At 60.7% G+C, this 42,822-nt stretch carries 41 protein-coding genes, 2 tRNA genes and 2 riboswitches; of the genes, 38 read left to right on the forward strand and 5 right to left on the reverse strand.

Annotated elements, in window-relative coordinates:
* Together QMC81_06715 and QMC81_06720 are read right to left on the reverse strand one after the other, a co-directional pair.
* Nucleotides 1–232, reverse strand: a 232-nt coding sequence (locus QMC81_06715; protein MDI6907160.1) for a hypothetical protein, incomplete at its 3' end; no start/stop codon positions are given.
* Nucleotides 233–397: 165 nt separating this feature from the next.
* Nucleotides 398–485: transfer RNA gene (locus QMC81_06720), tRNA-Leu, on the reverse strand.
* Nucleotides 486–691: 206 nt separating this feature from the next.
* Here QMC81_06720 and QMC81_06725 point away from each other — a divergent pair.
* The 11 genes from QMC81_06725 to QMC81_06775 all read left to right on the forward strand — a co-directional run bounded on the left by QMC81_06725 (nucleotide 692) and on the right by QMC81_06775 (nucleotide 9,384).
* The gene (locus tag QMC81_06725; protein ID MDI6907161.1) at nucleotides 692–910 is read left to right on the forward strand and encodes a NifU family protein; all 219 of its coding nucleotides are present in this window, start codon (nucleotides 692–694) and stop codon (nucleotides 908–910) included.
* A gap of 277 nt (nucleotides 911–1,187) precedes the next feature.
* Nucleotides 1,188–2,729 (forward strand): ribonuclease Y, encoded by a 1,542-nt coding sequence (gene rny, locus QMC81_06730; protein ID MDI6907162.1) that lies wholly within the window; start codon nucleotides 1,188–1,190, stop codon nucleotides 2,727–2,729.
* Nucleotides 2,730–2,756: 27 nt separating this feature from the next.
* Nucleotides 2,757–3,542: a TIGR00282 family metallophosphoesterase gene (locus QMC81_06735; protein ID MDI6907163.1), complete on the forward strand. Its 786-nt coding sequence runs from the start codon at nucleotides 2,757–2,759 to the stop codon at nucleotides 3,540–3,542.
* Between the two features lie 133 nt (nucleotides 3,543–3,675).
* Nucleotides 3,676–3,936, forward strand: coding sequence for a stage V sporulation protein S (locus tag QMC81_06740; GenBank protein ID MDI6907164.1), 261 nt, complete (start codon nucleotides 3,676–3,678; stop codon nucleotides 3,934–3,936).
* On the forward strand, nucleotides 3,936–4,868 hold the full coding sequence (locus tag QMC81_06745; GenBank protein MDI6907165.1) for a dipeptidase: 933 nt from the start codon (nucleotides 3,936–3,938) through the stop codon (nucleotides 4,866–4,868). The genes QMC81_06740 and QMC81_06745 overlap by 1 nt, the downstream gene beginning before the upstream one ends.
* Before the next feature lie 11 nt (nucleotides 4,869–4,879).
* The gene (locus tag QMC81_06750) at nucleotides 4,880–5,689 is read left to right on the forward strand and encodes a PHP domain-containing protein (GenBank protein MDI6907166.1); all 810 of its coding nucleotides are present in this window, start codon (nucleotides 4,880–4,882) and stop codon (nucleotides 5,687–5,689) included.
* A gap of 56 nt (nucleotides 5,690–5,745) precedes the next feature.
* Nucleotides 5,746–6,015, forward strand: a complete 270-nt coding sequence (locus tag QMC81_06755) for a translation initiation factor 2 (GenBank protein ID MDI6907167.1) — start codon at nucleotides 5,746–5,748, stop codon at nucleotides 6,013–6,015.
* A 188-nt stretch (nucleotides 6,016–6,203) separates the two neighbouring features.
* Nucleotides 6,204–6,614, forward strand: a complete 411-nt coding sequence (locus tag QMC81_06760) for a DUF3842 family protein (protein MDI6907168.1) — start codon at nucleotides 6,204–6,206, stop codon at nucleotides 6,612–6,614.
* A gap of 59 nt (nucleotides 6,615–6,673) precedes the next feature.
* Nucleotides 6,674–7,294, forward strand: a complete 621-nt coding sequence (gene cobC / locus QMC81_06765) for an alpha-ribazole phosphatase (GenBank protein MDI6907169.1) — start codon at nucleotides 6,674–6,676, stop codon at nucleotides 7,292–7,294.
* A gap of 57 nt (nucleotides 7,295–7,351) precedes the next feature.
* Nucleotides 7,352–7,491: riboswitch (cyclic di-AMP (ydaO/yuaA leader) on the forward strand.
* Nucleotides 7,492–7,607: 116 nt separating this feature from the next.
* The gene (eam, locus tag QMC81_06770; GenBank protein ID MDI6907170.1) at nucleotides 7,608–8,876 is read left to right on the forward strand and encodes a glutamate 2,3-aminomutase; all 1,269 of its coding nucleotides are present in this window, start codon (nucleotides 7,608–7,610) and stop codon (nucleotides 8,874–8,876) included.
* A gap of 280 nt (nucleotides 8,877–9,156) precedes the next feature.
* On the forward strand, nucleotides 9,157–9,384 hold the full coding sequence (locus QMC81_06775) for a helix-turn-helix domain-containing protein (GenBank protein ID MDI6907171.1): 228 nt from the start codon (nucleotides 9,157–9,159) through the stop codon (nucleotides 9,382–9,384).
* A gap of 46 nt (nucleotides 9,385–9,430) precedes the next feature.
* Here the strand turns inward: QMC81_06775 and QMC81_06780 are convergent, their stop codons facing one another.
* The gene (locus QMC81_06780; GenBank protein MDI6907172.1) at nucleotides 9,431–9,799 is read right to left on the reverse strand and encodes an alpha/beta-type small acid-soluble spore protein; all 369 of its coding nucleotides are present in this window, start codon (nucleotides 9,797–9,799) and stop codon (nucleotides 9,431–9,433) included.
* A 183-nt stretch (nucleotides 9,800–9,982) separates the two neighbouring features.
* On the opposite strand from QMC81_06780, the gene guaB reads away from it, so the two are divergent.
* On the forward strand, nucleotides 9,983–11,443 hold the full coding sequence (gene guaB / locus QMC81_06785) for an IMP dehydrogenase (GenBank protein ID MDI6907173.1): 1,461 nt from the start codon (nucleotides 9,983–9,985) through the stop codon (nucleotides 11,441–11,443).
* Nucleotides 11,444–11,741: 298 nt separating this feature from the next.
* Nucleotides 11,742–12,998, forward strand: coding sequence for a hypothetical protein (locus QMC81_06790; protein MDI6907174.1), 1,257 nt, complete (start codon nucleotides 11,742–11,744; stop codon nucleotides 12,996–12,998).
* Between the two features lie 67 nt (nucleotides 12,999–13,065).
* Here QMC81_06790 and QMC81_06795 read toward each other — a convergent pair whose 3' ends face one another.
* Nucleotides 13,066–14,880: a ferrous iron transporter B gene (locus QMC81_06795; protein MDI6907175.1), complete on the reverse strand. Its 1,815-nt coding sequence runs from the start codon at nucleotides 14,878–14,880 to the stop codon at nucleotides 13,066–13,068.
* On the reverse strand, nucleotides 14,880–15,092 hold the full coding sequence (locus QMC81_06800) for a FeoA family protein (GenBank protein MDI6907176.1): 213 nt from the start codon (nucleotides 15,090–15,092) through the stop codon (nucleotides 14,880–14,882). Before QMC81_06800 ends, QMC81_06795 begins: the two co-directional genes overlap by 1 nt.
* Nucleotides 15,093–15,294: 202 nt before the next feature.
* Between QMC81_06800 and QMC81_06805 the strand changes: the two genes are divergently transcribed.
* From QMC81_06805 to QMC81_06925, 25 genes are all read left to right on the forward strand, one after another.
* Nucleotides 15,295–16,590, forward strand: coding sequence for a homoserine dehydrogenase (locus QMC81_06805; GenBank protein ID MDI6907177.1), 1,296 nt, complete (start codon nucleotides 15,295–15,297; stop codon nucleotides 16,588–16,590).
* 69 nt (nucleotides 16,591–16,659) lie between these two features.
* Nucleotides 16,660–17,904, forward strand: a complete 1,245-nt coding sequence (locus tag QMC81_06810) for an aspartate kinase (GenBank protein ID MDI6907178.1) — start codon at nucleotides 16,660–16,662, stop codon at nucleotides 17,902–17,904.
* Nucleotides 17,905–18,138: 234 nt separating this feature from the next.
* A complete protein-coding gene (sat, locus tag QMC81_06815; GenBank protein MDI6907179.1) occupies nucleotides 18,139–19,401 on the forward strand; it encodes a sulfate adenylyltransferase in 1,263 nt (420 codons plus the stop codon).
* 122 nt (nucleotides 19,402–19,523) lie between these two features.
* Nucleotides 19,524–20,168: an HAD-IA family hydrolase gene (locus QMC81_06820; GenBank protein MDI6907180.1), complete on the forward strand. Its 645-nt coding sequence runs from the start codon at nucleotides 19,524–19,526 to the stop codon at nucleotides 20,166–20,168.
* Between the two features lie 94 nt (nucleotides 20,169–20,262).
* A tRNA-Pro gene (locus tag QMC81_06825) sits at nucleotides 20,263–20,340 on the forward strand.
* Between the two features lie 93 nt (nucleotides 20,341–20,433).
* Nucleotides 20,434–20,622 (forward strand): ferredoxin, encoded by a 189-nt coding sequence (locus tag QMC81_06830; protein MDI6907181.1) that lies wholly within the window; start codon nucleotides 20,434–20,436, stop codon nucleotides 20,620–20,622.
* Nucleotides 20,623–20,721: 99 nt separating this feature from the next.
* A complete protein-coding gene (locus tag QMC81_06835) occupies nucleotides 20,722–21,852 on the forward strand; it encodes a glycosyltransferase family 4 protein (protein MDI6907182.1) in 1,131 nt (376 codons plus the stop codon).
* Between the two features lie 12 nt (nucleotides 21,853–21,864).
* Entirely contained in the window at nucleotides 21,865–22,926 is a 1,062-nt protein-coding gene (gene corA, locus QMC81_06840) for a magnesium/cobalt transporter CorA (GenBank protein ID MDI6907183.1), read from the forward strand.
* Nucleotides 22,927–22,978: 52 nt separating this feature from the next.
* Nucleotides 22,979–25,138: a hypothetical protein gene (locus tag QMC81_06845; GenBank protein ID MDI6907184.1), complete on the forward strand. Its 2,160-nt coding sequence runs from the start codon at nucleotides 22,979–22,981 to the stop codon at nucleotides 25,136–25,138.
* Nucleotides 25,139–25,289: 151 nt separating this feature from the next.
* Complete coding sequence (gene speD, locus QMC81_06850) at nucleotides 25,290–25,667, forward strand: adenosylmethionine decarboxylase (protein ID MDI6907185.1); 378 nt, start codon at nucleotides 25,290–25,292, stop codon at nucleotides 25,665–25,667.
* Between the two features lie 155 nt (nucleotides 25,668–25,822).
* A complete protein-coding gene (locus QMC81_06855) occupies nucleotides 25,823–26,572 on the forward strand; it encodes a polyprenyl synthetase family protein (protein ID MDI6907186.1) in 750 nt (249 codons plus the stop codon).
* A gap of 28 nt (nucleotides 26,573–26,600) precedes the next feature.
* A complete protein-coding gene (locus QMC81_06860; protein ID MDI6907187.1) occupies nucleotides 26,601–27,326 on the forward strand; it encodes a class I SAM-dependent methyltransferase in 726 nt (241 codons plus the stop codon).
* A gap of 7 nt (nucleotides 27,327–27,333) precedes the next feature.
* The gene (locus QMC81_06865; protein ID MDI6907188.1) at nucleotides 27,334–28,788 is read left to right on the forward strand and encodes a menaquinone biosynthesis decarboxylase; all 1,455 of its coding nucleotides are present in this window, start codon (nucleotides 27,334–27,336) and stop codon (nucleotides 28,786–28,788) included.
* Complete coding sequence (locus tag QMC81_06870; GenBank protein MDI6907189.1) at nucleotides 28,778–29,632, forward strand: UbiA-like polyprenyltransferase; 855 nt, start codon at nucleotides 28,778–28,780, stop codon at nucleotides 29,630–29,632. The genes QMC81_06865 and QMC81_06870 overlap by 11 nt, the downstream gene beginning before the upstream one ends.
* A 17-nt stretch (nucleotides 29,633–29,649) precedes the next feature.
* Nucleotides 29,650–30,753, forward strand: coding sequence for an aminofutalosine synthase MqnE (gene mqnE, locus QMC81_06875; protein MDI6907190.1), 1,104 nt, complete (start codon nucleotides 29,650–29,652; stop codon nucleotides 30,751–30,753).
* Nucleotides 30,754–31,602 (forward strand): menaquinone biosynthesis protein, encoded by an 849-nt coding sequence (locus tag QMC81_06880; protein MDI6907191.1) that lies wholly within the window; start codon nucleotides 30,754–30,756, stop codon nucleotides 31,600–31,602.
* Nucleotides 31,589–32,668 carry a cyclic dehypoxanthinyl futalosine synthase gene (gene mqnC / locus QMC81_06885; GenBank protein MDI6907192.1) on the forward strand — a complete coding sequence of 360 codons (1,080 nt, stop codon included), beginning with the start codon at nucleotides 31,589–31,591 and terminating at the stop codon, nucleotides 32,666–32,668. Before QMC81_06880 ends, mqnC begins: the two co-directional genes overlap by 14 nt.
* Nucleotides 32,669–32,746: 78 nt before the next feature.
* Complete coding sequence (locus QMC81_06890; GenBank protein ID MDI6907193.1) at nucleotides 32,747–33,439, forward strand: DUF4198 domain-containing protein; 693 nt, start codon at nucleotides 32,747–32,749, stop codon at nucleotides 33,437–33,439.
* A 34-nt stretch (nucleotides 33,440–33,473) separates the two neighbouring features.
* Entirely contained in the window at nucleotides 33,474–34,883 is a 1,410-nt protein-coding gene (gene selA, locus QMC81_06895; GenBank protein MDI6907194.1) for an L-seryl-tRNA(Sec) selenium transferase, read from the forward strand.
* An 86-nt stretch (nucleotides 34,884–34,969) separates the two neighbouring features.
* Nucleotides 34,970–36,886: a selenocysteine-specific translation elongation factor gene (gene selB, locus QMC81_06900; protein MDI6907195.1), complete on the forward strand. Its 1,917-nt coding sequence runs from the start codon at nucleotides 34,970–34,972 to the stop codon at nucleotides 36,884–36,886.
* 3 nt (nucleotides 36,887–36,889) lie between these two features.
* Complete coding sequence (locus QMC81_06905) at nucleotides 36,890–37,303, forward strand: hypothetical protein (protein MDI6907196.1); 414 nt, start codon at nucleotides 36,890–36,892, stop codon at nucleotides 37,301–37,303.
* A gap of 58 nt (nucleotides 37,304–37,361) precedes the next feature.
* Nucleotides 37,362–37,505, forward strand: a riboswitch (cyclic di-AMP (ydaO/yuaA leader).
* Nucleotides 37,506–37,507: 2 nt separating this feature from the next.
* Complete coding sequence (locus tag QMC81_06910; protein MDI6907197.1) at nucleotides 37,508–38,263, forward strand: LysM peptidoglycan-binding domain-containing protein; 756 nt, start codon at nucleotides 37,508–37,510, stop codon at nucleotides 38,261–38,263.
* Between the two features lie 125 nt (nucleotides 38,264–38,388).
* Entirely contained in the window at nucleotides 38,389–39,546 is a 1,158-nt protein-coding gene (locus QMC81_06915) for a DUF362 domain-containing protein (GenBank protein MDI6907198.1), read from the forward strand.
* Nucleotides 39,547–39,900: 354 nt separating this feature from the next.
* Nucleotides 39,901–41,844, forward strand: a complete 1,944-nt coding sequence (locus QMC81_06920; protein MDI6907199.1) for a proton-conducting transporter membrane subunit — start codon at nucleotides 39,901–39,903, stop codon at nucleotides 41,842–41,844.
* Nucleotides 41,844–42,713, forward strand: coding sequence for an NADH-quinone oxidoreductase subunit H (locus QMC81_06925; GenBank protein ID MDI6907200.1), 870 nt, complete (start codon nucleotides 41,844–41,846; stop codon nucleotides 42,711–42,713). The genes QMC81_06920 and QMC81_06925 overlap by 1 nt, the downstream gene beginning before the upstream one ends.
* Nucleotides 42,714–42,822 lie beyond the last annotated feature (109 nt).

Below are 42,822 nucleotides of genomic sequence, written 5' to 3' on the forward strand. Positions count from 1 at the left end.
GTCGCAATTCTGGCTTATGGAGTTGCAGGGTCTGGGTCAGTTCACTGTTCGGGCCGGCCCAAAGGCGCATAAGCATTGCCGCCAGGGGGATGTTTGGTCCGCTGACCTGCGGCGGGCGGTAGGGGCCGGGGAGTTTGACAAAGGGCTCGGCCATCCAGGACACGCGGTAGCGGATCTGTTCCGCTTCCGGGATTTCCGGGGACGGGTTTTCGGGAGCTTCCTTCGTGGACATGCCGGACACTCCTTTCTTTTCGGTTACTACAGTCCATCATATGGTGCGGATACCGAAAAGTGCCTGGCGATGGCGGCTTGAAGCGGCGTTGACCGGAACATGACCCAGGGCGCGCGTTTGGACACACCAAAAAGGCCTCCCGCAGCCGGGAAGCCTTGATTTTCCTGGTGCCGAAGGGGGGAGTCGAACCCCCACGGGTGGTTAGCCCAACGGATTTTGAGTCCGCCGCGTCTGCCAATTCCGCCACTTCGGCGTGGATAGCGCAAAAAAATTATAGCATAGCGGAGCCGGGAGAACAAGGGGCCGGCACGCCGTCACGGCTTTCGCCCCTTCCGGGAGAGCGCTTCCTGGTTACACCCCCGCTTTTTCGGGTTTGTTGGTTGTCAGGGATACCTGTAGCAGGTAGAATACCGCATAAGGCCATTGACAGCCAGGTTTCGTGCGAGGAGGGCGTATATGTTGAAGCAAAAGGTGGAGGAAGTCCTGCAGCAGGTGCGACCGTATCTCCAGCGTGACGGCGGGGACGTGGAACTGGTCGATGTCGTTGACGGTGTGGTCAAGGTTCGCCTGAAAGGAGCCTGCAGCGGCTGAGGAATGGCCACCTGGACCTTGCGCCAGGGTATTGAGCGGTCGCTCAAACAAGCTATTCCAGAGGTTAAGGCAGTGGTACAGGTTTAGAGGATTCTAAGAGAAGGCTCCGTATCAGCGTACGGAGCCTTCCGCTCCGGGGACTGCGACATTGCTTGACACGGGATGGATAAGTCTATAAAATATCTTTGGGAGAAAATAGAATTGGCATCAAGACCATTGGTGGTTTTTAATAGATCAAAACCCAATATGGGCCGTGAGAGGATTCACTGAGTCCTCTTGTTCTGGATGTCAATTCTTTTTCGACCGAGGCTGCCTCGGTTTTTTTATTATTTGTTTGCCGCAGGATGTAGAAAGGAGGTGAACCATGGAAAACAGTACGGTTATTTTGATTGCCCTGGTTACGGCGCTGGTGGCCTTTGGTTTGGGTTACCTGAGCCGGCGGGCGCTGTCGGAGGCCAAAATCGGCGCGGCCGAGGAGAAGGCGCGACAAATACTGGAGGATGCGGCCCGCGAGGCCGAGGGGAAGAAACGTGAAGCTCTCGTGGAAGCCAAGGAAGAGGTTCTCCGCTTCCGGAACGAGGTCGAACGCGAACATCGTGAACGCCGCTCCGAATTACAGCGCCTCGAACGCCGTCTTCTGCAAAAGGAGGAAACCCTGGATCGCAAGATCGAGGGGTTAGAGAAAAAAGAAGAGAACTTGAACCGCAAGGAGACGGAACTGGCGGCCAAGAAGGATGAACTCCAGGCTCTGTACCAGAAGCAGGTCCAGGAGCTGGAGCGCATATCCGGGCTTACGACCGAGGAGGCACGGGCCATTCTCCTGCGCGACGTGGAGCAGGAAATGCAGCATGAGACGGCGCTCCTGATCAAGGAACTGGAACAAAAAGCGCGGGACGAAGCGGAACGGCGCGCGCGGGACATTATTTCCCTTGCCATCCAGCGTTGTGCCGCCGATCACGTGGCCGAGTCGACGGTAGCCGTAATCTCGTTGCCCAACGACGAAATGAAGGGTCGGATTATCGGGCGGGAGGGCCGAAACATCCGGGCGTTTGAAACCCTCACCGGAGTGGACCTGATTATTGATGATACGCCGGAAGCGGTAATCCTTTCCGGGTTTGATCCCATCCGAAGGGAAACCGCGCGCATGGCCCTGGAGCGGTTGATCGCGGACGGCCGCATTCACCCCGCCCGCATTGAGGAGATGGTGGAGAAGGCCCGCAAGGAGATGGACGTGCAGATCCGGGAGGCCGGCGAACAGGCCGCTTTCGAGGTCAATGTCCACGGGCTGCACCCCGACGTCGTCAGACTGCTGGGGCGGCTGAAGTACCGTACCAGTTACGGTCAAAATGTCTTGAAGCATTCGGTGGAAGTGGCACATCTAGCCGGCCTTATGGCCGCCGAGCTGGGTGCCGATGAAAAACTCGCCAAACGAGCGGGGTTGCTGCACGACATCGGCAAGTCGGTGGACCACGAGGTTGAGGGACCGCACGTGGCCATCGGCGTAGACCTGGCACGCAAGTACCAGGAGAGCCCCGAGGTGGTGCATGCCATCGCCGCGCACCATGGCGACGAGGAACCTCAAACGGTGGAAGCGGTTCTCGTTCAGGCGGCAGACGCCATTTCGGCCGCCCGTCCGGGAGCACGCCGTGAGACTCTTGAGGCCTATATTAAGCGACTCACGAAGCTAGAGGAAATTGCCAACTCTTTCCCAGGAGTGGATAAGGCCTATGCTATCCAGGCCGGGCGCGAAATCCGCATCATGGTCAAGCCCGACAAGGTCGATGACCTCGGAGCGGTACGCCTGGTCCGGGACATTGCTCGCAAGGTGGAAAATGAACTCGAATACCCGGGCCAGATCAAGGTCGTCATTATTAGGGAGACCCGGGTTGTCGAGTACGCCAAATAGAGTACCGGGGAGCGGATGGTGACCGTGGTGCGTTTGCTGGTCATTGGGGATGTGGTAGGTCGTCCCGGACGCCGTGCGGTTCGGGAATGGCTGCCCGGCCTCAAGGCCGATCACGGAATTGACCTCGTGATTGCCAACGGGGAGAACGTCGCCGGTGGCAACGGCATAACCCGGGAAACGGCGCAGGAACTTTTTGCTTGTGGCGTGGATGTCCTGACGATGGGTAACCACGTCTGGGACAAGAGAGAAGTTCTCGGTTTCATTGACCGGGAGCCGCGGATTGTGCGTCCGGCGAACTACCCGCCGGGGACTCCCGGCTTGCCCTTCGGCATCTACCCGACTGTTCGCGGCCCGAAGGTTGCCATCGGCAACCTGTCGGGCCGTGTTTTTATGCCTGCCCTGGATTGTCCTTTCCGCAGGGCTGATGAAATAGTTGATGAGATGCGCCGCATTACAAAGCTGGTGGTGATTGACTTCCATGCTGAGGCCACGTCGGAAAAGGTGGCCCTGGGCTGGCACCTGGACGGGCGGGTTACCGCGGTCCTTGGGACCCACACCCACGTCCAGACCGCCGACGAGCGCATTTTGCCCGGTGGAACGGCCTATATCACCGATCTGGGGATGACAGGACCGAGGGACTCGGTCATCGGCGTAAAAAGGGAGATCGTGATCGAGAAATTCGTGCGCCAGCTTCCCCAGAAGTTTGAGACGGCCACCGGCCCCCGCCAGTTTAATGCCGTGGTTATCACTGCCGAAGATGAAAGCGGCAAAGCGCTCGGAATTACGAGGATCAACCTGTGGGAAGAATATTAAGAGGGTTGAATGGTATCGGCAGTTCTTTTAAAATTTTCCATCCGTGGCAAAGGAATTTTGTGACTCCCGGCGAAATAGGAATGGCAACAGATTGCATCAGACATTGATCGCTGCTCAAAGGGAGGTCACAGGGATGGACGTCTTAAAGGTTTCAGCAAAGTCTAACCCTAACTCCGTGGCCGGTGCTCTGGCGGGGGTGCTGCGGGAGAGGGGCAGCGCCGAGCTACAGGCCATCGGGGCCGGTGCTATTAATCAGGCTGTAAAGGCTATAGCGATTGCCAGAGGGTTTGTGGCACCGAGCGGAATGGACCTGATCTGTATTCCCGCGTTCACGGACATAATGATTGATGGAGAGGAAAGGACGGCTATCAAGCTCATTGTTGAACCGCGGTGATGATTGTTGACGCCCATTGCGATACCCTGACCCGGCTGCTTGAAAGGGAATGCTCCTTCGCCGAGGATATCCCTGACGGTCACCTTGATCTCTCGCGCCTTCTTAAAGGGGGGATCAAGGTGCAGTTTTTTGCGGCCTTCGTGCACCCCCGTTTTCGGCACCGGGGCATGGCCCGCACCCTGGCTCTTCTCGATGCCTTTCACCGCCTGGTTCTTCCTTCCCCGGAGATATCCTTAACCACCAATGCCGCCGAAATCCAGGCCGCCATCGGGGCGGGTAAGGTGGCGGGCATTATCAGCGTCGAAGGCGGCGAAGCCCTGGAAGGGGACCTGGTCAATTTGCGTACCCTTTACCGGCTGGGGGTCCGCGCCCTGACCCTCACCTGGAATGCCAGGAACGATCTGGCCGACGGTGTCGGAGAAGGGGACCGGGCAGGCGGCCTTTCACGCTTCGGTCTTTCGGTAATCGAGGCGATGAACGACCTGGGGATGCTGATCGATGTCAGCCACCTGGCCGAGCCCGGGTTCTGGGATGTGCTCCGCGAGTCCCGGGTCCCGGTAACGGCATCCCACGCCAACTGCCGCGCCCTTTGTGACCACCCCCGGAACCTGACGGACGAACAGATCCGCGCCCTGGCCGATAGAGGGGGTGTCGTCGGGATCACCTTCGTTCCCGACTTCGTGGACCGTCAAGCCCCGGACTTAGACCGGCTCGTGGACCACATCGTTCACGTCCTGCGGGTGGGCGGAGAGGAGTGCCCCGGCCTGGGGTCTGACTTCGACGGTTTTGACGGTTCTTTAGCGGGCCTCCCGGACGCTTCGGCCCTCGGGCGTATTCCGGAGGCGCTGGTGGCCCGCGGTTTGACCCCGGCCGTGGTTGACAAGGTGCTGGGCGGGAATTTTATGCACCTTATTGGCGATGTGTTGCGCTAAAGGATGATTGCGTGTTAGCCGACCTGCATGTTCATACCACCGCCTCCGACGGGAGCGAGTCCCCCGCCGGCGTAGTGCGGCGGGCCTTGGTCCTTGGATTGGGGGCCATCGCGATTACCGACCACGATACCGTCGCCGGTTTGCAGGAGGCCCGGGAGGCCGCGGCCGGATCACCCCTTGTTGTGGTGCCCGGAGTGGAAATCAATACTGATTACAGCGGGCGCGAGGTGCATGTCCTGGGCTATTATCCGAGGCTTGAGCCGCAGTTCATTGCACTTCTGAAAGACAGGGCGGAGGCACGGGTCCGGCGGGTCATCCGGATGGTGGAAAAACTCAACGCTTTAGGGATCGCGATCCGTGTTTCCGACGTCATGGCCCGGGCCGGCCAGGGGAGCGTCGGCCGGCCGCACGTAGCCGCGGCCCTGGTGGCTGCGGGAGCGGTGGCCGACATGCGGGAGGCCTTTGACCGCTTTATCGGGCGAGGGGGGCCGGCCTATGTGCCCCGTGCAAGACTGCACCCCGCCGAAGCGGTCCAATCGATTGCCCGGGTTGGAGGTGTACCGGTGCTCGCCCATCCTGGGACGATCGGGGATGACCGTATCCTACCGGAACTCCTTGCCGCTGGGTTGGCCGGGGTTGAGGCCTATCACCCCGAACACGACGAGGATAGAACCAAACATTACCTGGCGCTGGCAGAGCGATACGGTCTGGTGGTCACCGGTGGGTCTGATTTCCATGGGGAAGGGTACCATGCGGCCCTGGGGGAGGTCTCGGTTCCCTACGCCGCCGTCCAGGCCCTGCGCAGGCTACGGAGGGTCTAAATTTGCCCCTCCTGGCATAAACTATAAACCAAAGCTAGACTTCTGGAGGGACGTGAATGCAGAGGGACGTTCGCGACCTCGAGCGCCGGGTTCAGGAACTGGAGGATAAGTTGCTCCAGCTGCGGCTAAGCCGCCGGGTACTGATGCACTTGTTGGAGCGCATGGAGCAGGAAAAGACGGTCTTTGTGCAACGGCTGGAAAGGGAAAACAAACGGCTGCACCGTACCAATCTACAATTCGCCCAGAACCTTTTACAGAAGAACCGACAGATCATCGAACTGGAAAGCAAACTAAGGGTTTACACGGGGCGGGAATCGGGGGGTTGAACCCATTATCCACATAAATATGCACAGCCTGGGAATATTGGAAATAGGTGCCTGGTGAAAGATGGGAGGCGAAAGACGGTCTCCTTTTTTTTGACCTCCCCGTATGTTATAATCAGAAGCCAGGAACGATGGGGGAAACTCTCGAGAACTGGATAAAGGGTTTTCCCTGACAGGGAGAGAGGTTGCCCGTGCGCATAGCCGTCATCGACGGACAGGGCGGGGGGATCGGTAAGCATATTACTGAGAAGCTCCGGAAGTGTCTGCCCGAAGACCTTGAGATCCTGGCCTTGGGGACGAATGCCCTCGCGACGTCGGTGATGTTGAAGGCGGGTGCTAATGACGGCGCGAGCGGGGAAAATGCCGTCGTCTACAACGTGGGCCGTGTGGATGCGATTGTCGGGCCCGTAAGTATTGTCTTGCCAAACGCTATGCTTGGCGAAGTCACGCCCCGTATGGCGGAAGCGATCGTTGCCAGCCCCGCGCCGAAAATCCTCGTTCCGCTGGTACGCGGCGGAATTGAACTGGTAGGGGTGCGCGCCGAACCGTTACCCCACCTCGTTGATGAATTGGTTCAAAAGCTCAAGAGGTTTGCCGGATAGGCCCACACTGTCCCCCAGCCGAACCGGCTGGGGTATTATTTTTTACGGGGGAGAAGGGAATGGGCTGCCGGATTTATTTGGTGCGGCATGGGGAGACCCTGTGGAATCACGCTATGCGTTACCAAGGGCACGCCGACATTCCGTTAAACGAAAAAGGCTACACCCAGGCCCGGGCGGTGGCCCGGAGACTGTCGTCGGAGCGGATCGATGCCGTTTACAGCAGCGACCTGCAGCGTGCCAGGGTGACGGCTGAGGCTATCGCTGCCGTGCACGGATTGCCCGTCCAGATCGACAGGTCTTTGAGGGAAATCAACTTCGGGGCTTGGGAAGGCCTGACGCGCGATGAGATCAGGTTACGTTTCCCGGATGTGTCCCGGGAATGGTGGTCGAATCCGGTGGGGACACGCCTTCCGGGAGGGGAGACGCTGGCCGAGGTCGCGGACCGGGCCGTAAGCTACCTGTTGGGAACGGCCCGGAGGCATCCGGGCGGGACGGTGGTAGTGGCTTCCCACGGCGGGACTATTCGGGCCGTCATTGGGAGACTGATCCGCATGGATCTGAACGAGTACTGGCGCCTGCGGCAGGATAATGCCGCGCTGAACCTGCTGGAGGTCCAGGATGGTGATCGTGCGGTTCTCCTTCTCTTCAACGATACCAGCCACCTTTTAGCTTCCACATAATGGCATGTAGGTTATTGACATTATCTCAGTTATGGCTTACAATAAACTTAATTAAATATTGACCTAACGCTTAATTCTCCGGTGTGGGAAACGGGGGAACCAACTTTTGGGGTGAGTCCCGGCTTGAAGGCGCCGGGTAGGGTTATCTTTCAATCCGAACCCGTCAGCTAACCTCGTAAGCGTAGAAAGAAAAACAAGCAGGCGGCTCTTGCCGCATCCTTGGCTAAGATTCTGCGCGCTCCGGAGAAGGACGATCCTCTCCGGAGTGTTCGTTTCCGGGGGGACACAAAGCCCGCGAAAAGGAGATGATCACATGGCAACTTACCGTATCGGTTCGCAGGGGTTACCCCCGGAGGAAAAGCGAAAAGTCGCTCTGGGCCGGGCCCGTGAACTCAAGGCCCGTATCGCCGACTATCTGGCCGTTCGGGATAGCGTGCCTACGGGCTTCAGTTGGGCCGAATGCATTACGGCCGAAAAAGAACGACTGATGAGAATCCTGGGGGCCACGAATGAGGAGTGGGCGGATTGGCACTGGCAAATGAAAAACCGCCTGCATACCGTGGACGCTTTGGCTCTTGCGACCGGCGTGCCCGTGACCGATCTCGCTGAAATTGAGAAGGTCGGTGCGCAATACCGTTGGTCGGTCTCACCCTACTATGCAACCCTTGTCGCCGCCGCGGGGCCGGGCAGTCCCGTCTGGCGTCAGGCCATTCCGTCCATCGAGGAACTGCGTGATACGGGGGGAAAGCTTGATCCAATGGGTGAGGAGTTCACATCTCCGGTGCCCGGCATTACCCGCCGTTACCCTGACCGTTTAATCATCAACGTCACCAATATGTGTGCAATGTACTGCCGCCATTGCCAGAGGCGCCGAAATATCGGCGAGGTCGACCGTCACAAGCCACGGGCGGTGATCGAGGCGGCCCTGGAGTATATTCGGCAGAACCCTGAAATCCGGGACGTGCTGGTCACCGGCGGCGACGCCCTGTTGCTTTCAGACCGCCAACTGGATTGGCTTTTAGGGGAACTGCACGCCATTCCTCATGTTGAAATCAAGCGCCTGGGGACAAGGACCATTGTCACCATGCCGCAGCGCATCACCGACGATCTGTGCGCCGTCCTGGCCCAATACCCGCCGATTTACATCAACACCCAGTTCAATCACCCTCTGGAGGTTACTGAAGACGCCGCCCGCGCATGTGACCGGTTGATCAAGGCGGGGGTGGTATTGGGCAACCAGGCGGTCTTGCTTAAGAATGTTAACAACGACCCCTTTGTCATGCGGAAACTGAACCAGGAGCTGCTCCGCATCCGTGTCCGGCCCTATTACATTTTTCACGCCAAACAGGTCAGAGGCACCCGGCACTTTATTACTTCCGTGGACGAGGGACTGAAGATTATGGATCAGTTGCGGGGTTACACCTCCGGGTTGGCGGTCCCGACCTATATTATCAATGCCCCTGACGGTTACGGTAAAACGCCGGTGACCCCGACCTATATCCTTGAACGCGGGCCGGGCAAGGTGACTTTGCGCACGTGGGAGAACCGCATAATTACCTACCCTAACCGGGACGGTGGTTAAAGCCGAATACACCCCGGCCGGGTTCTGCGGCATTGCAGGCCCCGGCCTTTTTCGGTCTTCAGGCCAGGACACCTATGGAGCGGGGGCCGGTTATAGCGGCCTGAACGGTTCCTGAAATCATTAACGGCAGGATGGTAAGGGCGGCGATGTTCAGTACCGGCTGCGGGTGTTGACGGTGGTTCTCCTGCGTGAGATATTGGCTGCGGAGATTTGAGGCCCGGGAATTAAAAGAAACTTCGGAGGAGAAGCATAACAGTATCACCGGGTAGGAGGAAAAGCCGTGGCGGATAAAGAGACTTGGAGCAGGGTGCCGTGGAGTTCCCAGGCGAGTTTAAAACTGAAAACGGATGAGGTCGGCATAGACTTTGATGCCTTTATTGAAGGGTTAAGGGGAAACCGTAGCGACGGGGATATGGCAAAGCAGTTTAATGTTCCTGTTGCAGTAATCAGTAACTTGCGGGAACAGTTTATACGCTTCGGGGTGGATTCGGTACAAGGCCGGGACTGACATAAAAAAGGCCGGAAAATCCGGCCTATCGCGAACCTGACCTATCCTAAGCCCGGCCCTGCATATACTGTTCCGCGAAGGCGACCATTTTGCGTACCATGTTGCCGCCGAGTTTCCCGCCGAGGCGGCCTCCGACGGCGCCGCAGGCGGCCGAGGACAGCTCTCCCCAGTAACCGTCACGAATCTGGGCTCCGAGACCCAACTCCTCGGCCACCTCGTATTTCATTCGGTCCAGCACCTGGCGATAGTTTTCAGGGGTCAGGCTGGGTACCGGGGGCGCAGGGCCGGTTAATTCCCCGGCCATCTCGTAGGCCAGCTTATCGGAGAAGGGAAACCCCAACTCGCCGGCTACTTCGAATTTTAACCGGTCCAGGGCAGCCTTGGCACCGGCCACCAGGTTTTCATTACGGGCCAATTGAATCCCCCCTTGGACCAACGTTATTTAATTAACTGTTCATAGTGTTTCCATTCCGGGTTAAACGATGCCCGGATTTTTTGTACTATTCTAAGAATTTTTAGTACCGGTAATTGCGGTTGGCACCTGTTAAGCGCTATGCTATAATTTCTGCATTATCGGAAAAGGGGTGGCACGAGCGAGATGGATGACGCCAAGTTCGCCGGCGAAGGGCTGACATTCGACGACGTCTTACTGGTGCCTGCGGCTTCCGAAGTCTTGCCGCGGGATGTGGAGACAAACACCAGGCTGACCCGCGAAATTGGACTGAACATTCCCATTATGAGCGCGGGAATGGACACCGTCACGGAGGCACGCATGGCCATCGCTATGGCCCGCGAGGGCGGCATCGGGGTGATCCACAAAAACATGTCTGTCGAAAAACAGGCCCTCGAGGTGGACAAGGTCAAGCGCTCGGAGCACGGCGTAATTACCGACCCGATTTACCTAGCGCCGGACAATTCGATTCGCGAGGCTACCATGCTGATGGAGCGTTACCGTATATCGGGCGTACCGATTACGGAGAACGGCCGGTTGGTGGGAATTATCACCAACCGCGATATTCGCTTTGAGACCAACTTTGACCAGCCTATCGGCAATGTTATGACGAAGGAAAATCTGATTACGGCACCCGTGGGAACTACCCTGGAAGAAGCAAAGGGGATCCTGCGGCGGTACAAGATCGAGAAGCTGCCCCTCGTCGATCAGGAATTCCGACTTCGCGGCCTGATCACCATCAAGGATATCGAAAAGGCGCATAAGTATCCGAACGCGGCCAAGGACCGCCACGGGCGGCTGCGGGTCGCCGCCGCCGTCGGCGTCGCCCAGGACTTCATGATCCGGGTGGACGCCCTGGTCCGGGCCCAGACGGACGTCATTGTTATGGATACCGCCCACGGCCATTCATTGCGAGTCCTGCAAGCGTTGCGGGCCATCAAACGCAAGTATCCGGAAGTGGCGGTTATCGCCGGAAACGTAGCGACCGCGGCGGCTACACGGGACCTTATCGCGGCGGGGGCCGACGCCGTCAAGGTCGGGATCGGGCCCGGGTCGATTTGCACCACCCGGGTTATCGCCGGGATCGGCGTTCCACAGATCACGGCCATCTATGACTGCCACCGTGCGGCCCGCGAACACGGCGTTCCGATCATTGCCGACGGGGGGATCAAATACTCGGGCGATGTTGTGAAGGCCATCGCCGCCGGGGCCGACGTGGTGATGCTGGGAAGTCTTCTGGCCGGAACCGATGAAAGCCCCGGGGAGATCGAGATCTATCAGGGCCGGAGCTATAAGGTATACCGGGGGATGGGTTCCCTGGGGGCCATGAAGGAAGGCAGCGGTGACCGCTACTTCCAGGAAAACGCAGGTGCCAAGCTGGTGCCGGAAGGTGTCGAGGGCCGCGTACCCCACCGTGGATCGGTGTCCGAAACGATCTTCCAGTTGATCGGCGGCCTGCGGGCCGGCATGGGCTACTGCGGGGTGGCCAGTATCGAAGAACTAAAGACCAAGACGAGGTTTATCCGTATCACATCCGCGGGCCTGCGGGAAAGCCATCCGCACGATGTGCTGATCACCAAGGAGGCACCAAACTACAGCCTCCGCTAAGTACTGATAATCATCTCCCTCTGGAACCTCCCTTCGGGGAGGTTTTTCGCGTCTGTAGAAGGATGTAAGAAAACAACGGTAAAAAACCGGCTGATCTTCGCAGGAAAAGAGAAGGCAGAGGCGAACTGTTTTACTAGAAATTGGAAGATATAGTAATCAAAGGGGGTAAGGAACCGGCGTGGATGGCAATCTCCACTCCCTGACGGATGTGTTAAAGCGAACCCTATTTTTCTTCGATGCCCTTTCAACCCGAGACCTGGCGCCATATGTACGCCGAAAAATGCTGCAGGACTATTCATTGACCGAGGTGGAAGAAAAGGTGGATCTCTGCCTGAAGCAACATTCCTGCTTCGTTCAGCAGGCGGACAGGCTCTGGCGCCTGGATCTGGGCGGTAACCGGGAAAACGACCACTTTTACCACCTTTTGCTGAAACGGCAGGAACCTCTCAGCCTCTGGGACGTTCTCAAGTCCAGTCAGTCAAAAAAGAAGAAACTGCGGCGTATGATCGCCGAGGAGGCCAACTTCATCTCTGACGGGCGGTTTGTCCAACTGACCAACGGGACATGGGGGCTGACCGAATGGGAACTGGACGCCGGCCAATACCCGTTGAAGCATCTGGTCATCAAGGCCTTTCGCCTGCACCCGGGCGGCCTGTCGCTGCCTCAGGTGGTCAGCGTGGTTAACAACTGGCGGGAGGTCGCCGAAAACAGCATATCCGCCATCCTTTGTAAGTTCCCGTATTTTGAGCGCCAGGGGGAAAACGTTTGGGTATATAACCAGGTAGCACACAAGGTTTATGAAGAGGTTACGAGAAAATACCTGAACATCCTGCGCGAACAATGGCAGAAGAAGCTGGCCTCGTTGAAGCGCGAGTTGGAAGAGGTGAGCGCCGCCCAGCGCGAAGCGGCCGCCGCCCTGGCAGCCCAAGTCATAGCACGCGAACAGAACGAACAGATGGTGGCGCAGCTTTCCGAGAAAGACCTGCTCCTTTCACTGCGAAAAAAAGAAATCCTCTATTACCAGGAACAAGTGCGCAGACTGGAGGCCAAGGCGGCGGCCATCCTGCACCAGTGCCGCCTGTGGGTGGCCCGTGCCCGTAACACCCAGGAAGACCTGTCCCGGGTGCGGGAGGCGTTGTCCGACGCTCAGGCGAGCCTGGAGGGGATGTTCACCAAACTGCAACAATACAAAGAGAAATACCGTGAATCAAAGGCCCGTCTGGCCGAACTGAAGGAGGACATGGCCGGGCGGGTGGCCGCCTTGCAGGGCGAAATCATTGACTTGAAGGAAAGAACGGAAAAGGCGCGGGAAACCGCCCGCCGCCGGGAACGGCACCTGGAGGAAGAGATTGAACGGCTTCAAGCCGACCTGAAGAACGCTCTTGAGGCCGGCGAAGACCTGCAACGTTCGATCAAGTTCATGCAACAGGAGATGAGCCGGACCAGGGATGCCTACCGGCTCCTTGAACGAAACCTTTCGCATCCGCTGGTGCGGCTTGCCCTCCGCTTGAGCCGGGCATTGTCCTGGGAGCGGGGCCGCCGCCGGAGGGCCTGAAGGCCGGGCTGTAAACAAGATTGTCAGCGGCGTGGTTATGTGTGGATAACCGCGCCGCTCTGCTTCTCTATGAGAAGTTGGGGGAGATTGTTGTGGAGCCCCGCCGGGTACGGTGGATGATGAGGGCGACGGCCAAGGCCGCAATCAGTAGCGCCCACAGGGCCCACGGGGCCCAACGCAGGGCTGCGTTGACCCCGGTGCCCGCTACCGATGCAGTGGCGAACATAATGCCTGTGGCGCGCAGCATATCCCGGCCGCCCAGGTTCCGCAGCAGGACGGCGAAGGTAGCGATGCAGGGGAAGTAGACGGTAAGCAGGACGGAGGCGACGACAAGCTGTTCAACTTCTAATCCGAGGGGCTGGAGCAGAGTGAGCGCCACGTCCTTGCGCAGGAAGCCTATGACCAGTGCGGCCAGGGATTCCTTCGGCAGGCCGAAGAGACCGTGGATCACCGGTTCAAACAAGGTGGCCAGCCTGTCGATAAGGTGCAGGCTGAAGAGCAGGTTAACGATGAGGATTCCCACAATAACGCTGGGCACAGCCTCCAGCAGATACTCCCGCAGCCTCAGTCCGAGTTTGCGACCGAAGACCGAAAGGTGCGGCAGGCGGTAAGACGGAATCTCGATCAGGAGCGAAGGAGTACTGCCGCCGACGAAACGGTCCAGGAGAAGGCCGAGAACGACCCAGATAATGACCAGGGTGGCGAAGACGTAGGCCAGGTAGATCCCGCCGTGACGGCCGACCAGGGCCAGAACGACCGCGGTTTGCGAGAAACACGGGATGGCGATGACCATCAGGGTGGTCGCGATAAACTTCTGGCGGCGGCTTTCCAGGGAGCGGATGGAGAGGGCGGCCGGCACATTGCAGCCCAAGCCCAGGATCATCGGGATAATGGCGTAACCATGCATCCCGAGGGAATGCATCACAGAGTCCAAGAGCACTGCCAGGCGCGGTAGGAAGCCGAGGTCCTCAAGAAAGCCGAGAACCAGATAGAAGGCCAGAATGTAAGGGAGGACCATAGCTAAGGGGACGTAAAGACCGGTGGTCAAAACTCCCATGGCCGTAACAAAATTGACATCCTGTCCCTCGAGGCTGCCGATCAGGAGCTGGTGCCAGAGGGGGTGGGCCTGGAGGAAGGAACTCAGGGCCTTGATCACGGGGGCATACCATTGGTTGAAGATGGGGTCCAAAACGTGGTTAATGAGGCCCTCGCCGATAAAGCGGATGACTTTGAAGGCCAGGAAGATAACCAGCGCCGCCAGCAGCAGCCCCGAACCGGGACGGACGCTCGCGTCTTCGAGCATTTCCAGCCATGTGTGGTGGCGGTGGGTGACGGTTTGTACGGCGCAAACGACGCGACCCACGGCGGACCAACGGGTATCCGGGGTCCGGGGCTCAAGACGGCCGACTCGGGCCTCGGGGAGGCGGGCGATCAACTCCCGGATGCCCTGGGAGAGTACGGCGGCGGTCGGGACGACGGGCACCCCGAGCAATTCCTCCAGGCGAGGGACGTTGATTTTGATGCCCCGATGCTGGGCGTCGTCCCAGATATTGAGGGCGACGATGACCGGCAGCCGCCGTTCGATAAGTTGCAGGGTCAGGTAAAGGTTGCGTTCCAGGTTGGTGGCGTCAACCACGTTGAGAATCACGTCGCCCCGTTCGAGCATGGAGGCGGCCACCTGTTCGGTTTCGCAGGTGGGTTCCAGGCTGTAAATTCCGGGGACGTCAATGACTTCAACCCGCTGGTCGCCGAGATCCATCCACCCGTGGGTGAACTCAACGGTCGAGCCGGGGTAGTTTCCCGAGGTGACCCGGGTACCGGTCAGGCAACCGAAGACGACACTCTTGCCGACATTGGGGTTGCCGACGAGCAGTACCCGCACTAACCTTCGACCTCCACCACAACCTTGTTTGCCAGGCCCAGTCCGAGAGCGACCTTACTGTGTTCAAGGTCCACGACCACCGGGCCATGCAGGAACATTGCCGAAACCTTGGTCACCCTCTTCCCGGGGTGAAGCCCCAGCGCCTGCAGGCGCCCGGTAACGCCCTGGCCGCCTAAGAGGGCGACTACGGTCCCGGATTGTCCCGGCTTCAAATCTGCTAGTGTTTGGTGATTCCCCACTTTGTCCATCTTGCTCTCCCTCTACTTCCGTTTCAGATTGTATGCCGGGGGATCAATTTCCGTCAATGGTAAAATAACGTGTGGCAAATATGGGCTGGAGATTGGTGAAGCCTGTAGATATAATGGAATTGGTTTTGCGGGATAGCGGATTTAACCTAAAAGTGGGAGATGAACGATGGAGAGAGATAAGGTCAGAGTCGGCCTCCTGGGAATGGGTACCGTGGGCCGGGGCGTTTACCGTCTTCTTCAAGATAATGCGCCGTTGATCACCCGGCGGGTGGGTATTCCGGTGGAGGTGGGCCGGGTCCTGGTGCGCGACAGGTTTAAGGACCGGGGGATCGCGGTCCCGGAGGGGATCCTTACCGACTGCGCGGACGACATCCTGCGCGATCCTGCAATCGACATCGTGGTGGAGGTCATGGGCGGCACCGGCCTGGCGCGCGAGCTGGTGCTCAAGGCCCTTTCGCAAAAGAAGAGCGTAGTCACGGCGAACAAGGACATGATGGCCGCCTTCGGGAAGGAGTTGTTCGCCGCCGCGCAGGCCAACGGGCGCGATCTCTTCTTCGAAGCCGGCGTCGCGGGCGGCATTCCAATCATCAGGGTATTAAAGGAATGCCTGGCGGGAGACCGTATCCGGCAGGTTATGGGTATCGTCAACGGGACTACGAACTACATGCTGACCAGGATGTCCCGTGAGGGTGCGGAGTTCGACGCCGTATTGCGCGCCGCCCAGGCGGCCGGATACGCCGAGGCCGATCCGACCAATGACGTTGAAGGCTATGATGCCGCCCGGAAAATCGCCATTTTGGCCTCGATCGCCTTCAACACCCGCATCGCGTTGGACGATGTCTATGTCGAGGGTATAACCCGCATTACGGCCGAGGACATCCGCTACGCAGCCGAACTGGGCTACGCGGTTAAGCTGCTGGGGATCGCCCGGGACACGCCCGAAGGCGTCGAGGTACGGGTGCATCCGGCGCTTCTGCCGCAGTCTCACCCCCTGGCGGCGGTGAATGATGTTTTCAATGCCGTCTTTGTGGAGGGAGAGGCCGTCGGGGAGACCATGTTCTACGGGCGAGGCGCCGGTGAACTGCCCACGGCGAGCGCCGTGGTCGCCGATGTGATCGACGCCGCCCGCAATCTCCGGTACCGGGTGCCCGGGATTATCAGTTGCACCTGTTTCACGGAACGGCCGGTCAAGCCCATGGGGCGTGTGGTGAGCCGTAACTATCTGCGCCTGCGGGTCATCGACCGGCCGGGCGTCCTGGCCCAGATCGCCTTCGTTTTCGGGGAAAACCAGGTGAGCCTGGCTTCGGTCATTCAGAAGCAAACGGTCGGCGCGATGGCCGAACTTGTCCTGATAACCCATGATGTGGCCGAGGAGAACCTGCATCGCGCCCTGACGACCCTCGCTGAACTGCCCGTGGTCGACAGGGTCTTCAATGTCATCCGTGTTGTGGACGGGGCCTGAACTTTCTAACACTACGGCCCGCTGACCCCGGGGATGGGGCGGGGCCGTTTCTGGGGGTGGGATGGACTAATGCTGGTTGTACAGAAGTTCGGCGGCAGCTCGGTGGCCGACGCCGGACGCATCGCCGACGTCGCCCGGCGCGTCGCCCGGACACGTACCGAGGGCCACCAGGTAGTCGTCGTGGTTTCGGCGATGGGTGACACTACCGATCACCTCATCGCCCTGGCGCGTGAAGTATCGTCCGACCCGGCGACGCGGGAGATGGACATGCTGCTCGCGACGGGAGAGCAGGTGTCGATCGCTCTGCTGACCATGGCTCTCCAGGCCATCGGGTATGACGCTGTGTCCCTGACCGGCGCCCAGGCCGGCATCCTGACCGACGGCACCTTCGGCAAGGCCCGTATTGCAGGCGTCGAGACGGCACGTTTACGCAAGGAACTAGGCTTGGGAAGGGTAGCCGTGGTTGCCGGCTTCCAAGGGGTCGATGCCGGGCAGGAGATCACGACTCTTGGACGGGGGGGATCGGACACTACAGCCGTGGCCCTGGCCGCCGCCCTAGGTGCCGATCTCTGCGAAATATACACCGATGTCGACGGGGTGTTCACCGCGGACCCCCGTCTTGTGGCTGACGCGCGACAACTGGCCCGCATTTCGCATGACGAGATGCTTGAACTGGCCAGCCTGGGGGCGGTGGTCCTCCACCCGCGCGCCGTGGAGTTGGCCAAGCTTTACGCGGTGCCGCTGGTCGTCCGTTCAAGCTTTAACGACCGGCCGGGAACTCTGATTACGGAGGTGAGCGACTTGGAACAGGCGGCGGTGGTAAGCGGAATCGCCCACGACGGCAACGTGGCCCGTATCGGGCTCTTTGACGTTCACGACCGCCCGGGGATCGCCTCGCGCATTTTCCGGGCTTTGGCGGCCGAGAAGATCAACGTGGACATGATTATCCAGGGTGCGATGCGCGACGGACGTAACGATATCGCCTTCACCGTGAGCGGCACGGACCTGTCGAGGGCGCTCAAGGTCATCGAGGCCATCCAGGACGAAGTGGGCGCCAAGGGATACACTTATGACGAAGGACTGGCAAAAGTGTCCATCGTCGGCGCCGGGATGGTTAGTTTTCCCGGCGTGGCGGCGGCGATGTTCGAGGCTCTGGCCGACGGCGGGATCAACATCGAGATGATCAGCACCTCGGAGATCAAGGTGTCTTGTGTGATCGCCCTCCAGGATGTGGAACGGGCCGTACGCCTGCTGCACGCCCGGTTCCGCCTAGCGCACGAAGCGGAGGCCCGGAATCCGGGGCTCTTTTCGTGATACAAATAACTAGACTCTCCTACCGGGAACGGCAAGTTAGGGCGGTAACATTAGAGGGACATGCACGAATACAGGCATGATTCGGTGGGACAAGGCAAACTATGTTTGCCGAAATGAATGTTGACGCTACATACTCTATTTGGTATAGTGAAAGTTGAAACAAGGGTTAGGGGAGGGGAACGGCAAGTTCCCCAAATCACAAATCAATTAACTTTTTGGGAGGGAAAGTTTCAGATGGCGCTTCCAAACCCACATGGCCCGAAAAAAGTGCTCATGCCCCTGCTGCTTGAAGGAGAAGCCCGTGCTGAGGAGATCAAGCGGGCGGCCGGTCTGCCGAAGGTCAACATGTCCTCTCGGGAGACTTCCGACTGCTTAATGCTCGGGATAGGCGCCTTCACCCCGCTGCCCGGCTTCATGAACCAGGATGCCTGGAAAGGCTGCGTGTATGACCTGAAGCTTCCGGATGGAACCATGTGGCCGATGCCGGTGACCCTTTCCATAAGCGCCAACGACCTGCAGGCCAGCGGCATCAAAGTCGGTAGTGAGATCGCCCTCCATGACGAGGCCTCCGGCGAACTTTACGCGACGATGAAGGTCGAGGACATTTACCAGATTGACAAAGAGGCCGAATGTAAGGAAGTCTTCAAGACCACCGACGCCGAAGGGCACCCCGGCGTGGCCAAGGTTATGGCCCAAGGGGAGTACAACCTCGGCGGCCCGGTCAAGATCCTGAACGAGGGTAAATATCCCGCCAAGTACCCGAAGTATTACACCTACCCGGCCGCGACCCGGAAGATTTTCGAGGATAAAGGCTGGAGCAATGTAGTGGCCTTCCAGACCCGGAACCCGATGCACCGTTCGCACGAGTACCTCGTCAAGTTCGCGCTGGAAAGCGGTTTCGTGGACGGCGCCTTCATCCATGCTATCGTCGGCGCTTTGAAGGCCGGTGACATTCCCGGTGAGACGCGCGTGAAGTGCTACGAAGCCCTGGTTGAGAACTACTTCCCGGCGGAGCGTATCCAGCTCGGCGTCTACCCGATGGAGATGCGTTACGGCGGCCCGCGCGAGGCCCTGCTGCACGCCGTCTTCCGGCAGAACTGGGGCTGCAGGTACCTGATCGTCGGCCGCGACCACGCCGGCGTCGGCAGCTACTACGGGCCGTTTGACGCCCAGGTGATCTTCGACGAGCTATGGCCTGGGGCCCTTGAGCTGCGCCCGATGAAGATCAACTGGACCTTCTACTGCTTCAAGTGTGAGAGCATGGCCTCCCTGGCGACCTGCCCGCACAAGCCCGAGGACCGTGTCGTCGTGTCCGGCACCAAGTTCCGGCGTGCGATGCAGGAAGGCGAGGCGATTCCGGAGCAGTTCAGCCGGCCTGAGGTCATGGCGATCCTCCGCGACTACTACAAGACCGCCGAGAAGGTCGAGATTAAGAAGGGCGCATACGAGGACATCACCCCCGAGATGCTCAAGAAGATTCAAGAGGGCCAGAAGTAAACGCTTCCGCAACCTGTTACTACGGCACCCGCTCCGCAGGACCCGAAGCGGGTGCTTTCTTTCTGCTTACCGATGGGTTATGCTTAAGGGGCGGCTTCTAAACCTTCCGGGAAGGCGATGGCATGCAGGGCATCCAAACGGTGCTTTTCGACCTTGACGGCACGCTGGTCGATTCACTATCCCTGATTCAAGATACCTACCAGGCCGTGTTTCGCCACATGGGACTACCGTGGGGGGACGGGGAAGTCATGCGCTTTATCGGAATCTCCCTGCGGGAAATCGCGGCGCGTTTCGCCCCGTCAAGGGCGGACGAGTTCATCCGCTTTTACCAGCGTGAATACGAGCGCGGGCATGACGCACGCTTGCGTACCTTCCCCGGCAGCCGCTCCATCCTGGAGTCCCTCGGGCGGCGCGGTTACCAAACCGGCGTGGTCACGTCCAAGGGTCGCCACGGCGCCTGTCTGGCTCTCCGGCTCCTTCAACTGGAAGAGCTTTTTGATATAATGGTAACGGCCGACGACGTCCACCGGACCAAGCCCCACCCGGAGCCGGTGGTAAAGGCGCTCAGGGCTCTTGGAACGCCCCCGTGGGGCGCGGTTTTCGTGGGGGACAGCCCGTTTGACTTCGAGGCCGGACGCCGGGCCGGCGTAAGGACGCTGGCGGTGTCCTGGGGGTTAACGCCTTTGCAGGATCTAAACAGCTTCGGAGTGGACGGCGTCCTCCTCCAATGGGCCGATCTCGATTCCTACCTGCGCCGGTCAGCCTGACGGCCGCCGCCGGTCCCCCCTTCCACCCGCTTTACGGCTCAGGAGCCCGGCTTGACTTTGAGGGCGGTATTCCTTAGAATAGATAGTGAAATGTCGGGGCGTAGCTCAGTTTGGCTAGAGCGCTACCTTGGGGTGGTAGAGGCCGCAGGTTCAAGTCCTGTCGCTCCGACCATATTGAAAGTAAAAGGCCGAAAGGCCTTTTTTTGTATACTTTTCGCGGGGCCAGCCAAACTATGCGTTGACAAAAACAGAGGGAGGTGGGCCGATGCGCGTGGAGGTTGATCCGGAGTTGTGCATTAGCTGCGGGGCGTGCATCGATACCTGTCCGGAAATCTTCGACTGGAGCGAGGAGGACAAGGCTACCGCCACTCAGGATGAAGTGCCCGATGATCTGGAGGAATGCGCCCAGGATGCTATAGAGGGTTGTCCGACGGAGGCGATCCGCGAACATTAGAAAACAAAAAGTCCTGGTGAGAAAGCCTTCCCATCGGGGGAGGCTTTTTCCTTTTTCGAGGCGAATTAATCATGTTAGTAAACGCTTGGGATGGGGAAGATGAGGGAGAGGGTCCTGCAGGTTATCCGCCCGGCGGCGGGCGGGATGAAAAACCATCTGCTTACTCTGGTGCGAGCGGCGGTGCCGTCTTACGAGGTGCTGGTGGCCTGTCCCCCCGGTGAACTCGCGGCGGAAGCGGAAGCCGCCGGGGCCGAGGTCATCCCTGTCCCCCTGCGCGGTGAACTCAACCCGGTATCCGACGCGCGCTGTGCATATCATCTGGCGCGGGCGGTGCGCCACCTCCGGATAGACCTGGTGCACGTCCACGGTGCGAAGGCGGGGCTGGTGGGCCGGCCGGCCGCCCGGCTGGGCGGCGTCCGCGGCATCATTTACACAGTGCACAACTCTATCCTTTATGAGGACTGGCCGGCCTGGAAGAGGTGGATGCTGGCCCATGCGGAAGCCGGTTTGAGCCGGCTTACCGATCGCATTATAACCGTCTCGGAGAATCTCCGGCGTGAATTGATTGAACGGGAGGGAATTGAGGCTTCCCGGATCGTGACCATCTATAACGGCATCGCCCCGGGACGCTTTGACGCGGGTTCCGGAGCACGCACCGCAATCCGGTGGGAGTTGGGTTTGGCGGGAGATGCCCCTGTGATCGGCACCGTCGCCCGGCTGGCGCCGCAGAAAGGTATAACCTATCTGATTCGGGCCCTGGCCCTCCTGCGTGAGCGTATGCCGGACGTGCGCGGCGTGGTGGTGGGCGACGGTCCCCTACGTGCAACCTTGGAGCGCGAGGCGGAGGAGTGCGGGGTACCGGTTGTCTTTGCCGGGTATCGTACGGACATCCCGGCCTTAATGGCGGCCTTCGACGTGTTCGTCCTCCCGTCGGTCACCGAAGGACTGCCCTTGATTGTTCTCGAAGCGATGGCTTCGGGGCGGGCGGTGGTGGCGACGGCGGTAGGCGGCCTGCCGGAGGCGGTGGCCGAAGGCGAGACGGGTTTACTCGTACCCCCCAAGGATCCGGATGCGCTTTGCGCAGCGTTGCAGTTTTTGCTAAACGCGCCCGGGGGTATGGCCCGTATGGGGGCCGCCGGTCGTGAGCGGGTGTTCCGCATGTTTACTTCGGAAAGGATGGTTCAAAAAACTCTGGATGTATACCGCCAGATCTTAGGGACGACGGGTTGAGAGGTGATATGAGTGGCGAAGTTTGAAGAACGGGTGTCGCAAAAGGCCGCGCTTTCACCCGGAACCCCCATTTACATAGGCCCCCGCAAGGCTGAAGAAGTGACGATTACCGTCCTGGAGTACGACAAAGAATCGTACCGGGAGAAGGTGGTAGAAAAGCCCGAGGACCTTGAGGCTCCCGGGGGCCCAGCCACGGTATGGGTAAATGTTGTCGGCGTCCACCAGGTTGAGGTGGTGAAAAAACTCGGAAACCGTTTCGGCCTGCACCCGCTCGTGGTGGAAGACATCCTGAACACCAAACAGCGCCCCAAGGTGGAGGAATATGCTGAGTACCTGTATATGGCCTTTAAAATCCTGTCCTATGACGAAAAGCACAGCAGGATATCCGCCAGCCAGGCAAGTATTGTCTTGGGTACGAATTACGTGCTGACATTTCAAGAGAACAAGGACGGCACCTTCGATCCCGTTAAGAGGCGGATTGAGAATGGCAAAGGGCGTATTAGGACCATGGGCGCGGATTACCTGGCCTATGCCCTGGTGGATACCGTGGTAGACGAGTACTACAGGATCGGGGAACAGGTGGGGGAGGATATTGAGTTCCTGGAAGAAGAGGTGATCTCCGGGCCATCTCAAAGGACCCTGGCCGGTATCCATGACCTGAGAAAACAGCTTATGCTCTTTCGGCGGTCGGTATGGCCGTTAAGGGAAATAGTAAGCGGGTTGGAGCAGGGAGAATCAGCGTTTCTAAAAAGGAGCACTCTCGTTTACCTAAAGGACGTCTACGACCATATCGCTGAAATCATTGAGACCGTGGAAAGTTACAGGGACATGATCTCGGAACTGCTTGACACTTATATGTCAAGTGTCAGCTACAGGCTCAACGATGTAATGCGGGTTTTAACCATCATCGCCACGATTTTTATTCCGCTTACCTTCATTGTAGGGGTATACGGCATGAATTTCAAATACATGCCTGAACTCTCCTGGCGCTGGGGTTACCCTGTGGTCTGGCTGATTATGATTCTTATTAGTGTTTCCATGCTGGCGTGTTTCAGAAAGCGTAAATGGCTTTAGAAAAAGGCTGGGAGGACTGTCCGTGACTGGGCGCGGGTTGGGTGTCTGGGTTTTGACGCTATTTTTTCTCCTGTTCGGGGGTGCGGGGGCAGCCCAGGGGTCCGAAGAGCCGGCGGCGGCTCAAGGAAGGCTGGTTCTGGTTGTCCTGGACCGGGCCGACCTGAATGACTTGAAGCAGTTGGATCTTCCCGCGGAGATGACGCGGCGGCTGGCATGGGGGTTAATGAACACTAACACCGGCGGGGCACGGAATGTGGAGAACACGCATGCGACGATCGGCGCCGGGAGCCGCGCTATCGCCACCGGGGCGGGCATGGAGGCCTATAACGCCGCGGAAATGTTGCATAACCAGACCGCGGCGGCCGAATACCTCCGGCGGACCGGGGTCGAGGCCGCGCCGGGAGGCGTTGTCCACTTGGGTATCGCGGCGGTACGAAGCGAGAGCGCAAGGCTGCCCTACACCGTCCGTCCCGGCGCCCTGGGCAGCGCATTGCACGCCGCGGGGTTGAGGACGGCCGTTTTCGGCAACGCCGACTGGCTCGGCGTAGCCCGGCGGCCGGCCGCACTCCTGGCAATGGATCAGCGGGGCTACGTTGACGCCGGGGATGTGGGTCGTAGCCTGCTGACCGTCGACCCTGCCTTCCCGGGCATCTTACGCACCGACTATGATAAACTGTGGCAAGCCTTTCAGGGGTCGGACCAGGATATGGTTGTCCTTGACCTCGGGGACCTTTCCCGGCTTGATGAAGGCAGGCAGGATGTGCTGCCCGGGGTTTTCGCCACCCAACGCGCCCTGGCCTTGGATCGCGCGGGAACGTTCCTCGGGCGGGTATGGGAAACCCTGGACCCTGACCGTGACCTGCTGGTGGTCGTCGTACCGACGCCGCCCGCCCAGGCGATCATCGAGGGATCCACGCTGGCCCCGGTGATAATGGCCGGCGCCGGAGTGAACGGCGACACCCTTACCTCGGCCTCAACTCGTCGCCCGGGTATCGTCTTGAACATCGACATGGCGCCCACCGTATTGCGGTTTTTCAATCTCCCGCAGCCATCCGAGATGGATGGCCGACCTATCCTCGCCGTGGCCGGGGGCGGCTTCACCGCCGTGGAGGCCAACGGGCGACAGGCCGTGCTGGCGCACAATATCCGTGTCCCGATCATTAAAGGCTACATGGTCACCCAGCTGATCGTGGTCGGCCTGGTAATCCTGGCCCTCCTCGTCCGGGAGACGGGGTTTGTCCGGCGTCTCCGACTTAAGACGCTGCTCCTGGCTATCATGGCCTTCCCGGCCGCGGCGCTGCTCATCGCTGCCCGCCCCTACACCTCGGCTCCGGCCGCAGGGTTGCAGCTCATCATTGTCACCGTCGCCATTGCCGCCGCCGCGTCCGCCTTGGGACGGCGAAGGCCGCTCACGGCCTTTACGGCGATCGCGTTGTTCACCGTGGTCCTCATCATCACGGACCTTTGTCTGGGCGCTCCTTTGCAGAAGCACTCGCTCCTGAGCTACGACCCTCTGGGCGGGGCGCGTTTTTACGGACTGGGCAACGAATATATGGGAGTGCTGATGGGGGCCGTCATCCTGAGCGTGGCGTCCATCCTAACCCATGTCGGTCCAGGCCGCGGCGTTCTACCGGGGGTAGGATTGCTCTTGGCCCTTGTTTTTGTGGTTACGGCTCACCCCCAACTCGGCGCTAACTTCGGCGGGGCTGTTACGGCGGCCGTCTCTTTCATCGCCGTCTTCCTGACTTTTGCGGGGGTGCGCTTCACGTACCGCACGGCATTCCTGGGTGGCGTGGCCGCGGCCGCCTTCATCGGGGCCTTTATTACCTTTGACGCCCTGCGCAGCCCCGAACAGCAGACCCACATCGGGCGTGCCGCCCGGGCGGTATTCGGCGGCGGGCTGACCGCCGGACTGCAGGAAGCGGGGGACATTATCGGCCGGAAGGTAAGTATGAACGTCAAGCTGATCCGCTACACCATCTGGTCGCGGGTCTTTTTGGCCAGCCTGGCCGGCCTGGCGCTGCTGTTTTTCCGTCCCATAGGCCGGATGCAGGCCTTCCGCCAAAGGTACCGGTTCCTCTTCCATGGCTTGGTAGGCATTATTGTCGCCAGTTTCGTGGCGCTCGTCGTGAACGACTCGGGGATCGTGGCCGCGGCCACGGCCATGATTTTCGGAGCCCCGCCGCTTATGTACTACTTCCTGGAGGATTGACAGCTGCATATTGTAGAAGGGTGCATGGGGAAGAATTTTGTTGACAAGCGAGGTGATTATGCTACAATTTAATGTGGTTGCGATTAGCCAAACCTTACTAATTGGTTTGGCGGATTCCAATCAATTTTTATTAAAGGGGGAGATAATGTAAATGAAACCTTTGGGGCGCCACATTCTGGCTGAGATTTACGGCTGTGAATTCGATGCACTGAACGATGTCCAGAATGTCCAGGAGACGATGATTAACGCCGCCCTGGAGGCCGGAGCCGAGGTTCGAGAATACGTGTTCCACAAGTTTAGCCCCCAGGGGGTCAGCGGTGTCGTGGTGATCTCGGAGTCACACCTCACGATTCACACCTGGCCCGAACTCGGTTACGCAGCGGTCGACGTCTTCACCTGCGGGGATCGGGTTGATCCTTGGGACGCCTGCAACTACCTGAGTGAACACTTCGGCGCCAAGTACGTGAAAGCCCACGAGACCAAGCGGGGCATCTTCCCCGAGGCGATGGGAAAAGCGGCTAATCTATAGGGGGGATATTTATTAGTACGAGTCCGAAGAAAATTCGGTTGTAATTAGGCCTTGCAGTCAAGAGAGGATTGCAGGGCCGTTTTATTTTTCCGACAGGAAAAGGCAGAGTTCAAAGCGAATAGAACCAGGGATTCGTTCCGCCGGAGGTTTTGCTGTTGGTTCACGACCCCTTGCACCTTCTTCGGGCCGACATCCGTGAGGCCTATCAAAGGATCGCCACCGGACCTCTGGCTGACTTTGGCGGGGATGGCGGAGCGTGGCCGGTAAGCGAGGACCGCTCGGTGGATTTTCATCTGCGCCCGGCTCTGGTTCTGGCTGTGACCCGTAATTGTCACGGCGCACGGGACCGGGTACTGGCACTGGCCGGCTTGGTGCAACTCATTTTTATGGCCGCCCGTTTGCACGCCACGGTATCCGAGGATGGCCGGGGCGAAACGGCGAAGGCCATTCTCCTGGGTGATTACTGTTATTCGCGATTCTTTTCCCTGGCCGCCACGTCCGGACTGGGACGCTTCATAGGGCCGCTGGCGGAAGTCGTTTGTCTGATGGGCGAAGGGGGTGTCGAAAAGTGCCGGAAGGCTCCGGGGGGAGAGACGGCGGCCCTGGAGACGCTCCGCAAGGAAACCGCCGGGCTGTTCGCCGAGTCCTGTCGCTGCGCCGGCGACCTGATTGGAGCGGGGCCGGAGCAGCAACAAGCGTTACACCGTTTCGGGCTGTGCCTGGGCATGGGTTATGCCCTGCTGCAGAACACTCTTTTTCGTCCGGCCGCCGTTTACTTTTCCGAGGCGCGCCTGGGTGTCGCCCACCTTCCCCGGGTGGCGGCGCGGGACATCCTTGAAGGGCTGATCGACTACCTCTGCCGGCGCATGCCGGAGCCGGCAGCGGCAGCCGCCATAGAAGGATAAGAATAAGGAAGCGCGTAAGGAGATGGCGATGTCTTTTAATCCTACCGATTCCCAGCATAAGCAGGAGTTTGTGCGCGAGGTTTTCGCGACCATCGCCCACCGTTATGATTTGCTCAACACCATTCTGAGCTTCAACCGGGATAAGGCCTGGCGGCGGTTTGCCGTGGGCAGGTGCGGGTTGAGACCCGGGATGCAGGCGCTTGATGTCGCTTGCGGCACAGGGATGCTAAGCTTTGAACTGGCGCGGGCGGTCGGCCCCGGCGGGCGCGTGGTCGGGATCGACTTCTGCCCTGAGATGCTGGAGAGGGCGAATGCCAACCGGGGCCGCTATCCCTTCGGAGGGCTGGTCACCTTTCAACAGGGAAACGCCATCGACCTGCCCTTCCCGGATGCCGCCTTTGACTGTGCCACTATCGGCTTTGCCTTGCGCAATGTGCCTGATGTAAAGAAGACCATTGCCGAAATGGCCCGGGTGGTCCGGCCGGGAGGACGGGTGGTCAGCCTGGAGTTCGGCAAGCCGAGTCTGCCGGTTTTCAAGCAGGCCTACTACCTTTACCTTAACGGATTGATCCCGGTGCTCGGGCGCCTGGGGGTGGGGCGTAAGGGGCCTTACAACTGGCTGGCCCAGTCTCAGAACTCATTCATGCATCAGAGTGCCGTGAGGGATCTGTTTGCCGACGTCGGGCTGGCCGACGCCCGTTATTATGAGCTTACCGGCGGGATCGTCGCCGTGCACGTGGGAACCAGGGTTTAGGGTGGAGGTGTGGAGAGTGTCTTCGTACCGGGACCTGCGGGAATTCATAAACGCCCTTGAGCGAAGGGGACTCCTACGACGCATCTCGGTCGAGGTGGACTCTGAGCTGGAGATTACCGAGATCACGGATCGGGTAGTCAAGTCCGGGGGCCCGGCTCTTTTATTTGAAAGGGTACGGGGCTACGATGTCCCCGTCTTGATCAACGCCTTTGGATCGGAGGAGCGGGTACGTCTGGCTCTCGGGGTGGATGACCTCGACGATCTGGGACGGGAGCTTGTACGCTTGCTGCAGCCTGATCTGCCCACGACCTTTCTGGATAAATTGAAGACCCTGCCAAAGCTGGCCGAGCTGTCGTCTTTCCTGCCGAAGGTCGTACGCGGCGGACCCTGCCAGGAGGTGGTCGTCCGCGACCGGCCGACCCTCGCGCAGTTCCCGATTCTCAAATGCTGGCCGAAGGACGCCGGCCGTTTCATTACTCTCCCCCTGGTTTTCACACGGGATCCGGAGACGGGACGGCGGAACGTGGGGATGTACCGCATGCAGGTTTTCGATGAAAGGACCACCGGGATGCACTGGCACCTGCACAAGGACGGTGCAGGGCATTACCGCCGGGCCTGCGCCGGGAAACGGCGCCTGGAAGTGGCCGTCGCCCTCGGGGGTGACCCGGCCCTGATCTACGCCGCCACGGCGCCCCTGCCCCGCGACCTGGACGAGCTTCTCCTGGCCGGCTTCATTCGCAAACAGCCGGTGGAACTGGTCCGGTGCCTCACGGTGGACCTCGAGGTCCCGGCACATGCCGAGATCATCCTGGAGGGTTACGTCGATCCCGAAGAACGTCGGCGTGAAGGACCCTTTGGTGACCATACCGGGTATTATTCGCTGGCCGACGACTATCCCGTGTTCCATATCACCTGTATCACGCACCGGAGACAGCCGATATATCCGACGATCGTCGTCGGGCGCCCGCCCATGGAGGACACCTTCCTGGGCAAGGTTACCGAGCGGCTCTTCCTGCCGCTCATCCAGGTGGTCCTGCCCGAGGTTGTAGATATGAGCTTTCCCTTGGAGGGCGTCTTTCACAACTGTGCCGTGGTTTCCATCCGGAAGGATTTCCCCGGCCAGGCGCGCAAGGTCATGCACGCCCTCTGGGGTATGGGTCAGATGATGTTCACCAAGATGATTGTCGTCGTCGACCACGACGTGGACGTTCATAACCCGTCCGAAGTCTGGTGGAGGGTCTTTAACAACATCGACGCGCGGAGAGACCTGGTTTTAGCCGACGGGCCGCTCGATGTACTGGATCACTCCTCTCCGGCGCCGGTTTACGGGACCAAGATGGGACTTGACGCCACGCGCAAGGGGCCGGGGGAAGGGCACCCGCGGGAGTGGCCGGATGATATCGTTATGGACCCCGAAATCAAAACACTTGTGGACGGAAAGTGGGAGAGCTATGGCCTTTAGCCGCGTGCTCACCTTTCTGGAAATGGTCAAATTCGAGCATACCGTTTTTGCCTTGCCCTTCGCTTTTGTCGGGGCGCTCCTGACCGAACGGCACCTGCCGGCCTGGAGCGATGTCCTCTGGATCACGGTGGCGATGGTCGGGGCCCGCACGGCGGCAATGTCGTTAAACCGCCTGATCGACCGCCACGTCGACGCGCGGAATCCTCGTACGGCCAACCGGGCTTTACCGAAGGGGCTGCTCTCGGTCGGTGAGGTCTGGATCTATGTTATTATCTCCTTCGCTTTGCTCTTGATCGCCGCCTACCAGCTGAGCCCTCTGGCGGTCCGCCTCTTCCCCTTGGTGGTAGCCATCCTTGTCGGTTACTCCTATACCAAGCGCTTCACCTGGGCCTGTCACCTCTGGCTCGGGGCCGCGCTCGGCTTTGCCCCTCTGGGAGCCTGGATCGCCATCGCCAACCGCATCGACCTGGCCCCGATCCTCCTGGCCCTCGGCGTCCTGTTTTGGGTGGCCGGCTTTGACATCATATATGCCTGCCTGGACCATGACTTCGATATCCGGGCCGGTATTCATTCCATTCCGGTCCGGTTCGGGATACCCATTGCGCTGCGCATCGCCCGGGGTTTTCACGTTGTCGCGCCGGCGCTGTTCCTGGCGGCCGGCATGGCCCTTCACCTCGGCGTGTTTTACTTCCTTGGCGTTGCTCTGGCCATTGCCTTGCTGGCATACGAGCATGCAATTGTCAACCCGGGAGACCTTTCCCGGGTCAATGTCGCCTTTTTCCACGCCAACGCTGTTCTGAGTATCCTGATCTTCTGCTTTACTCTGGTTGACGTACTCCGGTAGGGAAGGGGAAGGACAGGTTGGAAAGCCTCTTCGCGGACGGTGAACTACGGGACATAGTGGAGAAAGTCCTGGGCGGGGAGCGCCTTGACCGGGGGGACGGAATACGCCTGCTGCATTCCAAGGATCTTCTGACAGTGGGCTATCTGGCCGATCTGGTGCGCCGGCGCAAGCACGGCGACCGGGTCTATTTCATTGTCAACCGGCATATCAACCAGACCAATATCTGCGTCAACCGCTGTCGTTTCTGCGCCTTCAGCAAGGATCCCGGCGCCCCCGGGAGTTACGCCCTGACCCTGGACGAGATCGTTGAACGGGCCCGGCGGTCGTGGGCCCTGGGTATCTCCGAGGTGCATATCGTCGGCGGCCTGCATCCGGACCTCGACCTTCAATACTACCTGGAAATGATGCGCCTCCTGCGTCAAGCCCTGCCGGGCGTCGTGATCCAGGCCCTCACGGCCGTGGAGGTGGAGTACCTGGCCCAGCGCCACCAAATGGCGGTGGAAGACGTTCTCCTCGCCCTTCACCAGGCCGGTCTGGACTCCCTGCCCGGGGGCGGGGCCGAGGTTTTCTCCCCGCGGGTGCGTGAACTGCTCTGCCCGAAGAAAATCAGCGGCGAGCGGTGGCTCTATGTGCATGAGGCCGCTCACCGCCTGGGGATCCGCACCAACGCCACCATGCTGTACGGTCACGTTGAGACGCCCGAGGAGCGGGTGGACCACCTGCTCGCCCTGCGCGCGCTGCAGGACCGGACGGGGGGCTTCTTGACCTTTATTCCGCTGGCCTTCCACCGCCGGCATACCGAACTGGAGGGGGTCGTGCGCGACCGGACCACGGGATATGACGATCTCAAAATGCTGGCTGTGTCCCGGCTCATGCTGGACAACTTTGATCACATCAAAGCCTACTGGATTATGATCGGGGAGAAGATGTCCCAGGTCGCCTTGAGCTTCGGCGTCGACGACTTCGACGGGACGGTGGTGGAGGAGAGGATCACCCATGCCGCCGGGGCCGAGACGGCACAGAGCGCGACACGGCGGGAACTGGTGCGCCAGATCCGGGCGGCGGGCCGGCGGCCGGTGGAAAGGGACACCCTTTACAACGTTATCCGGGAGGAGTTCTAGATGGCCTTCATCAGGCTGGGCCGGGTCGATTACCTGAACTGCCTGCCCGTCTACTATCCCCTTGAGAGGGGGTGGGTGCCGGTTAAGGCCACTCTGACCAAGGGCGTTCCAACACGCCTCAATCGCCTCTTTCTCGAGGGAGAGCTTGACGTCACGCCTATTTCATCTATCGAGTACGCCCGTAATCCCGGGAAATGCGTTATCCTCCCCGATATCTCCATCGCCTCCGACGGGCGGGTGGGGAGCATCTTCCTCTTCAGCAGGGGTCCCGTGACGGAGCTGGACGGCCGCCACGTGGCCCTGCCGGATACCTCGGCCACCTCGGTCGTGCTGCTGAAGGTGCTGTTTCACCATTACTATCACGTTGAGGCGACGTACGAGACGATGCCCGACGACCTGGACCGGATGCTGGCCGTGGCCGACGCAGCCTTGCTGATCGGCGACAATGCCATCCGGGAGCGTTGGCGGGTGCAGGAGGCGGGCAGCCCGCTGGTGGTCACCGACCTCGGGCAGGCCTGGAAGGACTTCACCGGGGACCCGATGGTTTTCGCCCTTTGGGTCATCCGCAGGGACTTTGCCTCCCGTGATCCGGAGAGCACCCGCGCCGCGGCCGGGGCCCTGCTGACCGCCAAGAGGGTAGGGGCGGCTCAGACGCCGACGCTGGTTGACGTCGCCCATCGCCGGACCGGGCTGCCCCGCCCGGTTCTTGAGGACTATTTCCGCATCATCCGTCACGAACTCGACGCCGATTACCGGCGGGGCTTGCTGACCTACTATGATTACGCCTACAAGAGCGGCCTTATTGAGGAACGGGTGCGCCTTGACATTTGGGGGGATGGCCTTGGTTAAGATCCACGCCGTCCTGGAAAAGGCCCTGTCCGGCGGCCGGCTGGACGAGGCGGAAGGGACGGCGCTGCTGGCCTCCGATGAGGTTCTTCTCGTGGGCCGGGCCGCGGATACCATTCGCCGCCGGCGCCACCCGGAGGGCCTGGTGACCTTTGTCATTGACCGGAACATCAACTACACCAACGTCTGCGTTTCGCGCTGCCGCTTCTGCGCGTTTTATCGTTCTCCCGGCGAGCCCGGGTCTTACGTGCTGGATCACGGCCAGATCCTGGACAAGATCCGGGAACTGGTCGACCTCGGCGGCACCCAGGTCTTAATCCAGGGAGGGCTCCACCCGGACCTGCCGCTGGACTACTACCTGGACATGCTGCGGGCCATCAAGCGGGAATTCCCCCAGGTTCAGGTCCACTCCTTCTCCCCGCCGGAGATCGTCCATCTCTCCCGCCGGTTTGGGCATGCGGTCCGGGACATGCTGGTCCTCTTGCGGGAGGCCGGACTGGACTCGCTTCCCGGCGGAGGGGCGGAAATCCTGGTGGACCGCGTGCGGCGGGAGATCAGCCCGGCTAAGATCGGCTGGCGGGAGTGGATGGACGTTATGCGCCAGGCGCATGCCCTCGGCATGCGCACCACGGCGACGATGATGTTCGGAGCTGTGGAAACCCTGGAGGAGCGGGTGCGGCACATGATCCGGTTGCGGGACCTGCAAGACGAGACCCGAGGTTTTACGGCCTTCATACCGTGGAGTTTTCAGCCCTCGAATACGCACCTGGGCGGGTCGGGGTCCACGGCCCTCGACTACCTGAAGACCCTGGCCGTGGCCCGGCTGGTGCTGGACAACTTCGATAACCTGCAGTGTTCCTGGGTCACCCAGGGGCCGAAGGTGGCGCAGGTTGCCCTAACTTTTGGGGCTAACGACTTCGGGAGCACGATGCTTGAGGAAAACGTTGTCCGCGCCGCCGGCGCCTGCCACCGGGTACCCTTGGAGGAGATGCTGCACGTCATCCGGGACGCGGGCTTCACTCCCGCCCAGAGGGCGACGGACTACACCGTTCTGCGTACCTGGGATTAGGGCAAACGCCGGGTCCTCCACGGCCGGTCCAATGCCATGAACGGTTATAATATTAATGAAAGAATGAGCTTATGGAGGGTGTTTGAACTGGCACCGCATAACCTTTGGCTGAAATGTCCCACCATGGCCCGCCCGGGAGAAACATTCACCGTCAACCTTATTTACGGCCACCACTTCGAGCCCGAAGGAGACATCGACCAGGCGCGGGCGCGGGTCTGGGCTTTCCCCCCGGGGGGCGGGAGTCGTGACCTCGAAGCGCGGGCGGACGGCCGGTCGCTGCGGGCCTCTCTGACGGCCGACGTACCCGGGGTCTGGGCCGTTCTGGCGGCGTACGATGCGGGCCTTTGGGCGGTACTGGCTGACGGGCGTCATCTCCCCGGGGGCCGGAAGGCCAACCCCGGGGTGGAAGCGGTGAGGGACGTGCATTATAGGAAATTCGCCAAGGCCCTCGTCGTTTGCGGCACGGAAGAAGCGGCCCTGCCGGGGCCGGCCGGAACGGAACTGGAAATCGTACCCCTGGCGCTGCGGGATGGAACACTGGAACTTGCAGTGCTGTTTTTCGGCAAACCGTTGGCCGGGGCACGTGTTTCCGCGGCTTGCCGGGGACGCAGGATCTCGCGCCTGACGCGTACCGACGGGGCCGGGCTGGCCGCCGTCAACCTCAGCCCGGGGACCTGGCTGGTCATCGTTGACCACGAATCGGCGCCGGCCGATCCCGCCCGCGACCCCTACGACAACCTTCAGGCGGTGTACTCTGTTGATATTTCGTAATGCCGGAATGGACGGAAGATACGGAGGATGATCCATGGCTTCTGAAAGGCATGGGGCTTTGCGCCTGCTGCCGCCGGTGGACGAGGTGTTGCGTGAGATAGACGACCGTGTGGGTCCGCAGCCGCGCGGCGTGCTCGTGGCCGAGACGCGGCGCGTTTTGGAGGGCTGGCGACATGCGATCCTTGGTGACGAAGCCCCGGTCACGTTTGCAACCCGGGAAGAAGCCCTGGCGCGGGTGGCCGAGGATGTCTGCGAAAGGGTGCGGCGGACGGCCCTGCCCAACCTGCGGCGGGTGCTTAACGCGACCGGGGTGGTGCTGCATACGAACCTGGGCCGCGCCTTGCTCAGTGAACAGGCGCGGGAGGCCGTAGCCGAGGCTGCTGGGCGCTACACGAACCTGGAGTTTGACCTGGCCACCGGGCGGCGGGGTTCACGCTACTTTCTGGTGGAGGGCCTGCTGGCCGAGCTGACCGGCGCCGAAGCGGCGATGGTGGTCAACAATAACGCCGCCGCGGTTCTGCTCGCCCTCAGCACACTGGCGCGAGGCCGAGAAGTCATCGTGTCCCGGGGCCAGCTCGTGGAGATCGGCGGTTCCTTCCGCATTCCCGAAGTGATGGAGCAAAGCGGCGCACGGCTGGTCGAGGTCGGGGCGACGAACAAGACCCATCGCCGTGACTACGAGCGGGCGGTCAATCCCGAGACGGCTCTGCTGTTGCACGTCCATACCTCCAATTACCGCATCGTGGGCTTTACCTGCGAGGTTAGCGTCGGGGAGCTTGCGGCCCTGGGACACCAGTTCGGGTTGCCCGTTATGTCGGATCTGGGCAGCGGTTTCCTGGTCGACCTTTCCCGCTTCGGCCTTCCTTATGAGCCGACCGTTCAAGAAACGGTGCGGGCCGGGGCCGACCTGGTGACCTTCAGCGGGGACAAGCTGCTTGGCGGGCCTCAGGCCGGGATCATCGTCGGGCGGGCCGACCTGGTCGAGCGTATGAAGAAAAACCCTCTGACCCGGGCTATTCGCATCGACAAGCTGACCCTTGCCGGGCTGGAGGCTACCTTACGCGCCTACCGCGAACCGGATCAGGCCCTGCGGACGATCCCCACCCTGCACATGCTTACCGCGCCTTACGGGGAACTGGCGAAGCGCGCTGCGGCCCTGGAGCGCGAACTGGGCGAACTGGTTGGCGAGCGGGCTCTGGTGGAAGCGCGCGACGCTTTTTCCCAGGTCGGAGGGGGCGCGATGCCTACCGCCGTGCTGCCGACGCGTGTCGTGGCCGTGCGCCCGCACAGCGGCACGGTGGACGGTTTGGTGACCGCGCTGCGGAGCGGCGACCCGCCGCTTATCGGACGGGTGCAGGACGATACCCTGCTGCTCGACGTACGCACCCTGCAGGATGAGGAGATTGCCGTGGCGGCCAGGCTGGTGGCGGGTGCGCTCAGGTAACAACCCGATCCAGGAGCGTATCCGTTCGGGCAACGGGAAAAGAAACGGACGCTTCCCAGGGGTGGCCACAAAGGGGGAAAAGCGGCTTGAGACACCTGGTCATCGGGACGGCCGGCCACGTGGATCACGGCAAGACAGCCCTTATTCACGTCCTCACAGGTATTGATACAGACCGCCTCCGCGAGGAGAAGGAGCGGGGGATTTCCATCGAACTGGGTTTCGCTTACCTGGATCTTCCCAGCGGCCGGCGGGCCGGTATCGTGGATGTTCCGGGCCACGAACGGTTTATCAAGAATATGCTCGCCGGCGTCGGCGGCATCGACCTTGTCCTGCTCGTCATTGCCGCCGATGAAGGGGTGATGCCCCAGACCCGGGAGCATCTTGAGATCATTCAGCTCTTGGAGATCAAGCGGGGGATCGTGGTCCTCACCAAGATCGACCTTGTAGACGAGGAATGGCTGGAACTGGTCCGGGAGGAGGTAACCTCCTTCCTGAAGGGAACGGTGCTGGAAGGCGCCCCGATCCTGGCCGTCTCCTCGGTAACGCGCGAGGGGCTGCCGGAACTTGTGCGGCTGATCGACGAACTGGCCGCCGACCTTCCCGAGCGGCGGGGAGCCGGGCCGGCGCGGCTGCCCATTGACCGTGTCTTTTCGGTTACCGGCTTTGGCACGGTGGTTACCGGTACCCTGGTGGACGGCCGCCTGCGGGTGGGTGACGCCGTGGAGGTTTTGCCCCGGGGTCTGAAAGCCAGGATCCGTTCCCTGCAAGTGCACAAGCGAAAAGTGGACGAAGCAGGGTCAGGACAACGCGTCGCCGTCAATCTTGCCGGCGTGGATGTAAGCGACGTTGACCGGGGCCAGGTTCTGGTTCCGCCACAGGCCTTCAGGCCCACACAGCGTCTTGACGCGCGCCTGGAGTTGCTGCCCGAGGCGCCGCGGCCCTTGAAGAACCGGGCGCGGATCCGCTTCTATCTGGGCGCGGCCGAGATCCTTGGACGGGCGGTGATCCTGGACCGGGATGCTCTCGACCCGGGCGGGCGGGCTTACGCGCAACTGATCCTGGAGGAGCCTACCGTGGCCGCCAGGGGTGACCGGTTTGTGATCCGGTCCTATTCCCCCATGCGAACCATCGGGGGAGGCACGGTCATTGACCCTCATCCGCCCCGGCACAAGCGTTACCGCGATGAGACCATCGAAGCCCTGGCGACCCTGGAGCGGGGGACGCCGGAAGAACTGGTCGTCCAGGTCTTGACCGGGCGCGGGGAAGCACTGCCGGCCGGCGAAGTGGCCAAGGCCGCCGGCTTGAATCAGGAAACCGTCGGGGAGTCCCTGGCGGCACTCGCTGCCGACGGGCAGGTGGAAACGCTTGAGTGCGAGGGGCAGAACCTCTACATGGCGGCCCAGGTCTATGCGGATTGGCGCCAAAGGGTCCTGAAAGCGCTGGAAGAATACCGCTCTTCCTATCCCCTCCGCGAGGGTTACCCTAAGGAGGAACTGCGTTCGCGCAAGTTCTCGAGCGTCAGCGGGCGGCTGTTCCTTTGTTTCTTGCAGAACCTGGCGCAGCGGGGTGAAATCGAGGTCCTGGAAAAGAGTGTCCGCCTGCCGGGCGCGGGATCCCTTTCGCCACTTCTTGAAGCGCGGGTGAAGGCCCTGGACGATGTGTTCGCCGCGCGGGGCTTCCAGCCGCCTTCTTTTGTGGAGGCCGCGGCGGGTCAGGGGATCGGTGAGACGGAGTCCTCCGAGTATTTGCACTTCCTGCTCCGAGAAGGGCGGCTGATCAAGCTGGGCGATGACCTGTACCTGCACCGGGATACCGTGGAGCGGGCCAAGGAGGCCGTCGCGGCCTTCATCCGGGAGAAGGGGGAAATCACGGTCGGTGAAGCACGTGATCTCCTGCAGACTTCCCGGAAGTTTGCCCTTCCGCTGCTCGAATACCTCGACCAGGTTCGGTTCACCCGCCGCGTGGGCGACAAGCGTAAACTGGCGAAGGGCCAGGGGGTATGAGCCGTGGGTTCCGGGGAGCTAAACGGGGGTAGGGGCGTATACCAGGTTTATGAGGCGGCCGTCGGGGATGGCCGCCACCGTGTCTTCCTGCACGCGGTTTGTACCGGGGACGGGGCCGTGGTCACCCTGGTAGGGGGGGAACATGCCCACGTGGGAGCGGTGGCGCTGGGCCTGCCGAGGCCCAGCCTGCGGGACGCCCGTACGCCGAGCGCCGATGTGGCCGTAGTCCCGGTTCCCGGGCATAAGGATGACCGGGTGGCGCGGCCCGTCGCGGAGGCGATAGCCCGAGTTCTGGGCCAGCCCGTTGTGGTGAGCGTCGGGCTGCACGTGGACCAGGCCACGGATGAAGACCTGGCCCGCCTGGTTGAGAATGCTCGCACGGCCGCATACCAGTTCCTGGCATCCATCCCCAGGTAGGACCATGGTAACGGCCCCAATAATTACATTCTAACAAATCTGTATTTTTTAGGTATAATTGTCGCAAAAGCCGAATCCCCTTCAAGGGGTACGGGGGAAAACACTTTTGGGGTGAATCCGGTCCAGGAGGTGAGTATATTTTCCGGTAGGGTACCCTCACCCGAACCCGTCAGCTAACCCCGGAGGCTCAAGGAGGGCAGGTTCTTGCGTCGATCTTTGCTTATTCTTGTTTTAGGTGCCTTGTTTGCCTTACTCCCCGCCACAGCCAGCCCCGCCGCCACCTATACCGCGCGCCCCGGCGATTCCCTGTACCTGATCAGCCAGCGGTTCGGCACCACCGTTGCCACCGTGCGCAGTCTGAACGGCCTGTGGACAAGCGATTACATTTACGCGGGCCAGCGCCTGACCGTACCGGATCCGACGGGAACGCGTTACACCGTGCGGCCGGGGGACAGCTTCTACCTGATCGGCCGTAAGTTCGGCCTTCCCGCGGCGACCATCATGCAGGCCAACGGGATCTGGTCCTGGACCATATATCCGGGGCAGGTTCTCTATATTCCGGTTGCGGCGGCGCCGGTTTCCCGGGGCTGGTCGACCGGCGGCAGCCGGGATCTCGAACTGCTTGCCAGGCTGATCACCGCCGAGGCCGACGATCAGCCCTATCTGGTCAAGGTCGCAGTTGGGGCGGTGGTCCTGAACCGGGTCAGGAGTCAACTCTTTCCCAACAGCATTCCCGGGGTGATTTACGATACAGCCTACGGCCACTTCCAGTTCGAGCCGGTTTTAAACGGCTGGATTAACCGCCCGCCCTCGCCGGATGCCGTGCGGGCGGCCCGGGACGCCCTGGCGGGTTGGGACCCCACCGGGGGTGCGCTCTATTTCTTTGAACCGTGGGTGGGTAACCGTTATCTGCATTCTCTCCCGGTAGCTTTAAGAATGGGCGCCTTTGTTTTCTGTTAGCGATGACTCCCGACAAGGCGGCCGGACCCCGACGGAGCGGGTCCGGCCCTTTTTTTACCCTTTTGGAAGGGGTTGCCCCCCCGGAACGCGAATTGATGGGGCACTCTATGTTACGGAGGTGGAGAATGGCTTCACGCGTCTATTTCGCCGATGTGCGCGGTAAGCACAGCCTGCTTGACAAGGTCGAGAGGCTCTTCCGGCGGGCGCGGCTCGACCAGGTGATCGCCAGGCGCGACCTGGTGGCCGTCAAGTGCCATTTCGGAGAGCGCGGGAACACTAGCTACGTGCGCCCGCAGTATTTGCGACGTCTGGTGGACCTGATCAAGAAGGCGGGCGGCAAGCCTTTTTTGACCGACGCTAACACCCTTTATGTGGGCGGGAGGGCCAACGCCGTTGACCACCTGGAAACCGCCGTGTTGCACGGGTTCGACTTCGCCGTGGTCGGGGCGCCGGTCATCATCGCCGACGGTTTGCTCGGTAAGGACTATGTGAACGTGGAGGTGAACCTGAAGCATTTCCGGGCGGTCAAGATCGGCAGCGCCGTGCACCATGCCGATGCGCTCGTGGTTGTCTCCCATTTTAAGGGCCACGAGGCCACCGGCTTCGGCGGCGTCCTCAAGAATGTTGGAATGGGGCTCGGCTGCCGGAGCGGAAAACAGATGATGCATTCTGATATCCTGCCTGCCGTGGGGGTTGAGAAGTGCCGGGGCTGCGGTCGATGCATCCGCTGGTGCCCGGCGGGGGCGATCACCCTTAACCCGCGCGGCCCGGTGGGTGGTGTCGCCGACGAGCGGCGGGCGCCTGACGGGCTTTCAATGAAAGTGGCGGCCATCGACCCCAAGCACTGTATCGGATGCGGGGAGTGCACCGTAACCTGCCCGGAGGGGGCCATTGCGATTAACTGGAAGACGGAACCGGATTTGATCCAAGAGAAGATCGTGGAGTATGCCTACGGCGTGCTGAGGGAGAAGCAAGGCAAGGCCGCCTTCATCACCTTTGCCACCGACGTGACACCGGACTGCGACTGCTGCGGCTGGAGTGATGCCCCCGTCGTGCGCAACATCGGGCTTCTGGCCTCGAAGGACCCGGTGGCTCTGGACCAGGCCTGCGTGGATCTGGTGAACCGCGAACGGGGGCTGGAGTCATCGCGCCTGGCGGGCTTGACGGCCGGCGCCGACAAGTTCCGGGCGCTGTACCCCGCGATAGACTGGTCACGGCAGTTGGCCTATGCCGAAGATATCGGTCTGGGGAAGCGTGAATATGAGTTGGTGCGGCTCCGCTGATCGTTGTTTTCCGGGCTTCGTTAAAAACAAGCGATCGGAATATTAAAAAGCTTGACTAGAAAATGGCGAAAAGTTAGAATTATACTAACAATTAAAAGGCGCAAAGCAAGTTCTTGTATTTTATTTCACTAATCACACTCTGACGTCACCTAGCACGCATTTGGATAATCGCTCCAGCCCTCTTTGCGCGCGCTTGGCCATTTCGCTCCAACAAGTAATACTTGACCGTCGCGGCCCTTTGGCCGCGACTTATTCCACCCCGGCAAAGGCCGCCCGAGGAGGTGGGTTGAAAGTTATTTCCGCTCGCCCAACATTAGCCGTCGGTGTTAGGATTCAAGTTAGGAGGTAAACCGCATGCCTGGTGAGAACCTTATCGCCGTCCTGATCCTCCTGCCCTTTGCCGTGGGTCTGCTGGGGTTGGCGGTCAGGGACGAAAAGGTGCGTCGGCCGCTCGTGATCGCCGCCTCTCTGGCCTTGATGGCGGCCTCGGTGGCGTTGTTGTTCACCGTCCTCGGGCGGGGGACGGTCACCTTCTCGCCGTCCGAAGCTTGGGAAATGCCGATAACGATCCTTGACTTCGCCATGCTGGCGTATTTCTTGTACATCGGCATTACGTCGAGACACGTGCTGGTCACGGCCCTGACCCTGGGGCAATGGGTCCTTTTCCCGTTGCTGAAGTATTCCGTGCTTCCCGCGGGATACGAGGTGGAACGGGTTTTCCGGGTCGACCTGCTGGCCGTGGTTATGGGACTCATAATCTCCGTCGTTGGCTCGTTGATTGTCATCTATGCGCTGGACTATATGCGGGAGCATGAGAAACACCTCAAGCTGAGCCGTACCCGGCAGCCGGTCTTCTTTTTATTCCTGATCGGCCTGCTCGGCGCAATGAACGGCCTGGTATTCGCCAACAGCATCCTCTGGCTTTTCTTCTTCTGGGAAATCACCACCCTTTGTTGTTACCATCTCATCAGGCATGATCTGACGTCCGAGGCCCAGGCATCCGCGCTGCGGGCGCTGTGGATGAACCTGGTGGGCGCCGTCGCCTGTGTTCTGGGAATGATTCTCGTTTTCCGGAGCGCCGGAACGCTGGCCCTGGATGAGATTTCCGCGGCCGGGACCGTCGGCCCGGCTTTACTTCTGCCGCTGGCGCTGTTCTGCCTTACGGGGTTCACGAAGGCGGCCCAGGTGCCGTGGCAGTCCTGGCTGTTGGGGGCCATGGTGGCGCCGACGCCGGTTTCCGCGTTGCTGCACTCGAGTACCATGGTCAAGGCCGGGGTGTACCTCGTATTACGGTTGGCTCCGAGTTTTGAGGGCACGCTTCTTTCGGCCGCCGTGGCCGTCTTTGGGGCCTTTGTCTTTATGACAACCGCGCTGGTGGCCATCAGCCAGCGTGTCTCCAAGAGGGTGTTGGCCTACTCCACGATCTCCAACCTGGGACTGATAATCTGCTGTGCAGGGATCAATACGGACCTGGCCATAGCCGCGGCCATTGCCCTCATCATCTTTCACGCCGTCTCTAAAGGCATGTTGTTCCTGGCGGTGGGGGCCATCGAACAGCAGATCGAGAGCCGTGACATCGAGGACATGGAGGGGCTGGTGTCCCGCCTGCCGCTGATTACGGGCGCGGCCATTGTCGGGATGATCACTATGCTCTTCCTTCCGTTCGGCGCGGTCTTCGCCAAGTGGGCGAGCATGGAGGCGGCCGCCGTACCGATTTCACCCTGGTTCCCGCTGGTGGTGACCTTCCTGGCTGTCGGCAGTGCGGCTACACTGGTTTTCTGGAGTAAATGGATCGGGCGTCTTATGAGCAACCTCATCGTGGCGCGGAAAGAGGAAAAGGCTGAGCGCCGCCCCTTCTTCGCCTACGGCGCCCTTCTGGTCCTGGTTTCGACGGCCGTTGTCTTGAGTGTCTTTATCGTTCCGCTTATGTCCTTGCTGGTTATGCCTGCTGGACAGGAAATGGGTTACGGCGTTCCTTTCGATACCTCGGGATGGCAGCTTAGGACGGCGCTGGGTACATTCAGCCCGTGGCCGTTGTTCGCCGCGGTTCTGGTGGCCATTGTCCTGCCGGCCCTGTTTATCCGCGTCCGCCGCGATGAATTGCAGCCTGCTTACCTCTGCGGTGAGAACGTGGCCGCCGATCCGGTGTCTTTCCGCGCCGTGGCCGATGTTCCGGTGACGGCGGCAACCGGCGGGGTTTACTGGCAACGTGCTTTCGGGGAAAACCAACTGAACAACTGGATAAACGGCGCCGGCATCCTGCTCCTGGCGGCGCTCTTCGCGGGGGTGATGATGTAATGCTTTATGACATCCTGGCCCTGGTCCTGGCCATATTCGTCGCCCCCGTGGCAGGGGGGCTGCTGCGTGGAGTGGACCGGAGGCTGACGGCCCGCCTCCAGGGACGGATCGGGCCGCCGATCCTTCAGCCGTTCTATGATTTCTTCAAGCTTCTGGGCAAGTCGCGCCTGGTCAGCTCCCGCGAGAACCTGATCTGGGCCTGGGCCTACCTGGTCCTGACGGTAGCGGCCTTGATCCTCTTCAGCCTGGGGCAGGATCTCCTGGTCATCTTCTTTATGCTTGCCTTTGCCGGGGCGTCATTGGCCTTCGGGGCTTTTTCGGTGAAATCGCCGTATTCCCACTTCGGGGCTTACCGGGAGATCATGCAGATGCTTTCCTACGAGCCCATCCTGCTCCTTGCGGCCGTGGCCATCTTCCTTGAAACCGGCAGTTTTATGGTTGCGGACGTCCTCAGCCACGGCGGACCGCTGCTCGTCTTTTTACCCCTGGCCTTTCTCGCCGTCTTAATCGCCCTGGGGATCAAGATGAGGAAGTCGCCGTTCGACATCGCGGCCTCGGAGCACGCCCACCAGGAAATCGTTCGCGGCGTGTATACTGAGTATTCAGGCCCTTTCCTGGCGTTGATCGAACTGACGCACTGGTATGAATTGATGCTGATCCTGGGCTTCATTGCCCTCTTCTGGGCCCAGCCGCTCTGGTTGGGGGCCCTGCTCGCGTTGGGCTGTTTCATCCTTGAGATTCTTATCGATAATATTGCCGCCCGCCTGCGGTGGTCCTGGATGGTGGGCGTCAGCTGGGTCCTGGGAGTCGGTCTTCTGTTGGCCAACATCGTCATCATTCAGGTGGCCGGTTACGGCCCGGGTCTCTAAGGGGACGGCAATCTTTACGCCAGGGGAGGAGTAAGTCTGATGGGACTCATCGCCAAGTCACGCCTTAAGTCGCCGTGGATCGTACACTATTGCTGCGGCGGCTGCAACG

It is taken from the genome of Thermoanaerobacterales bacterium (genome assembly GCA_030019475.1).
Taxonomy (GTDB): domain Bacteria; phylum Bacillota; class Desulfotomaculia; order Desulfotomaculales; family JASEER01; genus JASEER01.

Bases quoted from the DNA above. Each gene is read 5' to 3' on its own strand.
- QMC81_06925 (MDI6907200.1), top strand. From the start codon at position 41,844: ATGCTTTATGACATCCTGGCCCTGGTCCTGGCCATATTCGTCGCCCCC.
- rny (MDI6907162.1), top strand. From the start codon at position 1,188: ATGGAAAACAGTACGGTTATTTTGATTGCCCTGGTTACGGCGCTGGTG.
- QMC81_06835 (MDI6907182.1), top strand. From the start codon at position 20,722: ATGAGGGAGAGGGTCCTGCAGGTTATCCGCCCGGCGGCGGGCGGGATG.
- QMC81_06805 (MDI6907177.1), top strand. From the start codon at position 15,295: ATGGAGAGAGATAAGGTCAGAGTCGGCCTCCTGGGAATGGGTACCGTG.
- QMC81_06745 (MDI6907165.1), top strand. From the start codon at position 3,936: ATGATTGTTGACGCCCATTGCGATACCCTGACCCGGCTGCTTGAAAGG.
- QMC81_06920 (MDI6907199.1), top strand. From the start codon at position 39,901: ATGCCTGGTGAGAACCTTATCGCCGTCCTGATCCTCCTGCCCTTTGCC.
- cobC (MDI6907169.1), top strand. From the start codon at position 6,674: ATGGGCTGCCGGATTTATTTGGTGCGGCATGGGGAGACCCTGTGGAAT.
- guaB (MDI6907173.1), top strand. From the start codon at position 9,983: ATGGATGACGCCAAGTTCGCCGGCGAAGGGCTGACATTCGACGACGTC.
- QMC81_06810 (MDI6907178.1), top strand. From the start codon at position 16,660: ATGCTGGTTGTACAGAAGTTCGGCGGCAGCTCGGTGGCCGACGCCGGA.
- sat (MDI6907179.1), top strand. From the start codon at position 18,139: ATGGCGCTTCCAAACCCACATGGCCCGAAAAAAGTGCTCATGCCCCTG.
- speD (MDI6907185.1), top strand. From the start codon at position 25,290: ATGAAACCTTTGGGGCGCCACATTCTGGCTGAGATTTACGGCTGTGAA.
- QMC81_06880 (MDI6907191.1), top strand. From the start codon at position 30,754: ATGGCCTTCATCAGGCTGGGCCGGGTCGATTACCTGAACTGCCTGCCC.
- selA (MDI6907194.1), top strand. From the start codon at position 33,474: ATGGCTTCTGAAAGGCATGGGGCTTTGCGCCTGCTGCCGCCGGTGGAC.
- QMC81_06740 (MDI6907164.1), top strand. From the start codon at position 3,676: ATGGACGTCTTAAAGGTTTCAGCAAAGTCTAACCCTAACTCCGTGGCC.
- QMC81_06870 (MDI6907189.1), top strand. From the start codon at position 28,778: ATGGCCTTTAGCCGCGTGCTCACCTTTCTGGAAATGGTCAAATTCGAG.
- QMC81_06915 (MDI6907198.1), top strand. From the start codon at position 38,389: ATGGCTTCACGCGTCTATTTCGCCGATGTGCGCGGTAAGCACAGCCTG.
- QMC81_06755 (MDI6907167.1), top strand. From the start codon at position 5,746: ATGCAGAGGGACGTTCGCGACCTCGAGCGCCGGGTTCAGGAACTGGAG.
- QMC81_06830 (MDI6907181.1), top strand. From the start codon at position 20,434: ATGCGCGTGGAGGTTGATCCGGAGTTGTGCATTAGCTGCGGGGCGTGC.
- QMC81_06820 (MDI6907180.1), top strand. From the start codon at position 19,524: ATGCAGGGCATCCAAACGGTGCTTTTCGACCTTGACGGCACGCTGGTC.
- mqnC (MDI6907192.1), top strand. From the start codon at position 31,589: ATGGCCTTGGTTAAGATCCACGCCGTCCTGGAAAAGGCCCTGTCCGGC.
- QMC81_06860 (MDI6907187.1), top strand. From the start codon at position 26,601: ATGTCTTTTAATCCTACCGATTCCCAGCATAAGCAGGAGTTTGTGCGC.
- eam (MDI6907170.1), top strand. From the start codon at position 7,608: ATGGCAACTTACCGTATCGGTTCGCAGGGGTTACCCCCGGAGGAAAAG.